The organism is Streptomyces sp. NPDC041129 (assembly GCF_055592265.1).
On sequence record NZ_JBVIYV010000001.1, the window covers coordinates 1,767,935 to 1,825,605 of the forward strand.

General features: G+C 72.9%; 43 protein-coding genes and 1 other RNA gene (2 of these 44 running past the window's edge). 19 read left to right on the top strand and 25 right to left on the bottom strand.

The features are described from left to right. The 11 genes from ACZ6B1_RS07780 to ACZ6B1_RS07830 form a co-directional block, all read right to left on the bottom strand. A protein-coding gene (locus ACZ6B1_RS07780; protein WP_468775889.1) for an NAD-dependent malic enzyme crosses the window boundary here: on the bottom strand, positions 1–111 show its start. Its footprint begins 1,305 nt before the window's first position; the window shows 111 of its 1,416 coding nt (coding positions 1–111); it begins with the start codon at positions 109–111; its stop codon lies beyond the left edge, outside the window. 353 nt (positions 112–464) lie between these two features. After that, entirely contained in the window at positions 465–2,792 is a 2,328-nt protein-coding gene (locus ACZ6B1_RS07785) for a HelD family protein (RefSeq protein ID WP_468775891.1), read from the bottom strand. A 68-nt stretch (positions 2,793–2,860) separates the two neighbouring features. Then, the gene (locus tag ACZ6B1_RS07790) at positions 2,861–3,634 is read right to left on the bottom strand and encodes an anti-sigma factor family protein (RefSeq protein ID WP_468775893.1); all 774 of its coding nucleotides are present in this window, start codon (positions 3,632–3,634) and stop codon (positions 2,861–2,863) included. A 62-nt stretch (positions 3,635–3,696) separates the two neighbouring features. Continuing rightward, on the bottom strand, positions 3,697–4,281 hold the full coding sequence (locus ACZ6B1_RS07795; RefSeq protein ID WP_037932079.1) for a sigma-70 family RNA polymerase sigma factor: 585 nt from the start codon (positions 4,279–4,281) through the stop codon (positions 3,697–3,699). Between the two features lie 279 nt (positions 4,282–4,560). Further along, positions 4,561–5,154 (bottom strand): CGNR zinc finger domain-containing protein, encoded by a 594-nt coding sequence (locus tag ACZ6B1_RS07800; protein ID WP_468775895.1) that lies wholly within the window; start codon positions 5,152–5,154, stop codon positions 4,561–4,563. A gap of 133 nt (positions 5,155–5,287) precedes the next feature. Next, positions 5,288–6,439 carry a uroporphyrinogen-III synthase gene (locus ACZ6B1_RS07805; protein ID WP_468775897.1) on the bottom strand — a complete coding sequence of 384 codons (1,152 nt, stop codon included), beginning with the start codon at positions 6,437–6,439 and terminating at the stop codon, positions 5,288–5,290. A gap of 85 nt (positions 6,440–6,524) precedes the next feature. Continuing rightward, a complete protein-coding gene (locus tag ACZ6B1_RS07810) occupies positions 6,525–7,895 on the bottom strand; it encodes a nitrate/nitrite transporter (protein WP_468775899.1) in 1,371 nt (456 codons plus the stop codon). Between the two features lie 172 nt (positions 7,896–8,067). Further along, the gene (locus tag ACZ6B1_RS07815) at positions 8,068–9,438 is read right to left on the bottom strand and encodes an acyltransferase family protein (RefSeq protein ID WP_468775901.1); all 1,371 of its coding nucleotides are present in this window, start codon (positions 9,436–9,438) and stop codon (positions 8,068–8,070) included. Beyond that, entirely contained in the window at positions 9,435–11,615 is a 2,181-nt protein-coding gene (locus ACZ6B1_RS07820; RefSeq protein ID WP_468775902.1) for a polysaccharide deacetylase family protein, read from the bottom strand. The genes ACZ6B1_RS07815 and ACZ6B1_RS07820 overlap by 4 nt, the downstream gene beginning before the upstream one ends. 15 nt (positions 11,616–11,630) lie before the next feature. After that, positions 11,631–12,629 carry a hypothetical protein gene (locus ACZ6B1_RS07825; RefSeq protein ID WP_468775904.1) on the bottom strand — a complete coding sequence of 333 codons (999 nt, stop codon included), beginning with the start codon at positions 12,627–12,629 and terminating at the stop codon, positions 11,631–11,633. 228 nt (positions 12,630–12,857) lie between these two features. Continuing rightward, complete coding sequence (locus ACZ6B1_RS07830; RefSeq protein ID WP_468775906.1) at positions 12,858–13,826, bottom strand: LysR family transcriptional regulator; 969 nt, start codon at positions 13,824–13,826, stop codon at positions 12,858–12,860. 97 nt (positions 13,827–13,923) lie between these two features. On the opposite strand from ACZ6B1_RS07830, the gene ACZ6B1_RS07835 reads away from it, so the two are divergent. From ACZ6B1_RS07835 to ACZ6B1_RS07845, 3 genes are all read left to right on the top strand, one after another. Continuing rightward, positions 13,924–15,183: an MFS transporter gene (locus ACZ6B1_RS07835; protein WP_468775908.1), complete on the top strand. Its 1,260-nt coding sequence runs from the start codon at positions 13,924–13,926 to the stop codon at positions 15,181–15,183. 84 nt (positions 15,184–15,267) lie between these two features. Further along, entirely contained in the window at positions 15,268–15,936 is a 669-nt protein-coding gene (locus ACZ6B1_RS07840) for a trimeric intracellular cation channel family protein (protein ID WP_468775910.1), read from the top strand. Positions 15,937–16,040: 104 nt separating this feature from the next. Beyond that, on the top strand, positions 16,041–17,312 hold the full coding sequence (locus ACZ6B1_RS07845) for an amidohydrolase (protein WP_468775912.1): 1,272 nt from the start codon (positions 16,041–16,043) through the stop codon (positions 17,310–17,312). 47 nt (positions 17,313–17,359) lie between these two features. On the opposite strand, the gene ssrA is transcribed toward ACZ6B1_RS07845, so the two are convergent. From ssrA to ftsE, 5 genes are all read right to left on the bottom strand, one after another. Further along, positions 17,360–17,746, bottom strand: a transfer-messenger RNA (tmRNA) gene (ssrA, locus tag ACZ6B1_RS07850). Positions 17,747–17,889: 143 nt separating this feature from the next. Then, on the bottom strand, positions 17,890–18,369 hold the full coding sequence (gene smpB, locus ACZ6B1_RS07855; protein WP_250403039.1) for an SsrA-binding protein SmpB: 480 nt from the start codon (positions 18,367–18,369) through the stop codon (positions 17,890–17,892). 56 nt (positions 18,370–18,425) lie between these two features. Continuing rightward, positions 18,426–19,604, bottom strand: coding sequence for a S41 family peptidase (locus tag ACZ6B1_RS07860; protein WP_468775914.1), 1,179 nt, complete (start codon positions 19,602–19,604; stop codon positions 18,426–18,428). A 68-nt stretch (positions 19,605–19,672) separates the two neighbouring features. Continuing rightward, the gene (gene ftsX, locus ACZ6B1_RS07865; protein WP_468775916.1) at positions 19,673–20,590 is read right to left on the bottom strand and encodes a permease-like cell division protein FtsX; all 918 of its coding nucleotides are present in this window, start codon (positions 20,588–20,590) and stop codon (positions 19,673–19,675) included. Positions 20,591–20,634: 44 nt separating this feature from the next. Continuing rightward, positions 20,635–21,324, bottom strand: a complete 690-nt coding sequence (ftsE, locus tag ACZ6B1_RS07870) for a cell division ATP-binding protein FtsE (RefSeq protein WP_031159396.1) — start codon at positions 21,322–21,324, stop codon at positions 20,635–20,637. Between the two features lie 231 nt (positions 21,325–21,555). Between ftsE and ACZ6B1_RS07875 the strand changes: the two genes are divergently transcribed. Next, complete coding sequence (locus ACZ6B1_RS07875) at positions 21,556–21,747, top strand: hypothetical protein (protein WP_199210755.1); 192 nt, start codon at positions 21,556–21,558, stop codon at positions 21,745–21,747. Positions 21,748–21,841: 94 nt separating this feature from the next. Here the strand turns inward: ACZ6B1_RS07875 and ACZ6B1_RS07880 are convergent, their stop codons facing one another. The 4 genes from ACZ6B1_RS07880 to ACZ6B1_RS07895 all read right to left on the bottom strand — a co-directional run bounded on the left by ACZ6B1_RS07880 (position 21,842) and on the right by ACZ6B1_RS07895 (position 27,291). Continuing rightward, positions 21,842–22,726, bottom strand: coding sequence for a hypothetical protein (locus tag ACZ6B1_RS07880; protein ID WP_468775918.1), 885 nt, complete (start codon positions 22,724–22,726; stop codon positions 21,842–21,844). Between the two features lie 290 nt (positions 22,727–23,016). Continuing rightward, positions 23,017–24,123, bottom strand: a complete 1,107-nt coding sequence (gene prfB, locus ACZ6B1_RS07885; protein ID WP_468775920.1) for a peptide chain release factor 2 — start codon at positions 24,121–24,123, stop codon at positions 23,017–23,019. A gap of 81 nt (positions 24,124–24,204) precedes the next feature. Then, on the bottom strand, positions 24,205–25,431 hold the full coding sequence (locus ACZ6B1_RS07890; protein ID WP_468775921.1) for a serine/threonine-protein kinase: 1,227 nt from the start codon (positions 25,429–25,431) through the stop codon (positions 24,205–24,207). A gap of 174 nt (positions 25,432–25,605) precedes the next feature. Then, on the bottom strand, positions 25,606–27,291 hold the full coding sequence (locus ACZ6B1_RS07895; RefSeq protein WP_468775923.1) for a serine/threonine-protein kinase: 1,686 nt from the start codon (positions 27,289–27,291) through the stop codon (positions 25,606–25,608). Between the two features lie 396 nt (positions 27,292–27,687). On the opposite strand from ACZ6B1_RS07895, the gene ACZ6B1_RS07900 reads away from it, so the two are divergent. The 7 genes from ACZ6B1_RS07900 (at position 27,688) to ACZ6B1_RS07930 (ending at position 42,192) form a co-directional block, all read left to right on the top strand. Then, the gene (locus tag ACZ6B1_RS07900; RefSeq protein WP_468775925.1) at positions 27,688–31,308 is read left to right on the top strand and encodes an FHA domain-containing protein; all 3,621 of its coding nucleotides are present in this window, start codon (positions 27,688–27,690) and stop codon (positions 31,306–31,308) included. Positions 31,309–31,469: 161 nt separating this feature from the next. Beyond that, entirely contained in the window at positions 31,470–32,849 is a 1,380-nt protein-coding gene (locus tag ACZ6B1_RS07905) for an ABC transporter substrate-binding protein (protein ID WP_468775927.1), read from the top strand. A gap of 7 nt (positions 32,850–32,856) precedes the next feature. Beyond that, positions 32,857–34,200, top strand: a complete 1,344-nt coding sequence (locus ACZ6B1_RS07910) for a carbohydrate ABC transporter permease (RefSeq protein WP_468775929.1) — start codon at positions 32,857–32,859, stop codon at positions 34,198–34,200. 91 nt (positions 34,201–34,291) lie between these two features. After that, complete coding sequence (locus ACZ6B1_RS07915; protein ID WP_468775931.1) at positions 34,292–35,203, top strand: carbohydrate ABC transporter permease; 912 nt, start codon at positions 34,292–34,294, stop codon at positions 35,201–35,203. A 165-nt stretch (positions 35,204–35,368) separates the two neighbouring features. Further along, positions 35,369–37,621 carry a bifunctional glycosyltransferase/CDP-glycerol:glycerophosphate glycerophosphotransferase gene (locus ACZ6B1_RS07920; protein ID WP_468775933.1) on the top strand — a complete coding sequence of 751 codons (2,253 nt, stop codon included), beginning with the start codon at positions 35,369–35,371 and terminating at the stop codon, positions 37,619–37,621. Between the two features lie 125 nt (positions 37,622–37,746). Then, the gene (locus ACZ6B1_RS07925) at positions 37,747–39,948 is read left to right on the top strand and encodes a bifunctional glycosyltransferase/CDP-glycerol:glycerophosphate glycerophosphotransferase (RefSeq protein WP_468775935.1); all 2,202 of its coding nucleotides are present in this window, start codon (positions 37,747–37,749) and stop codon (positions 39,946–39,948) included. Positions 39,949–39,951: 3 nt separating this feature from the next. Then, positions 39,952–42,192 carry a bifunctional glycosyltransferase/CDP-glycerol:glycerophosphate glycerophosphotransferase gene (locus ACZ6B1_RS07930; protein WP_468775937.1) on the top strand — a complete coding sequence of 747 codons (2,241 nt, stop codon included), beginning with the start codon at positions 39,952–39,954 and terminating at the stop codon, positions 42,190–42,192. A gap of 9 nt (positions 42,193–42,201) precedes the next feature. Here the strand turns inward: ACZ6B1_RS07930 and ACZ6B1_RS07935 are convergent, their stop codons facing one another. Beyond that, on the bottom strand, positions 42,202–42,615 hold the full coding sequence (locus ACZ6B1_RS07935) for an organic hydroperoxide resistance protein (RefSeq protein ID WP_199210759.1): 414 nt from the start codon (positions 42,613–42,615) through the stop codon (positions 42,202–42,204). Between the two features lie 126 nt (positions 42,616–42,741). On the opposite strand from ACZ6B1_RS07935, the gene ACZ6B1_RS07940 reads away from it, so the two are divergent. Beyond that, positions 42,742–43,251, top strand: a complete 510-nt coding sequence (locus ACZ6B1_RS07940) for a MarR family winged helix-turn-helix transcriptional regulator (RefSeq protein ID WP_468775939.1) — start codon at positions 42,742–42,744, stop codon at positions 43,249–43,251. On the opposite strand, the gene ACZ6B1_RS07945 is transcribed toward ACZ6B1_RS07940, so the two are convergent. After that, complete coding sequence (locus ACZ6B1_RS07945; RefSeq protein WP_468775941.1) at positions 43,199–44,758, bottom strand: glycosyltransferase family 39 protein; 1,560 nt, start codon at positions 44,756–44,758, stop codon at positions 43,199–43,201. The genes ACZ6B1_RS07940 and ACZ6B1_RS07945 overlap by 53 nt on opposite strands. A gap of 142 nt (positions 44,759–44,900) precedes the next feature. Between ACZ6B1_RS07945 and ACZ6B1_RS07950 the strand changes: the two genes are divergently transcribed. The 3 genes from ACZ6B1_RS07950 (at position 44,901) to galE (ending at position 48,870) form a co-directional block, all read left to right on the top strand. Continuing rightward, positions 44,901–46,172 carry a glycosyltransferase 87 family protein gene (locus tag ACZ6B1_RS07950; RefSeq protein WP_468775943.1) on the top strand — a complete coding sequence of 424 codons (1,272 nt, stop codon included), beginning with the start codon at positions 44,901–44,903 and terminating at the stop codon, positions 46,170–46,172. Positions 46,173–46,215: 43 nt separating this feature from the next. After that, positions 46,216–47,826 carry a glycosyltransferase family 2 protein gene (locus ACZ6B1_RS07955; RefSeq protein WP_468775945.1) on the top strand — a complete coding sequence of 537 codons (1,611 nt, stop codon included), beginning with the start codon at positions 46,216–46,218 and terminating at the stop codon, positions 47,824–47,826. Positions 47,827–47,889: 63 nt separating this feature from the next. Beyond that, positions 47,890–48,870 carry a UDP-glucose 4-epimerase GalE gene (galE, locus tag ACZ6B1_RS07960; protein ID WP_468775947.1) on the top strand — a complete coding sequence of 327 codons (981 nt, stop codon included), beginning with the start codon at positions 47,890–47,892 and terminating at the stop codon, positions 48,868–48,870. A gap of 128 nt (positions 48,871–48,998) precedes the next feature. Here the strand turns inward: galE and ACZ6B1_RS07965 are convergent, their stop codons facing one another. Next, positions 48,999–49,625 carry a TetR/AcrR family transcriptional regulator gene (locus tag ACZ6B1_RS07965; RefSeq protein ID WP_468775949.1) on the bottom strand — a complete coding sequence of 209 codons (627 nt, stop codon included), beginning with the start codon at positions 49,623–49,625 and terminating at the stop codon, positions 48,999–49,001. A 201-nt stretch (positions 49,626–49,826) separates the two neighbouring features. Here ACZ6B1_RS07965 and ACZ6B1_RS07970 point away from each other — a divergent pair, with 201 nt between their 5' ends. The 4 genes from ACZ6B1_RS07970 to ACZ6B1_RS07985 all read left to right on the top strand — a co-directional run bounded on the left by ACZ6B1_RS07970 (position 49,827) and on the right by ACZ6B1_RS07985 (position 55,598). After that, entirely contained in the window at positions 49,827–50,735 is a 909-nt protein-coding gene (locus ACZ6B1_RS07970; RefSeq protein ID WP_468775951.1) for an ABC transporter permease, read from the top strand. After that, complete coding sequence (locus ACZ6B1_RS07975; RefSeq protein ID WP_468775953.1) at positions 50,728–51,588, top strand: ABC transporter ATP-binding protein; 861 nt, start codon at positions 50,728–50,730, stop codon at positions 51,586–51,588. Before ACZ6B1_RS07970 ends, ACZ6B1_RS07975 begins: the two co-directional genes overlap by 8 nt. Positions 51,589–51,741: 153 nt before the next feature. Further along, positions 51,742–53,937, top strand: coding sequence for a CDP-glycerol glycerophosphotransferase family protein (locus ACZ6B1_RS07980; RefSeq protein ID WP_468775955.1), 2,196 nt, complete (start codon positions 51,742–51,744; stop codon positions 53,935–53,937). Then, complete coding sequence (locus ACZ6B1_RS07985) at positions 53,934–55,598, top strand: glycosyltransferase family 2 protein (RefSeq protein ID WP_468775957.1); 1,665 nt, start codon at positions 53,934–53,936, stop codon at positions 55,596–55,598. Before ACZ6B1_RS07980 ends, ACZ6B1_RS07985 begins: the two co-directional genes overlap by 4 nt. Before the next feature lie 51 nt (positions 55,599–55,649). Here ACZ6B1_RS07985 and ACZ6B1_RS07990 read toward each other — a convergent pair whose 3' ends face one another. Both ACZ6B1_RS07990 and ACZ6B1_RS07995 read right to left on the bottom strand, forming a co-directional pair. Beyond that, the gene (locus tag ACZ6B1_RS07990; RefSeq protein WP_468776065.1) at positions 55,650–57,125 is read right to left on the bottom strand and encodes a hypothetical protein; all 1,476 of its coding nucleotides are present in this window, start codon (positions 57,123–57,125) and stop codon (positions 55,650–55,652) included. A 175-nt stretch (positions 57,126–57,300) separates the two neighbouring features. Beyond that, positions 57,301–57,671: the final stretch of an NAD-glutamate dehydrogenase gene (locus tag ACZ6B1_RS07995; RefSeq protein ID WP_468775959.1), read on the bottom strand. The gene runs 4,579 nt beyond the window's last position; the window shows 371 of its 4,950 coding nt (coding positions 4,580–4,950); the start codon falls outside the window, past its right edge; it ends in the stop codon at positions 57,301–57,303.

The following is a 57,671-nucleotide window of genomic DNA, read 5'->3' on the forward strand; positions in this document are numbered from 1 at the left end:
CGAGCCTCCGGAGGACTCCACGGCGTTGGTGAGCTGCGAGACGGCGGTTCCGCTCGCGGGCACCTCCAGCCGGATGGTCATCGAGTAGGAGACGCTGGGCGCCGTTGCCATGGCCGACTTCCTCTGCTTTCACCGTGTCGCGTGTAGTGCCGTCCGATCGTCGCACCTACCACCGAGTACGTGGTAGTCGCCCCGGATTGCGGACGTTGTGTTCACGGCGGCACGCCTTTTCGGAAAACAACTTCCACCATACGAGAGATGATCGGGCAAATAAAGAGGCCCACGTCCCATCGGACGTGGGCCTCTCTCACGTTCATGACACCGACCCGCCATGCTCGCCTCGCGGCAAGTGGTCCCTCTGAGGGACGAAGGTTGGGCCCGGGGGCTTGGATCGGGCCGGTGCCACGTCAAGGCTAACAAACGGATGCCGGAGGCCATTCCTGGCGCGGGGACTTCCTCGGAATTCAGTCCCTGAGCAGATCCGGCACCCCCGCCGGGTCCGGCTCGTCCCGCTCGCCGGAGACCACCGTGAGCTGCTGGGTCGCCCGGGTCAGCGCGACGTACAGCACGCGCAGGCCGGCCGGCGACTCGTCGGCGATCTCCGCCGGTGAGACGACGACCGTGGCGTCGTACTCCAGGCCCTTGGCCTCCAGGCTGCCGAGCGCCACCACCCGGTCGCCGAGCCCGGCCAGCCAGCGGCGGGCCTCCTCGCGCCGGTTCATGGCGACGACCACCCCGACCGTTCCATCCACCAGGCCGAGCAGCCGTTCGGACTCCGCGCGGACGGTCTTCTCCAGGGAGTCCCGGGCGGGCGTGCCCGATCCGTCGACCGCCGACACGAAGCGCGGCTCGACCCCGGTGGACCGTACGGCGGAGGGCGCCTCGGAGCCCGGCATGGCGAGGGCGAGCACCTTGGCGGCCAGCTCGGCGATCTCGGCGGGGTTGCGGTAGTTGACGGTGAGCTGGAAGCGGCGCCGGGGGCGGCTGCCGAGGGCCTCGTCACGGGCCTCGGCAGCCTCGTCCGGGTCGGACCAGGAGGACTGGGCGGGGTCGCCGACGACCGTCCAGGTGGCGTGCCGGCCGCGGCGGCCGACCATCCGCCACTGCATCGGCGTGAGGTCCTGCGCCTCGTCCACGATGACGTGCGCGTACTCGGTGCGCTCCTGGGCGAGGCGCTCGGCCCGCTCCCGCTGGGTCTCCTCACGCACCGGCATCAGCTCTTCGAGGCCGGTGAGCTGGTCCAGCGGGTCCAGCTCGCGCTTCCTGCGCGGCCGGGCCGGGGCGCCGAGGATCGCCTGGAGCTCGTCCAGCATGGCGGTGTCGTGCACCGAGCAGCCCTCCCGGCGCAGCGAGCGGGCGACCCTGCGGACCTCGCCGGGGTTGAGGATCCGGCGGGCCCAGCGGCCGAGCCGCTTCTCGTCCGCCATGGCGGCGAGGACCCCCTTCGGGGTCAGCTCGGGCCACCAGGCGTCGAGGAAGGCGATGAACGTGTCCTCACCTGTCACGTCCTCGTCGAAGGAGGAGCGCAGTTCGGCGGCCAGCTCCGCGTCGGTGTGGCGGCCGGCCGCGCCGGACTTGGCCCACAGGGCGTCCAGGAGCAGCTTGCGGGCGCGCGGGCGCAGCAGGTTGACGGGGGCGGTGCCGCCGAGGGCGATGCGGCGGATGTGCGCCAGTTCCCCGGCTTCCAGTTCCAGGCGGCGCCCGAAGGCGACGACCCGGAGCCGTTCCGGCGAATCGTTCAGCTCCAGGGCGCCGCGGGCGGCCTTCCGCAGCACCTTCAGCATCCGGTGCGAGCCCTTGGCGCGGGCCACCGACGGGGAGTCGTACAGCGTGGCCTCGACGCCGTCGACGAGCGAGCCGATGGCCCGGATCGCGACCTGGCCCTCCTCGCCGAGCGAGGGCAGCACGCCCTCGGTGTAGGCCACCAGCAGCGGGGTCGGCGAGACGATCAGGATGCCGCCCGCGTAGCGTCTGCGGTCCTGGTACAGCAGATAGGCCGCGCGGTGCAGGGCGACCGCGGTCTTGCCGGTGCCCGGGCCGCCCTCGACGTAGGTGACGGAGGCGGCGGGGGCGCGGATGACCAGGTCCTGCTCGGCCTGGATGGAGGAGACGATGTCCCGCATGGTGTGGCTGCGGGCCTGGCCGAGGGCGGCCATCAGGGCGCCGTCGCCGATGACGGGCAGTTCCTGCCCGTCGAGGAACGCCCGCAGCTCGGGGCGCATCAGGTCGTCCTCGACCCCGAGGACCCGGCGGCCCTTGGAGCGGATGACCCGGCGGCGCACGACCCGTCCGGGGTCCCTGGGGGTGGACCGGTAGAACGGGGCGGCGGCCGGGGCCCGCCAGTCGATGACCAGCGGGGCGTAGTCCGCGTCGAGGACGCCGATCCGCCCGATGTGCAGGGTCTCGGCGATGTCGCCGGTGTTGTCGGGCCGGACCGCGCCCTCGGCGGGTTCGACCGCGGTGTAGGCGCCGTCGGGGCCCTTCTTGCCGTCCTTGCCGGGCAGCAGGTCGATCCGTCCGAAGAGGAAGTCCTCGAACTCGTTGTTGAGCCGGTTCAGATGGATGCCGGCCCGGAAGACCTGGGCGTCCCGCTCGGCCAGTGCGCCCGGCGTGCCGACCTGGCCGCGCTTGGCCGCGTCGTTCATGAGGAACTCGGCCTCGTGGATCTTCTCCTCGAGCCGCCGGTACACCCGGTCCAGATGTTCCTGCTCGACGCTGATCTCTCGGTCACGCACGGAGTCCTGTGCGCCGTGTACCGAGCCGACCGCGGACTGCTGAACCTGAGCGGCCACCGGGCCCCCTTCTGACGTGCTGGGCAGCCGTCAACCGTACGCGAAGGGGACCCGGCAAAGCTACGTGACTACGCATCCACCTGCACGAGCTTCTTGCCGTCGAAGGTGGTCACCTCGAAGTGGTCGATCTCGTTGGGCTTCAGGGCCGTGCCGCCGCCGATGTACAGCGGCTTCCGGGACTCCGGGGTCCTGGCGTCCGGGATGCCGTATCCCCACTTGGGGACGGACCAGGAACCCAGGGTCTGGCGGTCGCCGTTGTTGCCGACGGCAACCAACGAGCACTTGAGCGGCCCCTTGACGCCCTTGAGTTCGAGGACGGCCGAGGTGCCCCAGTCCTTCTCGCCCATGGCGACGGTCGCGCTGGCGCCCGTCGTGCTGTCGCTTCCGCTGACCTTGTCCGGGAGCTGCTTGAACGTCGTCTGGGCGGTGGCCGCGAGGGGCGTGGCCGTCTGCCCCGACTCGCCGCCGCCGTTCACCGCCATGACGGCGACCGGGCCGCCGATGATCAGCGCGGCGGCGGCCGCGACCAGGTAGAAGCCCTTGCGCCGCTTCTGCGCACGGCGCTCGGAGACCTCGTCGACCAGCTTCTCCACCAGCCGTGGGCTCGGCCTGGCGGACAGCGACTCGCCGATCGCCGGGGTGCTGCCGGAACCCGGCAGATCCGCCAGCGCGGCCAGCATCGGCTCCATCCCGGCCAGCTCGTCAAGTTGCTGGGCGCACCACTCGCAGGTGGCGAGATGCGCCTCGAAAGCGGTTGCCTCGGCGTCGTCCAGCAGCCCGAGGGCGTAGGCGCCCACGGTCTCGTGCTCGCTCGGCACCGAAGATCCCTGACTGGGGCTCATGGGTCCAGAAATACCCGGACCACCCGGACCGAATCCTTGCATTCCCCCGTATCCGCTGCTCATCACGCCGTCACCCCCCGCTCCTCCAGTGCCAGCTTCATCGACCGCAGGGCGTAGAACACCCGGGAGCGCACCGTGCCGCTCGGGATGCCCAGCGTCTGGGCCGCCTCATTGACCGTACGTCCCTTGAAGTACGTCTCGACGAGGACCTCCCGGTGCGCCGGGGTCAGGTCGTCGAGCGCGTCCGACAGCGTCATCAGCCACAGCGCCTTGTCGATCTCGTCCTCCGCGGGGATGACCTCCAGCGGCGACGGATCGACCTCCTGCGGCCGGGCCTGCCGGCTGCGGTGGCCGTCGATGACGATGCGGCGCGCGACCGTCACCAGCCAGGGGCGTACCGAACCGGTCGCCCGATTGAGCTGACCGGCGTTCTTCCAGGCACGGATGAGCGTCTCCTGCACGACGTCCTCGGCGCGCTGCCGGTCTCCGGCGACCAGCCTGAGGACATACGCGAGCAGAGGTCCGGCGTGCTCGCGGTACAGGGCACGCATCAGCTCCTCATCTGGTTCCGAGGGCTGTGAGGACATGCGATGTCGGGCCCTCGATCCACGTTCATTGGCCACGGCCGCATCCTTGCGCACGCCCACCTCCGGTGTCCGGGGGTTCCCCCAGTCGGTCGCTCGCCCACCCGTACGGACAGGGGCGGCCCACCGTTCAAAAGGAGGTGGCATTTTTCCTGGGAGTGACGTCACGAGCGGGACATGCGCGCACATTCCCACCGCGTGATGTTTACATTTCCGACACATCGCCGGGGCGGTCCTCGCTGCCCGGGCGCACGGACCCGCAAACCGGCTGTTGCGGAAATCACTTCGCCCACGACAGGGGAGTTTCCCGCCGCTTTCCGGCAGAAGGGCCGTACCGGACGGTCAGGCCCGCGCGAGCGCCGCCCGCCGCCGGTGCCGGGCCACCCGCTCCCGGTTGCCGCAGACCTCGCTGGAGCACCAGCGCCGCCGGCGCCCCCGGGAGGTGTCCAGGTACACCAGGGGGCAGTTGTCACCCTCGCACTCGCGGACCGCGGCCCGCGCCACGGGATCGGTGAGCAGCTCAACGGCGTCCCGCGCGACGAGCGCCAGCAGCGCCGCGCACTCGGGCGCCCGGGCCAGCTCACGCACCAGGGCGCCGTCCGCGCGGCGCACCGCGCACGGGGCCGGGAGCGCGGCGCGGGCGGCCTCGTTGAGCCGGCCGAGCGCGCCGTCGTACGGCCGCGGGTCCACCGCGCCGGTGCCGCGCAGCAACTGCCCGACGTCCGCGCGCAGTTCCCGGAACCGCTCCGGCCAGGAGGCGTCGGCGTGCTCCAGCGGGGTGCCGGGCGGCACCAGTCCGGCACCGGTGATCCAGGCCCGCAACGACTCCACCGCGCCCAGCCGTTCGGCCGGATGCGCGGTCGCGAGGAGGTCCAGGCAGATCCGCCCGGCTTCGAACCGCGGCTCGTTCGGGGCCGGGGCCGTACTCAGCGTCATGTGCCTGCCACCGCCTAGGACAGGGGAACAGTTGCGTCGCTCCCCTTCACAGTGCCCGTGCCGCCCGGCGCGCGGAACCCCTGGGACGCTCTTCGCGGCGGCTTCCCCGGCTGATCCTTGCCCGGCCCCCGCCTCAGTCGTCCGCGTACTTCGTGTCCGCGGCCGGGTCCAGTGCCAGCCGGTAGCCCCGCTTGACCACCGTCTGGATCAGCTTGGGTGTACCGAGTGCCGTACGCAGCCGGGCCATCGCCGTCTCCACCGCGTGCTCGTCGCGCCCCGCGCCCGGCAGCGCCCGCAGCAGTTCGGCCCGGGCCACCACCCAGCCCGGCCGCCGTGCCAGCGCCCGCAGCAGCGACATGCCCGCCGGTGGCACGGGCTTCAGCTCCCCGTCCACCAGCACCGCGTGCCCCCGGATCTCCACCCGGTGCCCGGCGACCGGCAACGCCCGCGCCCGGGCGGGCAGTTCCTGGCACAGCAGTTGCACGAGCGGCCCGAGCCGGAACCGTTCCGGCTGCACCGTGTCCACGCCCCGCGCCTGCAACGGCAGCGCGGTCACCGGGCCCACGCAGGCGGGCAGCACGTCGTGGCCGAGCGCGACCAGCACGTCGTCGAGCAGCCCGCGCTTCTCGGCCCGCGACAGCAGCGACGCGGCGGCGGGCGCGCTGGTGAAGGTGAGCGCGTCCACCGCGCGCGCGACGACGGCGTCCAGCAGCCGGTCGACGGGCCCGATGTCCTCCGGCGGCATCCACCGGTACACCGGCACCGGGACGACCTCCGCTCCCCCGGCCCGCAGCGCCTCCACGAACCCCGGCAGCGGCTCGCCGTGGAGCTGTACGGCGATCCGGCGCCCGTCGACGCCCTCCTCCAGCAGCCGGTCCAGCACCTCGGCCATGGACTCGCTGGACGGCGACCACGACTCGGTCAGCCCCGCGGCCCGTACGGCGCCCTTGACCTTGGGCCCGCGGGCCAGCAACTCGACGCCCCGCAGGCGGTCGAGCAGCGACTGCCCGAGCCCCCATCCGTCGGCGGCCTCGACCCAGCCCCGGAAGCCGATGGCGGTGGTGGCCACCACGACGTCCGGCACCTGGTCGATGAGCTCCTTGGTGGAGGCGAGCAGTTCGCCGTCGTCGGCGAGCGGCACGATGCGCAGGGCGGGCGCGTGCAGCACAACGGCACCGCGCCGCTGGAGCAGTGCGCCCAGTTCCTCGGCGCGGCGCGCGGCGGTGACGCCCACGGTGAACCCGGCGAGGGGTCCGTGTTCGGGGTGCTGCTGTACGTCGTCCATGGCTCTCCTAGCTGACCCGCATGCCGAACGAGCCTGTCAACGGCGCGTGACAGGCTCGGTTCGGCTCGATGTCCGCGGTGTTACGTCACACCTCGGCGTAGCTGAGCTGCGGCTTCGTCTCGGCGGCGGTGGTGGATGCGGCCCGGGTGGCCGAACGGCGAAGGTATACGGCCCAGGTCACCGCGAAGCAGGCGCCGTAGAAGGCGAGGAAGGCGACGAAGGCGCCGGTGCCGGAGCCGTAGGACAGGAAGGACTGGCGGAAGGCGAGGTTGATGCCGACACCGCCGAGCGCGCCGACGGCCCCGATGAGCCCCATGGAGGCCCCGGACAGCCGCCGTCCGTGAGCGGCCGCCGCCTCGCCCGTGAGTCCCCTGGCGAGGGCCTTGGCCTGGAAGATCCCGGGGATCATCTTGTACGTCGACCCGTTGCCGAGCCCGCTGAGCACGAACAGGACCACGAAGACCGGCACGAACAGCGCCAGCGACTTCTCCATGCTGGCCACGATCAGGACGGCGGTGGCGGCGGCCATGCCGACGTAGTTCCACAGGGTGATCCGCGCCCCGCCGTACCGGTCGGCGAGCCAGCCCCCGACGGGCCTGATCAGGGAGCCGAGCAGCGGTCCGATGAAGGTGAGGTAGGCGGCCTGCAGCGGGGTCCGCCCGAACTGGTTGGTCAGCACCTGCCCGAAGGCGAAGCTGTAGCCGATGAACGAGCCGAAGGTGCCGACGTAGAGGAAGGCCATGATCCAGGTGTGGCCGTCCTTGGCCGCGTCCCTGGCGGCGCCGGTGTCGTTCTTCACCGAGGCGAGGTTGTCCATGAACAGCGCGGCGAGGACGGCGGCGACCACGATCAGCGGGATGTAGATCCCGAGCAGCACCCGCGGCCCGCCGCTCGCCCCGATGATCGCGAGGGCGATCAGCTGGATGACCGGCACGCCGATGTTCCCGCCCCCGGCGTTCAGCCCGAGCGCCCACCCCTTCTTCCGCAGCGGGAAGAAGGCGTTGATGTTGGTCATGGAAGAGGCGAAGTTGCCGCCGCCGATGCCGGCCAGCAGCCCGACCAGCAGGAAGGTGGAGTAGGAGGTCCCCGGCTCCATCACCACGAACGCGGCGACCGTCGGGACGAGCAGGAGGCTCGCCGAGACGATCGTCCAGTTCCGCCCGCCGAAGACGGCGACGGCGAACGTGTACGGCACCCGCACGACCGCGCCGACCAGCGTGACCACGGAGGTCAGCAGGAACTTGTCGGCGGGGGTGAGCCCGTACTCGGGCCCCATGAACAGCACGAGCACGGACCACAGGGTCCAGACCGAGAACCCGATGTGCTCGGAGAGCACGGAGAACCACAGGTTCCGCCGGGCGACCTTCTCCCCGGTCGCCCTCCAGAACCCCTCGTCCTCGGGATCCCAGCGCTCGATCCAGCGACCGCTGCGACGGATTGGGTCCGGACCTGTCATGACGCCTCCACGGTGCTCCGGGACTCGGTGGTTCGCGGTGATGAGTCCCGAAGGTAGGGAAGACGCGTTTCCTGGCTGTGGCTGTGGGTGACCGGTAGGGAACTTTGCTCTCACCTCGCGGAGAGGCGGGGTGAGAGGTCACAGCGGCCGAAGCCGGAACCCGGACGGCTGATCAGGCCCGGTGGGCAGCGGCGCGGAGTCGCCGGCGTCCGGGTGTCGAGCCGTCCGGCCACAGGCGTGGTCCGCGCCTGGCGGCGATGTCCTCCACCCACCCGAACCAGACGATGCAGCCCGCGATGAACATCCAGGTGATCGCGAGAACCGGCCAGGGGCTCTCCAGCAGCCAGGAGAAGTGCAGGTACATCACGTCGAACTGCCAGAGCCGATCCCACAGGGTGGCGGCGACGAGGATGCACAGGTTGTGCCATAGGTAGATCGTCACGGCTCTGGAGTTGAGCAGGGTGATCAGCCGGTCGAAGGGGCGCAGCCGGCGGGGCCAGTCCGTCCAGGAAGGGCTCACGTGGAGGAGCAGCAGCACGGTGGCGAAGGACCAGAGGGACTGCGCGAACGGGATGTCGTCCAGATCGTGCCCCTGCTTGAAGCCGTGCGTCAGGGCGTACCAGAGGCCCAGGACCGCGATGGCCGGGGCCACGGACGGGACGACGTAGCGGGGCATGCGCTTCAGGACGCCTTCCTGGTGCGCCATTCCCAGGATCCAGCAGGCGCCGAAGGTGCTGAAGTCCGTGAGGGCCGAGGGGATGCGCTCACCGGGCAGGTTGAGGTAGCCGAACTCGAAGGCCGCGGAGAGCGCGATCGGCGACAGGACGGTCGCCCAGGGCAGCGCTCTCAGCGCCTTCAGCAGGAACGGGGACAGCAGGACGAACCAGAGGTAGGCGCGGATGTACCAGAGCGGCCCCGCCAGTTCGCCCCCCCAGTCCTCGCCGAGGACGCCGTGGATGCCGCGCAGGCCCTCGGCGTAGGGCGGGTCGCTCACCGGCAGGATCCAGAAGCCGAGGTGCAGCCACCACCAGCCGGGGTGTCCGTCGTCGCCCGGGCTCCAGCCCTGCAGCACCATGCCGGTCACGCCGATGGCGCCGAGCAGCCACAGGGGCGGCAGGAGGCGGCGCAGGCGGCTGCGGACGACCTGCACCGCCGGGCGCTCGAGCGAACGGGCCATCAGGTTGCCCGCCAGGGCGAACATCACGCCCATGGACGGGAACACCAGGGGCAGCCAGGCCCAGCCCATCAAGTGGTAGAAGACGACCCGGAAGAGAGCGATCGCGCGCAGCAGGTCGAAGTACCGGTCGCGCCCCGGGGCGCGCCGCTGCTGCCCGGGCTCGGCGGGCCGGGTCGGCTCGTCCGTGCCGGACGGGAGGGTGGGTACGGTCACGTGCGGGGCTTCCTGGGTGGTCGTCGAGAAGGGTGCCGGCGGAGCGAGCGGAGGGGCCGAGGCCCGGGAGGGCTGCGTGGTGAAGGGCTCATGGGGAGACCTCGGCGGCTGGGCGCCCGGCGGCGGTCCGAGGTCGAAGGGCGGCGTCGTCATGAGACGGGCCTCCCGTCCATCACCCGCCGGCCGGGAGCGGACGCCGTCGGCGGAGCCGACACACCGCCCTTGCGCCGGAGCTTCTGCCAGCGCAGGCGGCCGCCGGTGAGCGCCGTGATCCAGGACTGGAGCAGCACCACGTACATGAGCTGGCGGTAGAGGATCTGCTGCAGGGGCAGCGAGATGAGCGGGGTCAGCGGTTCGCGGTCGAGGACGAAGGCGTACGCCGCGCAGGCGGCCTGGACGGCGAGGACGCCGGACCAGGCCACGACCGTCTTCTCGGTGGGCCCGAAGACCAGGCCGTAGACGAGGAAGATGTCGATGAGCGGGGCCAGGAGCGGGGCCACGACCATGAACAGGGACACCAGGGGCAGACCGACCCGGCCGAAGCGTCCGGACGCACCGCGCTCGACGACGGCACGGCGGTGCTTCCAGATCGCCTGCATGGTGCCGTACGACCAGCGGTAGCGCTGGGACCACAGCTGCTGGACCGACTCCGGGGCCTCGGTCCAGGCCCGGGCCTTCTCGGCGTACACCACGCGCCAGCCGTCGCGGTGCATCGCCATGGTGATGTCGGTGTCCTCGGCGAGGGTGTCGTCGCTCATGCCGCCGACCCGTTCCAGGGCCGAGCGGCGGAAGGCTCCGACCGCGCCCGGGATGGTCGGCATGCAGCGCAGGACGTCGTACATGCGGCGGTCGAGGTTGAAGCCCATCACGTACTCGATGTGCTGCCAGGCGCCGATGAGTGTGTCCTTGTTGCCGACCTTGGCGTTGCCGGCGACCGCTCCGACCCGTGGGTCGGCGAAGGGCTGCACCAGTTCGCGCACGGTGGCCGGCTCGAAGACGGTGTCGCCGTCCATCATCACGATCAGGTCGTACCGTGCGTTCGCCGTACCGCGGTTGAGAGCGGCGGGCTTGCCCGCGTTGAGCTGGCGGATCACCCGTACGTTGGGCAGTCCCAGCCCTTCGACGATGCGGGCCGTGCCGTCGGTGGAGCCGTCGTCGACGACGATGACCTCGATGGGGTGCTCGCTGCGCATCAGCGAACGCACGGTGCTCTCGATGCACTTGGCCTCGTTGTAGGCCGGGACCAGCACGGACACGGGTTCCGTGACGGGCAGCGGGCCCCAGCGGAACCCGCGTCGGCGGGTGCGGCGGGCGTGCACCGCGGAAAGCAGCAGCATCCCGCCGAAGCGGGCGAGCACGAGGGAGCCGATGACCGCGAGACCCACGACCAGGGCACCGGTGGCCCTCTCCGACGCCTGCACCAGGAAGATCCAGGCCTTGCCCTTCCAGAGGTCGAGGCCCGTGACCGGGGTGTCGGCGCTCGGTGCGCCCAGTGCCTCCGTGAGGCTCTGGAACCGGTAACCCCGTGCCTGCAGTTGGGGCAGGAACCTGTCCAGCGCCTCGATCGTTTGGTGACGCTCGCCGCCGGAGTCGTGCATCAGGACGATCGCGCCCTTGCCGCCCTTGGGCGTCGCCCTGCGGACGATCTCGTCGGCCCCGGGCCTGCGCCAGTCCTCGCTGTCGGTGTCGTTGAGGACGGTCAGGTAGCCCCGGCCGCCGATGTACTCGGTCACCGGCCAGGACCTGTCGTCCATGGCGTCGGCGAACGAGGAGTACGGCGGCCGGAACAGGGAGCTGCGGATGCCGGCCGCTCCGGCCAGCGCGAGCTGGCTCTGTGACAGCTCCCAGTCGATACGGCGGTCGGAGTGGTACGACAGGTCGGGGTGGTTGAAGGTGTGCAGGCCGACCTCGTGGCCCTCGTCCACCATGCGCTTGACCAGTTCCGGGTAGCGGGAGGTCATGGTGCCGGTGACGAAGAAGACGGCGTGCGCGTGGTGCTTCTCGAGGATGTCGAGGACCTTCGGCGTCCAGGTGGGGTCCGGGCCGTCGTCGAAGGTGAGGACGATGCGGTGGTCCGGCACCCGCAGGCTGCCGGTGCGGCCGCCTCGGGTGTCGATGACCGGACCGCCCTCGAGGACCGCCTCGGGCACCTTGTGGTCGGCCGCCTCGGGCCGCACGCGGAAGTCCGCGAGGATCTCGTTGTGCACGTACCCGCGCAGCATGAGCATCGCGAGCGTGGCCACGAGGACCAGGACGGACAGCAGATAGCGCAGGGGCAGCCACCTGCGCCTGGTGGGCAGGGACGACCCGGGACGGGAGTGTGACGGCATGGGGCGGCTTCGCGATCAGAGGTGCGGACGCGGGGCGGTCGGGTCGACGGCGCTGTAGGCCTCGGGTCCCGTGCCACCGGCGGGGGACAGTGAGGGGCCGGGGGAGGCACCGGTGCTCGTGGTGGACGGGTCCGGGGACGAGCCGGCCGGGGACGCCGGGGAAGTGGACGGGCGCTCGGTGCCGCCGACGATGCCGGTGCCGGTGGACGTGCCGGCCGTCGGCGCCGCGTCGGCGGACGTGTGCGAGGTGCTCGGGGCGGAGCTCGACAGCGAGCCGGAACCCGGTACGGCGGTGGTCGGCGCGGTCGGGGACGCGACGGGGGTGGCCGCGTCGCTGCTCTCCGGCGTCGGATCCGTCGAAGCGCTGGGCAGCGACGGGGTGTTCACCTGACTGGCGGGGGCGTTCTCGTCCTGGCCGGGCACCGGAACCCACGGCGCGTCCGAGCTGCCCGAGAACAGCGTCACCACGATGCTCACGGCGTACACGGCGCAGGCCAGGCCGACGATCAGGCCGAGGCGGCGGAAGGTGCGGCCGCGGCGGCCGGACTCGTCGACGAAGACGGGGCCGTCGGCACTCTCGCGGCCGGCGCCGTGCGCGGCGCCCGGGGCCGGGTCCGGCCGGCCGTCGCCGAGCCGGACGGCGTCCAGCTGGACCGTCACCTCGTGCGGGTCGTGCGTGGGGGCACCAGCGGCGGGCTGGGTGGGAATGGTGGGAAGGGGCTCGTCCCAGAGGTCGCGGAGGGGTCCCGCGGTGCCGGGTCCGGGGTGGCCGCCGACCCTCACCCGGCGCAGCACGGTGGTCTGCTCGGGGTCCTGGGCGGGAGTTCCGCCGCGGCCCGGGGCGCGGCGGAAGTCCGCGGCTCTGCGGTCGTTGCGGGCCCGCGGGAGTACGGCCGTCCCGTCGGCCTCGGTCCGGGCGGCTCGGCCGCCGCTGAGCATCCCGGTCGCCGGGAAGGCTCCGGCACCGGGGGTGTCACCGGTCTCGGTGAAGGCCTGCGTGTGACCACCCGTCACCGGACGCTCCCGGGGCGCGGATGCGACTTCGGCCCACTGAGGTTGGGCGTCTTCTCGCCACTCTTTCACGTGCGCAGATCCCCCCACGGGACAGTTCCGGGTGCGCATCGACGCCGAGCACCCGTCGTTCGAACCAGGCCCCCACCCAGCCCGAGCGCCCCCATTACCACACCGCGCTCGGGCCAAGAATGTAGCGCATGCGGAGGTTCCGTGTTCGCCACGCGCCACCTAATGGACGCTCATCACATCATCATCAGCGGCTGGAATCCATCGGTCTGCGGGCCGCCGTAGCCATCCCTCGGCCCGCGCGAGTTCGCTCGCGGCCCTACGGAGCGCAGTCAGTCCGGGGTGGACCAGCCCCTTGCGCCAGACCAGCGACACGGGCGAGAGCGGGACCGGGTCGACGAGCGGCCGCAGCACCGAGCGGGGCATGGCCGGAAAGTCCACCACGGCCAGGATCACGTTCCGGGTCTTGGCCATGATCCGCTCGAACTCCTCGTCGCCCACCGGTAGCGGAAGAGGTGAGGCGAGTCGGATGCCGCGTCCCTCGAAGAGGTGAAGTGCGAGGTCGGTCCACTCCCGGGTGCGCGGGTTCCCCGCGCCGGCGTAGACCGTCTCCCCGGCCAGCGCGGCCAGCGGTACCTCCGGCAGGGCGGCCAGGGGGTGGTCGTCGGGCAGGACGACGGCCATCGGCTCGTAGCGCACCGGCTGCTGTTCGAGCCCGGACCGCAGGGCCGGGTCCAGGCCCGCGAAGCGCCCGAAGGAGACGTCGAGCCGGCCGGCGAGCACCTCGGCCGCCGCTCCGGTCAGACCGCTCTCGTAGCGGGCCATCAGCTCGCAGTCGGGGGCGAGTTCCCGGGCCCGGTGCAGCACCCGGCGGCCGGTGAGCAGTCCGGCGGAGTTGAGGTCGACCAGCAGCGGCCGGACCTGGCCGAAGGCGGCGAGCAGGTCGTCCTGGGCGGCCAGGACCCGCCGGGCGTGCGGCAGCAGCCGCTCGCCGTCCGCGGTGAGCGTCACCTGCCGGGTGGTCCTGACGAACAGCTCGGCGCCCAGCTCGCGCTCCAGCCGCCGTACGTCACGGCTCAACGCCTGCTGCGCCACGTACAGACGGGCCGCGGCCCGGGTGAAGTGCAGCTCCTCGGCGACGGCGACGAAGGCGCGCAGCAGGCGCGGTTCTATGGCGACGGGAGCGGGCATGGCGGCGAATCTACAGCCCCGATTCACAACGCCGGCGTGTGAGTCGGCTCCGAGAAGGTGTTGGACCCGGTGATCCACTCCGGGCCACCGTTGAGCCATGCCGCCACAGACCACCGAAGACAGCCGGATACCGACCGAGCGGTGCGAACAGCGGGAGGCGGGACGGCTCCGTGGATACCGGGGGCTCTTCTCCCGCCCCGGCACGCTCGCCTTCTCCGCCGCCAATCTCGTCGCACGGCTGCCGATGGGCATGTTCAGCGTGAGCGCGGTCGTGATGATCGCCGGGGCCCGGGGCTCGTACGCGCTCGCCGGCGCCGTCACCGCCGCCGGTCTGGCGGCGACCGGGGTGGCCGGGCCGTGGATCGCGCGGCTCGTCGACCGGTACGGGCAGGCCCGGGTCGCCGTACCGGCCACCCTCACGGCCGTGCTGGGCAGCCTCGCCCTGCTGCTGTGCGTGCGCTTCGGCGCCCCGGACTGGACCCTGTTCGCCGCCTACGCCGCCACCGCCGCCACCCCGAACATCGGCGGCCTGTCCCGCGCCCGCTGGGCCCACCTGCTGCGCGACGACCCCGCCGCCCTGCACACCGCCAACTCCTTCGAGCAGGCCGCCGACGAGCTGTGCTTCATGCTGGGCCCGGTGCTGGCCGCCTTCCTGACCGGCACGTTCTTCCCGGAGGCGGGCACGCTAGCCGGGGCCGTGCTGCTGCTGGCCGGCATGCTGCTGTTCACCGCGCAGCGGGCGACCGAGCCGCCGCCGCAGGCCCGGTCGAAGGCCCGGTCGCCCTTGCGCAGTCCGGGGATTCCGGCGCTGCTGGCCTGCTTCGTGGCGACCGGCACGGTGTTCGGCTCGATGGAGGTCGTCACGATCGCGTACGCCGACGCCCTAGGTCACCGCGCGGCGGCCGGTCCGGTACTCGCGTTGCAGGCGGCGGGCTCGTGCGCGGCCGGTCTGCTGTACGGGGCCCTGAAACCGGCCGGTCTCGGCCTGCCCCGGTGCCTGCTCGCGATGGCCGCCCTGACGACCCTGCCCTGGCTGGCCGCCGGCACCACGGGTTCGCTCGTGGCCCTGGCGGGTGCGCTGCTGGTGGCGGGCATGGCGACGGCGCCGACGATGGTGACCGCGATGACCCTGGTGCAGGCCCGCACTCCGGCCGACCGGCTCAACGAGGGCATGAGCCTCGTCGTCACCGGCCTGCTCACCGGCATCGCCTGCGGCTCGGCGGCCGGCGGCTGGGCGGCCGAGCACGGCTCACCGGCCACGGGGTTCGCGGTACCGGCGATCGCGGCCGCCGTGGCCCTGGTGATCGGCTCGTCGCGGCTCCGGACCGGGGCGGCCGGGCGGGCGGCGGGCCGGTAGGCGGGCGCTCGCCGGGCGGGTGGGCGCTCCGGCTGGTTCGATGGTCGGGTCGACGGTGAGGGTGAGGGAGGGAGGTGCTGATGCGTGGCCGGCTGGTTGTCCCCGGAGGATCTGACCGACCTGACCCGGGTGCTGGACCTGGGCGGAGTGTTCGCCAACGGGACTCTCGGCGGGGTGCTGGCGCGCAGCCGCAGGCTGGACCTCTTCGGCTTCCTGGTCATCGGCGTCGTCTCCGGTCTCGGCGGCGGAATCCTCCGCGACACCCTGCTGCAGCACGGGACGCCCGTCGCCCTGACGGACTACACCTATCTCACCGTCGCCGCCGCCGGGACCCTGCTGGCCTTCGTGGCCGATCTGAGCCGTCACACCTCCGGCTGGGCCTTCAACCTGCTCGACGCGCTGGCGCTCAGCGTCTGGGCGATCGCCGGGGCGCAGAAGACCCTCTCCGTCGGTCTCGGCTGGCTGCCCGCCGTGCTGCTGGGCACGATCACGGCGGTCGGCGGCGGCGCCATCCGGGACCTGCTGCTGGCCCGTACCCCCGCCATCTTCGGCGGCACTCCCCTCTACGCGACCGTCGCCGTGCTGGTGAGCGGGGTGCTGGTGCTCTGCAGCCGGCTCGGCGCGCCCACCCTCGGCATCCTGGCCGGGATCCTGGCGGGCGTCTCACTGCGGCTGGCCGCGCTGACCCGGGGCTGGCGGTTGCCGGGCAGCCGTGACTGGCGGCCCAGGACGTCCCGCGCCCGCGGCCCGTGACCGGGACGGGCGGGAGACGGACAAAGGGGGGCGGACGGAGGGGGACGGACCGGGGGGACGGACGGGGGCACCACCCACCGGCGGACGAGGAGCACCACACAGCCATGAGCCTCAAGGATCGCGTGGACGAGGTCGTAGCCGGGCTCGGTGACATCCGGCCCGAGCTGGAGGGCTTCTACGAGGACCTGCACGCCCACCCGGAGCTGGGCCACCAGGAGCACCGGACGGCGACCCGGGTGGCGGAGCGCCTCGGGAGCTGCGGCTACCGGGTGCACGACGGGATCGGCGGCACGGGTGTGGTCGGCGTGCTGGCCAACGGGGACGGGCCGACGGTGCTGCTGCGCGCCGACATGGACGCGCTGCCGGTGCGTGAAGAGACCGGTCTGCCGTACGCCAGCAAGGCCGTGGGCAAGGACGCGGCCGGCCGCGAGGTGCCGGTGGCGCACGCCTGCGGTCATGACATGCACGTCACCTGTCTGCTGGGCGCGGCCCGGCTGCTGGCGGCCGCTCGCGGGTCGTGGCGGGGAACGCTGGTGGCCCTGTTCCAGCCGGCCGAGGAGCCCGGTGACGGCGCCGACCGGATGCTCGCCGACGGCCTCACCGGCCTCGTCCCGCGGCCGGACGTGGCGTTCGCCCAGCACGTGCTGCCCTATCCGGCGGGGCGGGTCGGCACCCGGGCCGGTTCCTTCCTGTCCGCGGCGGACAACATCCGCGTCACCGTCCACGGCAGGGGCGCCCACGGCTCGGCGCCGCAGGCCGCGATCGACCCTGTGGTGATGGCGTCGATGATCGTCGTCCGGCTCCAGACGATCGTCTCGCGCGAGCTCGCCGCCACCTGGCCCGCGGTGCTCACGGTGGGTTCCGTGCAGGCGGGCACCAGCGGCAACGTGATCCCGGAGTCGGCGGAACTGCTGCTGAACGCGCGCACCTACGACGAGGGGACCCGGCGTGCCGTCCTGGCCGCGGTGCGGCGGATCGTGACGGCCGAGTGCGCCGCCTCCGGAGCGGTCCGTGAGCCGGAGATCGAGGAGGGCACCCGTTTCCCGCCGACCGTCAACGACGCGGCGGTGACCCGCGAGGTGGCAGCCGCCTTCGGCGAGGTCTTCGGGGACCACGCGGGCACGGTCGAACTGCAGAGCGCCAGCGAGGACTTCAGCCGCATCCCGGACGCGTTCGGCGTCCCGTACACCTACTGGGCCCTCGGCTGCGTCGACCCGGACACCTACGAGGCCGCCCGGCGGCGCGGCACGGTGGCGCAGGACATCCCGGTCAACCACAGCCCCCGGTTCGCGCCGGTCCTCCAGCCGACCCTGGACACGGGCGTACGGGCCCTGGTCACGGCCACGCTGACCCGGCTCGCCCGGCAGAGCGCATGACAAAGGCCCCGGCGCTCGGAAGCGACAGGGCCCTGCCCACATGGGATGAGTGGAGATGGCGGGAATCGAACCCGCGTCCAACGGTGCGGAACCAGGGCTTCTCCGTGTGCAGTTCGCTTCGCTTTTCTCGGCCCCGGCGATCACGCGAACAAGTCGCCGACGGGCCCAGTCACTGTTAGATTTCCCTCTTCACCCCGTGACCGGGATCAAGGTTTAGTTCCCTAGTCGATGCCAGGATCCGGGACGGGAACAGGCCCGGGCTGACACTCCCGTGAGAGCTTCGCTAGCTGCTTATCAGGCAGCGAGAGCGAAGTGGGAGGAATCGCGCTTGGTGTTGGCGATTATTGTTTTCGGCCTGTGGTTTACGAGATCATGGCCGCTTCCTCGACACGCTTCCCCTGCTTCGACATCCGCTGTCGAAACCGATCATCCCCATGTTGATTTTTCAATCCCCTCCGTGGAGGGCCCTCCGAAGAGGGGGCTCGCACCCTCAGTGGGGTGCGTTGCCATCCTACGTGACGAACGCAGGTCGGTGCCAGCCTATTCCCGCCGGCCGCAGGTCGCGCCGGTCCGGCGGCTAGGCCCGCTGCTTGCGCCGCACGGCCGACATCGCGCGGTCCGCCTCGCGCCGGTCCTGCTTCTCGCGCAGGGTCTGACGCTTGTCGTACTCCTTCTTGCCCTTCGCCAGCGCGATCTCGACCTTGGCACGGCCGTCCTTGAAGTACAGCGCGAGGGGAACGATCGTGTGACCCGTCTCCTGGGACTTCGCCTCGAGCTTGTCGATCTCGTCGCGGTGCAGCAGCAGCTTCCGCTTGCGCCGGGCGCTGTGGTTGGTCCAGGTGCCCTGGCTGTACTCGGGCACGTGCACGTTGTGCAGCCACGCTTCGTGACCGTCCAGTTGCACGAAGCCGTCGGCCAGCGAGGCCCGCCCCTGGCGCAGCGACTTCACCTCGGTCCCCATGAGCACGAGACCGGCCTCGTACGTGTCGAGGATGAGGTAGTCGTGCCGCGCCTTCTTGTTCTGCGCGATCAGCTTGCGCCCTTTTTCCTTAGCCATAGTGCCGCCATTTTCGCACCATGGAGGGGGTGCGGGGGAAGCGCATTAAAGAGGTGCTACGAGGGGTCGCCCAGACCGCCCAGGACCGTCTCGGCCCGCCGCAGTGCCTGCGGCCCCGCGTCCAGGTCGGGGGTGATGCCCCGGCCGTCGACCGCGCGGCCGGACGGGGTGCGGTAGTGGCCCACGGTCAGCTCGGCCACCGAGCCGTCGGGCAGCTCGGTGGGCATCTGGACGGAGCCCTTGCCGAAGGTGCGGGTGCCCACCACGACCGCGCGGCCCCGGTCCTGCAGAGCGCCGGTGAGCATCTCGGCCGCGCTCATGGTGCCGCCGTCGACCAGGGCGACCAGGGGCCGGGCGGTGTCGCCGCCGGTGTCGGCGTGCAGGGCGCGCTGGGCGCCGTCGACGTCGTAGGTGGCGACCAGGCCGCCGTCGAGGAACGCGGAGGCGGTCTCCACGGACTCGGTGACCAGGCCGCCGGAGTTCCCCCGCAGGTCGAGGACGATGCCGGCGCCGGCCGGGGCCCGGTGCACCGCGGCGCGCACGGAGTCGCCGGCACCCTTGGTGAAGGCGGCGACCTTGATGACGGTGATCCTGCCGGGCAGCTTGTGGACGGTCACCGGGTCCGTGGACAGCCTGGCCCGGCGCAGGGTCTCGGTCCACGCGCGCGTGCCGCGCCGGAGGCCCAGCGTCACGGTCGTACCGGCGGCCGCGTCCTCGGAGTCGCCGCGGAGTAACGAGATCACGTCGGTGACCGGCCGCCCGGTCACGTCCGTGCCGTCGACGCTGCGCAGCCGGTCGCCCTTGCGGATCCCGGCGTTGGCCGCGGGCGAGCCGGGCCGCACCCGGGTGACCTCGATCCGGCCGTCCGGCTCGGCCCGCGCCCAGAGCCCGGTTCCGGTGTACTGGCCGTCCAGGGCCTCCTGGAACTCCTGGTACTCGTCCTGGGAGTAGACGGCTCCCCAGCGGTCCCCGCTGCGGCTGACGGCTCGCTCGGCGGCCTCCATGGGCGACTTGCCGTCGGCCATCGCCTTGGCGGCGGCCCGCCGCACGGCCTCGTGACGGGCGGCCGAAGGCACCGGTGCCGAGGCGGACTTGGAGCCGGACCGGTCGCCCTGGCCGGTGTCCGGGAAGGAACCGGTGGCGGCGCCGGCGACCAGGGCGCAGGCGAAGACCAATGCCAGGGCGGCCCCACGGCCGGTGCGGCGGGGCTGACAGAACGGGTCACGGCCTGACATGGCGGTGAGTCTAGGACAACGGCGAAGGGCCGTACGGGCGGACGCCCGTACGGCCCTCTTGGGATGCGTCACACCTTCAGGTACTTGCGCAGCGCGAAGAACGCCGCCAGAGCGGGCATCAGCACACTGGTGGCGAGGATCAGCGGCAGCTTGGTCAACACCGCGTCCCAGCCGACGAAGTTGATCAGCGTGAGCTTGTTGGACAGGGCCATGCCGTGGTCGATCGTGAAGTACCGCCCGACGACCAGGAAGACGCAGGCGAGGCCACCGCCGATGAGTCCGGCGACCGCGGCCTCCATGATGAACGGCGCCTGGATGTAGAAGCCCGAGGCGCCGACGAGGCGCATGATCCCGGTCTCACGCCGACGGCTGAACGCGGAGACGCGCACGGTGTTGACGATCAGCAGCAGCGCGACGAGCAGCATCAGAGCCATCACACCGAGCGCCGCCCGGTTCATCAGGTTCAGCAACTGGAAGAGGTTGTCCAGGATGCCCTTCTGGTCCTGCACCGACTGCACGCCGTCGCGCCCGTTGAAGGCGGTCGCGATGACCTGGTACTTCTGCGGGTTCTTGAGCTTGATGCGGTACGACTCCTGCATCTGGTCCGGCGTCAGCGAGCCGGCCAGCGGGGAGTTGCCGAACTGCTCCTTGTAGTGCTTGTACGCCTCGTCCTGCGACTCGTAGGTCACCTTCTCGACGATGGTCATCTTGCCGAGGTCGGTGCGGATCTGCTTCTTCTGGTCCTCGGTGACCGCGCCCTTGGCGCAGTTGACGTCCGACTGCGCGTCGCTCTTGTTGCACAGGAAGATCGAGACGTTGACCTTGTCGTACCAGTAGCCCTTCATGGTGCTCACCTGGTCGCTCATCAGCAGGGAGCCGCCGAACAGGGCCAGGGACAGGGCGACGGAGACGATGACGGCGAAGGTCATCGTCAGGTTGCGGCGGAGACCGACACCGATCTCCGACAGGACGAACTGGGCGCGCATGGCGTCGGATCAAGCCTTTCCGTGGACGTGACTGGGGCGGCGGGTCAGTGCTGGTAGCCGTAGACGCCGCGGGCCTGGTCGCGGACGAGGCGGCCCTTCTCCAGCTCGATGACGCGCTTGCGCATCTGGTCCACGATGTTCTGGTCGTGCGTCGCCATGATGACGGTGGTGCCCGTCCGGTTGATGCGGTCGAGCAGCTTCATGATGCCGACGGAGGTCTGCGGGTCGAGGTTGCCGGTGGGCTCGTCCGCGATCAGCAGCTTGGGGCGGTTGACGAAGGCCCGCGCGATGGCCACGCGCTGCTGCTCGCCACCGGACAGCTCACCCGGCATCCGGTCCTCCTTGCCGCCGAGTCCCACGAGGTCGAGCACCTGCGGCACGGACTTGCGGATCTCGCCGCGCGACTTGCCGATGACCTCCTGTGCGAAGGCCACGTTCTCGGCGACGGTCTTGTTGGGCAGCAGGCGGAAGTCCTGGAACACCGTCCCCAACTGGCGGCGCATCTGCGGCACCTTCCAGTTGGAGAGGCGCGCGAGGTCCTTGCCGAGGACGTGCACCTGGCCGTGGCTGCACCGCTCCTCGCGCAGCACCAGCCGCAGGAAGGTCGACTTGCCGGAGCCGGAGGACCCCACGAGGAAGACGAACTCGCCCTTCTCGACCTCCAGGGAGACATCCCGGAGGGCAGGCCGGGTCTGCTTGGGGTAGACCTTGGAGACGTTGTCGAATCGGATCACGGATGCACCACGGGTCGCCGGGGGTAGATGAGCGTGACCATACGCGAACCGGGAGTGCGAGCGCAGGGCCCGGGCGCGGTTGGTTGCGGCTTGTGTGTTTTTGTACAGGCGGGATTCGAGCTTCTCCGAGAGCCCGCGCTCTTTGCGGGGGAACCTGGCACAGTGGAGGGGGAACGTTCTGGTTCCCGTGTGCGTTGTATGTGTGATGGCCGGCGCGAGGAGGGCGAGCGCATGACGTACGACCGGTTGGTGTGCGCGAACTGCGCGTCGCCCGTGAGCGAGGGCCGGTGCCCGGTGTGCCGTGCCAACCGCGAGCGACTGCAGCAGGAGGGCTTCTTCGCGGGGCTGAACCCCATGGCGCTGATCGCGCTGCTGGCGGTGCTGATCGCCGCGGTGGCGCTGCTGGCCCACCAGACCGCATAGGAAGACCGGACAGGACGGCCGAAGGGCCCGGAGCGCGAAGCTCCGGGCCCTTAGTGTTGCGCGCTGTGTGCGGAACGTCGCCGTGCGGCTACGTTCAGGCGGCGGCGCCGCCCCGGCCGTTCACGAGCCGCGGCAGGAAGCGGAAGCCGATGCCGCCGGCGATCATCGTCGCGGCGCCGACCAGCAGGAACGCGGTCTGTCCGGCACCGGTCTCGGCGAGCTGCTTGTCGCCGCCCTGAGGCGTGGTGTCCGAGCCCGTGTCGGTGAGGGCGGAGGAGCCCTCCTCCTGGGAGGCGTTGTCGTTGCCGCCGCCCTGGGGGGTGTCACCGCCGGTGGTGGAGCCGGTGCCACCGGTGGAGCCGTCGCCGCCGGTGGAGCCGTCGCCGCCGGTGGAGCTGCCGCCACCGGTGGAGCTGCCGCCACCGGTCGAGCTGCCGCCACCGGTCGAGCTGCCGCCACCGGTCGAGCTGCCGCCACCGGTCGAGCTGTTGCCGCCCGAGTTGCCGCTGCCACCCGAGTTGCCGTTGCCGCCGGTCGAGTCCTCGCCGCCGGAGCCGCTGTCGCCACCGCCGATGACACCGCCGATCGAGGCGTCGCCACCGGAGCTGCTGTCACCGCCGGAGCTGCTGTCACCGCCGCCGATGGCACCGCCGATCGAGGCGTCGCCACCGGAGCTGCTGTCACCGCCGGAGCTGCTGTCACCGCCGCCGATGGCACCGCCGATCGAGGCGTCGCCACCGGAGCTGCTGTCGCCACCGGAGCTGCTGTCACCACCGGTGGTGTCGCAGACACCGATCGGGTCGCAGCCGGTGCCGCCGTCGTCCTCTCCGCCCTCCGTGCTCACACCCAGGGTGATCGGCCCAGCCTGGACACCGAGGTCCAGAGCCGAAGCGGCGCCCGCTGCGGTCAGCGAGGCGCCGGCCGCGATCACGGCGCCGGCGGCTATCCGCGCGACCCGGATCCGCGTCTTCTTCGTCATGTGATTGCTACCCCCAGTAGCTGTCGTCAATGAGGCGGCGCGTGGGGCTTGCCGTGATCGACGGAGGCAGCTGTGACGAGATCTGCGTCAATTCCCCCGGTTCACATGCGCCCCAGAGATACGCATGCCACGCTTCACCCTTCCGACTTTTCAAAGCATCGTCAAGGCCGTTGCGGGCGCAATGTCCGACGGAGCGGCGTTTGCCGCGACTTGGAACCTGTGAGTGTGATGTAAAACCCAGACAAACGACAACTGCCGCCTCGAGGGCGGCAGTTGTCATGTCGACAAAGTCACTTCTCCTGCTGCTTGCGCCAGCGAATGCCGGCCTCCAGGAACCCGTCGATCTCGCCGTTGAACACGGCCTCGGGGTTGCCCACCTCGTGCTCGGTGCGCAGGTCCTTGACCATCTGGTACGGGTGCAGCACGTAGGAACGCATCTGGTTGCCCCAGGAGTTGCCGCCGTCGCCCTTGAGGGCGTCCATCTTGGCCTGCTCCTCCTGCCGGCGCCGCTCCAGCAGCTTGGCCTGGAGGACGTTCATCGCGGTCGCCTTGTTCTGGATCTGCGACCGCTCGTTCTGGCAGGAGACGACGATGCCGGTGGGGATGTGGGTCAGGCGCACCGCGGAGTCGGTGGTGTTGACGCCCTGGCCGCCGGGACCGGACGACCGGTAGACGTCCACCCGCAGCTCGGACTCGTCGATCTCGATGTGGTCGGTCTGCTCGACCACGGGGAGGATCTCGACACCCGCGAAGGAGGTCTGGCGGCGGCCCTGGTTGTCGTAGGGCGAGATGCGCACCAGGCGGTGGGTGCCCTGCTCGACGGAGAGGGTGCCGTAGGCGTACGGCGCCTGCACGGCGAAGGTGGTGGACTTGATTCCCGCCTCCTCCGCGTACGACGTCTCGTAGACCTCGGTCTTGTAGCCGCGCTGCTCGGCCCAGCGCAGGTACATGCGCTGGAGCTTCTCGGCGAAGTCGGCGGCGTCGACGCCACCGGCCTCGGCACGGATGTTGACGAGCGCCTCACGGGCGTCGTACTCACCGCTGAGCAGCGTCCGGACCTCCATCTCGTCCAGCGCCTTGCGGACGAGGGTCAGCTCGGACTCGGCCTCGGCGCGGGTGTCCGGGTCGTCCTCCTCCTCGGCCATCTCGAAGAGGACGGCGAGATCGTCGATCCGGCCGCGCAGCCCTTCCGCCTTCCTGACCTCGGCCTGGAGGTGGGAGAGCTTGCTGGTGATCTTCTGCGCCTCGTCCGGGTTGTCCCACAGGGACGGCGCGGCCGCCTGCTCCTCGAGCACGGCGATGTCTGCCCTCATCGTGTCGAGGTCCAGGACGGCCTCGATCGACTCCATGGTCGAGGAGAGGGACTTCAGCTCTTCGGATACATCGACGACTGCCACGCATCCAGCGTAACGGCTCCGCCGAGCGGCCAGAGCAGAGTGGCCCGCCCGGACCCGTTCACGCGGGCCGGCGCCCGGGAGTCACGGCGTCGACGTGCTGTGGGTGCCCGCCGGGGGGTCGTCGTCGCCCGACGTCGCCGCCCACGCCCCCACGCCGATGGCCGCGGCCAGCACCACCCCCGCCACGCCCAGCGTGATCCGGCGCCGCCGCATCGCGGCCCGGTGCCGGGCCGAGCCCGGCCGGGGTGCCCCCGCCGCGCGCGGGGCCCGCGCCGTGCCGTGGGCTCCGCCCGCCAGCTCGTCCGGTGCCGGCACCCGCATCGAGGTGTGGGTGTCCCGGTTGGAGTCGGGTCTGGCGCCGGGCACCAGGGACACCGCGCCCCGCCGCCGTACCGGCTCGCCCCCGGCCGGGTCCTGGGCCACCTGGTCCTCGGCCTCGTCGGCGGACTCCGCGTCCGGCTCGTCCACGTCCAGCGGGGGCATGCCGGCCAGCAGGGGCAGCTGCTCCCGCAGCCGCGCCGCCAGCTCCGAGGCGCGCAACCGGGAGGCGGGTGCCTTGGCCAGGCACTGCACGAGGAGCTGCCACAGCTCCTCGGGGATGCCGGGCAGCGGCACGACGGTCTCGGTGACGTGCCGGCGCAGCACGGCCCCGGGGTGGCCGCCGCCGAACGGCGTGAAGCCCGCGAGGAGTTCGTAGAGGACCGTGGCCAGCGCGTAGATGTCCACGGCGGCGCGCGGCGGCAGCCCCTCGACGATCTCGGGGGCCAGGTAGTCCGGGGTGCCGATGATCTTCGTGGCGCGGGTCCGCTTCGGGGAGTCGATCAGCTTGGCCACGCCGAAGTCGGTGAGCAGCGCCGGGTGGGACCCGCCGGGGCCGAGCGGGCCCTGCATGTCCAGCAGGATGTTCTCGGGCTTCACGTCCCGGTGGACGACCCCGGCCGCGTGGGCGGCCGCGAGCCCGTCGGCGACGTCCGCGACGATCGCCACGGCCGACTCCGGCGCGAGCCGCCGCTCGCGCTCCAGGCGGGTGCGCAGGTCGGTGCCGCGCACCAGGTCCATGACCAGGGCCAGGTCGTTGCCGTCGACCACCAGGTCGCGCACGGAGACGATGTGCGGGTGCTCCAGGCCGAGCAGGGCGGTGCGCTCCTGCACGAAGCGCCCGACGAGCTCCTGGTCGGACGCGAGGTCCTCACGCAGCAGCTTGACCGCGACGGGCCCCTCCGGTCCCTCGCCCAGCCACACCGTGCCGGCGCTGCCCCGCCCCAGGATCTGGTTCGCGGTGTACCGGCTGCCGATCTTCCGTGCCAAGACTGCTCCTACCGACGCGTGTTGTCGCCGCTGCGTCATTCCGGGGGACGACCCCCGGACCCCCAGCCGACAGACCAGGACCCCCGGGCGACAAAACTACGCGTCGAGCGAGCCAACCTTCACCGCCGAGGCGGAAATCACCCGCCAGATGTCGACAAATTTCCAAACTGGCGTTCAGTTGCCGCTGCCGGAGGAGCTGTCGAGCTGCTTGATCCAGTCGCCCACCTGACCGGCCCAGTCACTGAGCTGCGCCCAGTAGCCCCGGCCCTGGCCGACCCAGGTGTGCAGCGGGGTCAGCTCCCAGACCAGCCAGCTCGCGACGACCAGGATGACGATCGTGAACAGGCAGCCCTTGAGGCAGCCGAGTCCGGGGATCTTCATCGGGTTGGCGCTGCGCTGCCGCGGCGCCCGGGGCTCGCGCGCGGGACGCTGCGGCTCCGGGGCGGGGGGCGCGTACCGCTGCGGCTGCCGTTGCGGCTGCCGTTGCGGGGCGTACTGCTGGGGCTGCTGGTCCGGGTAGCCGTATCCGGCGTGCGGCTGCTGCCTGCCGCGCGGCTGCGGCTGCTGCGGGCGCCCCTGCTGGGCCTGGCGCTGCTGCTGCGGCCGGGCGACCTGACGCTGGGGGCGGCGGCGCAGCGGATCCTCGTCGGGGTCGAGGTACTGGACCTGCGTCTGCTCGTTGCGGTCCCGGGCGGCGCGGAGCTGGTTCTGCCAGGGGTGCGGCTGGTCGGGCTGCTGTCCCTGCGGGCCGGTGTTCGGCAGCACCGCCGTCGGGTCCGCTGCGCCGGTGTTCGGCAGCACGGCGGTGGGGTCGGCGGCGCCGGCCGGGCCGCCGGTGTGCGGCAGCACGCTGGTCGCGGCGTTGGGGTCGTACGCCCCCTGGGGCGCGTTCGTCGGCAGCACCTGGGTGGGGTCGGCGGCGCCGGGCACCCCCGGGACGGCGGCCGGGGCCGGGTCGGGGGCGAGCAGGGCGCCCACGCCCTCGGCGGCGGCGATCTGCGCGGAGTTCGCGTGCACGCCGACGCCCTCGGCGACGACCCGCAGCCCGCGCGCGAGGTTCTCCGCGCTGGGCCGCTCGTCGGGGTTCTTGCTCAGGCAGCGCTCTATGACCGTCCACAGCGGGTCCGGGACGGTGGAGGGGCGGCGCGGCTCGGCGCTCAGGTGCTGGTGCAGCACTTCGAGGGCGCTGCCTCCGGAGAACGGCGGACGGCCGGTGACCAGCTCGTACAGCAGGATGCCGGCGCCGTACACGTCGACGGCGGAGGTCTGCGGGCGGCCCTCGGCGGACTCAGGCGCGACGTACGCGGGCGTGCCGACGAACTCGTGGGTGCGGGTCAGGCCCGGGGAGTCGGCGAGGCGGGCGATGCCGAAGTCGGTCAGCATCGGGTGCATCCGGCCCTCGTACTGCTGGAGCAGCACGTTGGCGGGCTTCAGGTCGCGGTGGACGACGCCGTCGGCGTGGCTCGCGGCGAGGGCGTCGGCGATCTGCGCGGTCATCAGCGCGGCGGCGACCGGCGTGAAGGGGCCGTTCTCGCGCAGATAGCGGTGCAGGTCGGGGCCGTCGACGAGGTCCATGACGAGGGCCAGCAGATCGCCCTCGACGACCAGGTCGCGGACCCGCACGATGTTCGGGTGGGTGAGCCGGAGCAGGACGGAGCGCTCACGCAGGAAGCGCATCACGATGTCCGGGTCGCTCGCCAGTTCCTCCTTGAGGACCTTGATCGCGACCGTCTCGCCCGGCTGGCCGGGCACGGCCGCCTCGGCCCCCGCCGTCTCGCGCTGGCGGGCACGCCAGACGGTGCCCGTGGCGCCGCGTCCGAGCGGCTCCTCGAGCAGGTACTTGCTGCCGACTGGCCGCACGTCACGCGCTCCCTGCTGCTTGCTTGCCGGTGTTCTGGTGTTCCGACCCACTGTAGTGCCGGTCCACAGGGCACTACGTAAGCGTTCCCGACGATGTTCGCCGGTCCGCCCGGACCCCGCCCGTCGGGGCCGTGGCTCCACGGGTCCTGGTTCGAAGGGAAGACGCTCGCCCCGGTCCCCTGGTTGCCAGGTGCCGTACGTGACCGATCTCAACTGATCATCGGCGCACCACTGGTCAGGCACTTTTGGGGGCAGAGCTGACCAATCAAGATCACTTGGCACCGGGTCGTGGGCACGTTGTCAGTGACAGGTGCGAGGATGCGTGCAGTACTGGCCGACGTGCTCGTGCGGGGGGTGGGGTAGTCCGCGCCCGGGCAGAAGGGACCGCTGACGGCGATGCAGATCCGGCTGACCGTCGTAGATCCGCTGGGCCCGTCCCCGCAGCGGGGCCGTGGCGTGAGCCGCGACGTGCTGGTGACGGCGCCCGCGGGCACGGATCTGGCCGCGGTGGCGTCGGGACTGGCCGCGGCGGTCGCCGGAGAGGCCGGCGCGGGCCGGGACACCGGCGGCGGCGCCCCGGTGGTGCTGTACGCGGGCGCGGAGCGGCTGGACGCACGCCGCCGCGTCCTGGGCGAGCCCCCGCTGGTCGACGGCGCCGTGCTGTCCCTGGGAGCTCCCGCGGCCCCCGAGCCGCATCCCGAGCTGGACGACGCCCCGACCCAGTTGCACGTGGTCGCCGGGCCGGACGCGGGCGGGGTCCATCTGCTGCACGGCGGCCGCATCACCGTGGGCCGTTCCGCCGACGCCGACGTCCCGCTGGACGACCCGGACGTCTCCCGGCTGCACTGCGCGGTCACGGTCGGCACCGACGGCCGGGTCTCGGTCACCGACCTCGGCTCCACGAACGGCACCGCCCTGGACGGCACGCGCGTGGGCGAGCGCCCGGTGCGGTTCCCCGCGGGCGCGCTGCTGCGGATCGGCGAGTCCGCCCTGCGGGTTACGCCGTCCGGGGGGCCCGGGGCGCGCACGGCGACGGTGCCGGACGGAGAGGGGCGCCTGCGGGTGCTCCCGGGCGAGCCTGAGGGGCACGTCCGCGTGGAGCCGCCGGCCGCCGGGAGCGGCATGGACCCGGCCGGGCCCACCCGGCACTCGTACGGCTCGGCGGACCACGGCGCCGGTCACGACCCGGACCACGACCGCGTGGAGCCGCTCGTGGTGCCCGGGCAGGCCGGGGCGCCGAGCGCGGAGAGCCTGGGCGCCCCGTCCGGCGCGGGCGGCGGGGACACGCACGCCGGACGGCACGGCGCCGCCGCTCACGCCCGTACGGCGTTCCCGGTGGACACCGACGACGACCGGGGCACCCGCAAGGGCACGCCGCTGCGGGGCACCGATGTCCCGCCGGGGGTGCGGCGGCGCGGTGGGCTCGGCGCGTGGGCGCGCCGGCTGACGGGCGGACGCGGGGAGCAGCCGGCCGCCGGGCCCGAGGAGTACGGCACGGTGCCCGGCGGGACCGCCGCCGAGAGCACCGGCGCCGCCCAGCGAGCCGAGACCTGGCCGGATCCGGCCGCGCTGCTGCTGACCGCGCTGGGCCCGGGGCCCCGGCTGTGGGAACGGGGGCCGGGGCACCCGGAGGCGCTGGCCGTGCGGCTCGGCACGGCCGACCGCGGCGCGCCGGACGGTTCGGGCGTGCTGCCCGCCGTGCCGGTGACGGCCGCGCTGCGCGAGGCGGGCGCACTGGGCCTGGCGGGGCCGCGCCCCCGGCTGTCCGGGCTGGCCCGTGCGGTGCTGGCCCAGCTCGCCGCGCTGCACTCCCCCGACCTGCTGGAGATCGTGCTGATCAGCGCGGACCGCGCCCGTCCGGTGGCCGAGCGCACGGCCGAGTGGTCCTGGCTGGGCTGGCTGCCGCACGTCCGTCCCGGCCACGGCCAGGACTGCCGCCTGCTGCTCGCCCACGACCGCGAGCAGGCGGCGGCCCGCACGGAGGAACTGCTGCGGCGGGTGGAGGAGTACGCGGCGACGGGCCGGGGCACGGCCCAGCCGGCCTCGCCCCGGACGGCTCCGGCTCCGGTGGAGCACGGCCCCCATGAGACGGGCTCCACCGGGCGGACCGCCACCGCCTCCGTACCGGGTCCGCGTCAGCACGACGCCTACGCAGACGCCCCCCAGGACGCGTTCCCGGACCTGGTCTTCCCCGCCGGCCCGGCCTCCGCCACCGGCACGGCGTTCGGCACGGCGGCCTCTTTCACCGCGCCGGCGGGCAGCCATGCCGGACCGGGCGCGGCCCGCGACGCCGCCCCGGCCCCGCCGACCGCCTCCGGTCCCGCGGACGCCCGGTCCGGAGCGTCCGCGCGCCGTCCCTCGTGGGCCAGGGAGGACGCCGGGCCGGCCGGAGCGGGCGGCTTCCCGGGTCCGTACACGGTCGTCGTCGTGGACGGGGACCCCGGAGGCGCGGCCCTGCGGGAGTCCCTGGCGCGGCTGGCCGTGGCCGGACCGCGGGCCGGCATCCACGTGGTGTGCCTCGCCGAGACCGAGCCCGCCTCCCCCGCCTCGCCCGTGACCCGGACCTACGAGGCCGCCTGCGAGGTCACGCCCACCTTCCGGCACTGCGGGGCCGTCGCCCTGCTCGGCGGTGACGTCGCCGGCGCGCTCCATCTGATGCGGGTCGCGCCCACCGGCCCGGTAGGCCCGGGCACCCTCGCCACCGTCGACGCCGTCTCCCCCGCCTGGGCCGAGCGGTTCGCGCGGGCCCTGGCACCGCTGCGGCCGGACGGCCCGCTCGCCGAACCGCACGCGCGCGTGGCCGTGCCGCTGCCGGCGTCCGCGCGACTGCTGGACGAGTTGGGGCTGGCCCGCGCCACCCCGGCCTCGCTGATGGCCCGCTGGGCGGACGCGGCCGACGACACGGCGTCCCCGGCCGGCCGGGCCAGGGCGGTGCTGGGTGCCGGGCCGCACGGACCGCTCACCGTCGACCTGGTGGCCGACGGGCCGCATCTGCTGATCGAGGGGCCGGCCGGCAGCGGCCGTACCGAGCTGCTGCGGACGGTGGCCGCCTCGCTCGCCGCGGCCGAGCGGCCGGACCGGCTGAGCATGGTGCTGATCGACGGCCGGGACGGCGTCGGCACCGGCGCGGGGCGCGGCGAAGGACTGCGCGTCTGCACGGACATACCCCATGTGACGACCCATCTCATCGCCAACGACCCCGTGCGCATGCGGGAGTTCGCGCAGTCGCTGACCGCGGAGCTGAAGCGGCGCGCGGAGCTGCTGGGCCGGACGGACTTCGCCCAGTGGCACACCGGGGGCGGGATGCCGGGCCGGATCGTCGCACAGCGCTCCCCGAACGGCCGGACGGTCGCCGGACCGGATGCCGGCCCGGCGGATTCGACGGGGGACATAGAGGCGCCGCCCAGTTCCACGCTGCGGCTGCGGCCCGGCGCCGCCGCGCGGCAGCGCGCCGAGGCCGCGCCGCCGCTGCCCCGGCTCGTGGTGGTCGTCGACGACCTGGACGCGCTGGTCTCCCCCGCGCTCGGCTCGCCGGGCCGCCCCGCCGCCGGGTCGGTGCTGCGGGCGCTGGAGGCGGTGGCCCGGGACGGCGAGCGGCTCGGGGTGCACCTGGTGGCCACGGCCGGCACGGGCGGCCGTACGGCGGAGACGGAACCGGCCAGGCGGGCCACCCTGCGCATCGCGCTGGACGCGCCGTCCACCGGGCGCACCGGCTCCGCTCCTGCCGAGCGGGGCGGCGAACCCGGCGGTGAACCGGCGCCGGGGCGGGGCCGGCTGACGTACCCGGACGGACGGGCGGTCGGCTTCCAGGGCGGCCGGGTCACCGGCCGTATACCGCGCACCGCGACCCAGCGGCCCACGGTGGTGCCGCTGGAGTGGCAGCGCATGGGCGATCCGCCGGCCCGCCGGCCGGTGCGGGAGCTGGGCAACGGCCCGACCGACCTGGCTCTGCTGGCCAGTGCGGTGCAGCGGGCGGCCCGTGAGGTCGCCGCGGCCCAGGTGCCCTCGCTGCTCTGACGGCCCGCCCGGAAGCCACGCATACCCCGCTGATCACGAGCCGGTCACGATGGGCCGCTGGACGGCGCAGGCGCTCTTGCCGCCTCCGTCCGGCCCGGCGTAGACCGGACCGGACGGGACAGAGTTCCGACGTTCAACGGAGAACGACGAACGGGGAAGTGATGCGCAGCAACAGCGGCACCATCCGGACACACAGGGCCGTCACCACGCTCGCCGCCCTGCTCGCGGGAGCCCTCGCGCTGACCGCCTGCTCCGGCGGCGACAGCGACAAGAAGGGCGACGGCGACACGGGCGGCGGGGCCATCGGCTCCACCCTCGACCTGCCGAAGCTGAACGGCGCGAAGCTGGAGGTCGCCGCCGTCTGGACCGGCACCGAACAGGCGAACTTCAAGAAGGTGCTCGCGGAGTTCGAGAAGCGCACCGGCGCGAAGGTGACGTTCGTGCCCGCCCAGGACCCGATCATCAACTTCCTGGGCTCCAAGATCGCGGGCGGTCAGCCGCCGGACGTGGCGCTGCTGCCGCAGCCGGGCGCGATCAAGCAGGCCGTGCAGAAGGGCTGGGCGAAGCCGCTCGGCGCGGACGCGCTCAAGGAGCTGCGGAAGAACTACTCGCAGGGCTGGCAGGACATCGGCAAGGTCGACGGCAAGAGTTACGGCGTCTACTACAAGGCCGCCAACAAGTCGCTGATCTGGTACAACGCCAAGGCCTTCGAGAACGCGGGCGCCAAGGAGCCCAAGAGCTGGCAGGACCTGCTGACCACCGCGCAGGCGGTGTACGACTCCGGGGTCACCCCGTTCTCGGTCGGCGGCGCCGACGGCTGGACGCTGACGGACTGGTTCGAGAACGTCTATCTGTCCCAGGCCGGCCCGGAGAAGTACGACCAGCTCGCCCAGCACAAGATCAAGTGGACCGACCCGTCGGTGAAGCAGGCGCTCACCACGCTCGCCCAGATCTGGGGCAAGAAGGACTACGTTGCGGGCGGCGCGGACGGCGCGCTGCAGACCGAGTTCCCGGCCTCCGTCACCCAGACCTTCACCGGCGGCGACCAGCCGAAGGCCGCCATGGTCTACGAGGGTGACTTCGCGCAGGTCAACATCGGCGACACCAAGGCGAAGGTGGGCACGGACGCGAAGGTGTTCCCGTTCCCCGCCGTGGGTTCCGACGCGCCGGTGGTCTCCGGCGGTGACGCGGCCGTCGTGCTGAAGGACTCCAAGGCGGCCCAGGCCCTGGCCACCTTCCTGGCCTCCCCGGACGCGGCGACCATCCAGGCCAAGCTCGGCGGCTACCTCTCGCCGAACAAGAACGTGGCGGAGTCGGCGTACCCGAACGAGGTGCAGCGCACCATCGCCAAGGCGCTGATCGCCTCCGGCGACGACTTCCGTTTCGACATGTCCGACCAGGCCCCGCAGGCGTTCGGCGGCACCCCCGGCAAGGGCGAGTGGAAGGACCTGCAGGACTTCCTGAAGAACCCGAAGGACGTCGCCGGCACCCAGGCACAGCTCGAGAAGGACGCGGCGGCCGCGTACGGGAACGGGAGCTGATCCGGCCATGGCGTCGGCAGCGGCGGCCGGGACCCCACCGGGCCCGGCCGCGCCCAAGAGCCGCAAGAGCGTGACCGGCACCCGCCGGACCGTGGCAGCGCTGTTCCTGCTGCCCGCCCTGGTGCTGCTCGGCGCGCTCGTGGTCTACCCGATCGGGTACTCGGTCGTCCGCAGTTTCTACAACGCCTCCGGCGACGGCTTCGCCGGGCTCGACAACTACAAGGCGCTGTTCACGGACGACGGCATCCGCACCGCCCTGAAGAACAACATCGTCTGGGTGGTGTTCGCCCCCACGGTCTCCACCGCGCTCGGTCTGATCTTCGCGGTGCTGACCGAACGGGTCCGCTGGGGAACGGCGTTCAAGCTGGTCGTCTTCATGCCGATGGCGATCTCGATGCTGGCGGCCGGGATCATCTTCCGGCTGGTGTACGACCAGGACCCGGACAAGGGCGTCGCCAACGCGGTGTGGGTCGGGGTCCACGACACCTTCGCCCAGTCGTCGGCGTTCCCGAAGGCGCACCCGGGCCGTGAATCGCCGCTGAAGGCGGACGCGGGCGGGTTCATCACCTCGGCCCCCGTGCACGCCGGACAGCCGGTCACGCTCCCGCTCGTCGGGGTGGCGCCGGACCAGATGCCGGACGGCGCGAAGAAGGCCGTGGCCGCCGGGGCCGAGCCGGGGAAGGTCACCGGCACCACCTGGCAGGACTTCACGCGCGGCAAGGGCGTCGGCAGGCTGGGTTCGCCCGACCCGTCCGAACTGGGCTACGCCGGGATGCGGATCGAGGCGGTGAAGGACGGCAAGGTGGTGGCCTCCGCCGAGGCCGCCGGCGACGGCACCTTCACGCTGCCCGCGTCGGCCGACGGGGCGCTGCTCCGGCTGCCGTCGAGCAACTTCAAGGAGCCGTACAACGGCGTCGACTGGCTCGGTCCGGCGCTGGTCACCCCGGCCGTCATCGGGTCGTACGTGTGGATGTGGGCGGGCTTCGCGATGGTGCTGATCGCGGCCGGGCTCGCAGGCGTGCCCCGGGAACTGCTGGAGGCGGCGCGCGTGGACGGCGCCAACGAGTGGCAGGTGTTCCGCAAGGTCACCGTGCCGCTGCTCGCGCCGGTCCTCGCGGTGGTGGTGGTCACGCTGATGATCAACGTGCTGAAGGTCTTCGACCTCGTCTACATCATCGCCCCGGGCTCCTCCCAGGACGACGCCAACGTGCTGGCCCTGGAGCTCTACCGCAAGGGCTTCGCGGAGGGCCAGCCCGGCATCGCCAGCGCGATCGCGGTGTTCCTGCTGCTGCTGGTGATACCGGTGATGCTGTTCAACGTCCGTCGGCTCCGGCGGGAGGTGCGGCGATGAGGACGCGTGCGCCTCGGTACGGCCGGGGGTCCTGGGGTCGTCCCCCGGGAGGACACAGCAACGTCCGTCGGCTGCGGCGGGAGGTGCGGCGATGACGGCGACTGCCGGAAGGATCGGGAAGGTGACATCCACCGACACGGCCGTGCGGGCCCGGCAGTCGCTGGCCGCGCGGATCACCGGGCGGCTCAGCGGCGGACTGGTCCGCTTCTTCCTCCTCCTCGTGGGCCTGTTCTGGCTGGTGCCGACCATCGGCCTGCTCATCTCCTCGCTGCGCGCGCCGGAGGCCATGAGCGCGAGCGGCTGGTGGCAGGTGTTCGCCAAGCCGTCCCAGCTGACCTTCGACAGCTACCAGAAGCTGCTGGAGAACGGCGACATCACCAACTCCCTGGTGAACACCGTGCTGATCACGGTCCCGGCGACCATCCTGGTCGTGGTGATCGGCTCGCTCGCGGGCTACGCGTTCGCGTGGATGGAGTTCCCCGGCCGGGACTGGTGGTTCCTCGGCGTGGTCAGCCTGCTGGTGGTGCCGGTGCAGGTGGCGCTGATCCCGATCGCCGAACTGTTCGGCAGCATCGGCCTGTTCGGGACCATCCTCGGGGTGATCCTGTTCCACGTCGGCTTCGGCCTGCCGTTCGCGGTCTTCCTGCTGCGCAACTTCTTCGCGGAGATCCCCAGGGAACTCCTCGAGGCGGCCCGTCTGGACGGCGCCGGTGAACTGCGACTGTTCACTCGGGTGGTGATGCCGCTCGGCGGGCCCGCGATCGCGAGCCTCGGCATCTTCCAGTTCCTGTGGGTGTGGAACGACATGCTGGTCGCGCTGGTGTTCACCAAGTCCGGCTCGCAGCCGATCACCGTCGCCCTGCAGACGCAGGTACGGCAGTTCGGCAACAACATCGACGTGCTGGCTCCCGGCGCGTTCATCTCGATGGTGATCCCGCTGGCCGTGTTCTTCGCGTTCCAGCGGCAGTTCGTGTCCGGCGTGATGGCGGGCGCGGTCAAGTAGGAGCACGACGGCGGAACTGGGAGGGGCGGGCCAGCCGGGGTCCGCCCCTCGGCGCGTAGCTGGCGCGTTCGCCCTGTCCCCCGAACGCCGTACGCACCGTAACCAATTCACTCCATCGGCCGTTCCCGGGCCAGACGCCCGTGCCGACCGACCCATGGATGTCCCGTGCCCAGGTTCACAGTGATTGTCCCCGCGTACCAGGTCCAGGCGTATCTGTCCGAGTGTCTGGACTCGGTGCTCTCCCAGTCGTACCCCGATCTCGAACTGATCGTCGTGGACGACTGCTCCCCGGACGCCTGCGGCGCGATCGCCGACGAGTACGCGGCCCGCGACGCCCGGGTGGAGGTCGTCCACCTCAAGGAGAACCAGGGCCTGGGCCGCGCCCGCAACACGGGCATGGCCCGGGCGACGGGCGACTACCTTCTCTTCCTGGACAGCGACGACACGCTCACCCCGGGCGCGCTGCGCGCGATCGCCGACCGGATCAAGGAGACGGACGAGCCGGATCTCCTGGTCTTCGACTACGCGCGCACCTTCTGGAACGGCGAGGCGGTCCGCAACCAGGTGTCCGCCCCCCTGACCCAGCGGGGCCCGGCGCCGTTCCGCCTGGAGGACCGCCCGGGGCTGCTGCGGGTGCTGATGGTCGCCTGGAACAAGGCGTACCGGCGGGAGTTCGTCGAGGAGCGGGGCTTCGCGTTCCCGCCCGGCTACTACGAGGACACCCCCTGGACCTTCCCGGCCCTGATGGCGGCGGAGTCGATCGCCACCCTGGACCGGGTGTGCGTGCACTACCGGCAGCGCCGGCAGGGCAACATCCTGGGCACCACCAGCCGCAAGCACTTCGACGTCTTCGAGCAGTACGACCGGGTGTTCGCCTACGTCGAGCGGCATCCCGAACTCGATCGCTGGCGGGCGGAGTTGTTCGGCCGGATGATCGACCACTACGTCACGGTCCTCAGCCGCCGGGACCGGCTGCCGCGCGGCAGCCGCGCCGAGTTCCTGCGCCGGGCCCGGTCCCACCACCGCCGCTACCGCGTCCCCGGCGCGGTGCCGGCCCGCTCCCGGCTGCGGCACGCCCTGGTCCGCTTCGGCCTGCACCGCACCTTTGGCGCCCTGCGACTGGCCGCGGCCCTCCGGCGTCGCTCGCTGAAGCACGCGCTGAGGCTCACCCGCGCCCTCCGGGCCGGCGCGCTCCGGCTGCACTACGGGATCCAGCTCCGCCTGCCGCTGCGCGCCGACCGCGCGGTGTTCGCCGCCCAGGAGGGGCCCGGCGGCGGGCCGGGCGCGCTGGAGGAGGCGTTCCGCACGCACGCCCCGCACATCCGCACCGCCTGGATCGCCCGCCCGGAACACCAGCACGCGATTCCGCCGGGTCCGCGCCGGCTGCTCCCGGGCACGGCCGGTTACTGGACGGCGCTGGCCCGCTCCAAGTACCTGGTGCACGACGGCCACTTCGGCCCCGGACTGCGCAAACGCCCGGGCCAGGTCTTCGTCCAGACCGAGCAGGGCACCCCGCTGGGGCACCGGGGCCTGGACCTGCAGGAGCGTCCGGCGGCCGCCCGGGGCACCGACTTCGAGGAGCTGCTGCGGGCCGTCGACCAGTGGGACCACGTGCTGTCCGGCAACCGGCACACCACCCTGACCTGGGAGCGGGTGTACCCGGGCCGCTACACCACGCTGGAGTACGGCTCGCCGCGCAACGACGTGTTCCAGCGGGCCACTTCGGCGGACGTGGACCGGCTCCGCGAGTCGCTGGGCGTACCGGAGGGCGCGGTCGCCGTCCTGTACGCGCCCGCGCACCGCGACCACCGCCGCACCCAGCGCCCGCTGCTCGACCTGGAGCGGATCCAGCGCCGGCTCGGTCCTCGCTTCGTGGTCCTCGACCGCTCCACCGCCCCGCGCGGCGGCTCCGCCGGGGCGGACGGCCGGATCATCGACGTCTCCGGGCACCCGGACGTGGCGTCCCTGTGCCTGGCCTCGGACGCGCTGCTCACCGACTACTCGCCCCTGATGTTCGACTACGCGTGCCTGGACCGGCCGATCGTCGTGCACACCGGGGACTGGGACACCTACGCGCCGATCCAGGGCGTCTACTTCGACCTGCGGGCCTTCCCGCCGGGCGCGGCCGCCACAGGCGAGGACGAGCTGATCGACGTCTTCGCCACCGGCCGGTGGCGCGACTCCGGCTCCGGCCGGCTGCGGGCGGCCTTCCGGGAGCGGTTCTGCCCGTACGACGACGGGCACGCCGCCGAGCGGGTCGTGCGGCGGGTCGTGCTGGGCGAGACGGAGGGGCGGCCGGCGTTCGTCCCGCTCGCCGAGCGCAGGCCGGTGCCGTCGGCCGCGGCGGCGCTCGCACGTTCCCCGCTCGTCACCGTGCCGCAACCTTCCGGCCCGCACACCGTCACCGAGAGCCGCTGAACAGCGTTGTTCCTTCCGGGAGTTCCCATGCCCCTCAGTACGACGCGGCCCACTCCGGTCCGGCCGTCCACCTGGCGTCCCACCGGACGGCCGCGTCGCGTCGGCAAGACAACGGAAAGAGCAGAATGCCCCGCTTCAGCATCATCGTTCCGTCCCACGGGGTCGCCGGCCGGCTGTCCCAGGCGCTGGACTCGGTCCTCGGCCAGTCCTTCGGCGACCTCGAGCTGATCCCGGTCTGCGACGCGCCGGACTCCCCGGCCGCCGCGGTGGCCGCCGCGCACGCCGAGCGGGACTCCCGGGTGGCCCCGGTCCACTCGCCGCCGTCGGCCGGGCTGAGCGGGGCGCGCAATGCCGGAATGCGAGCGGCGGGCGGCGCGTACGTGCTGTTCCTCGACGGCGACGACCTGCTGCTGCCGGGTGCGCTGGCGGCCCTGGACGCGCGGCTGACCGAGACCGCGGGCGTCGACGTGCTGTACGCCGAGCACGAGCGGACCCCCTGGTGGGAGGGCGAGCCGGGCAACCCGGCCGCGCCGCTGCTGGCGAAGGCGCCGAAGGGGGCCTTCACCCCGGACCGGTTCCCGGAGCTGACCGGCGTGCGGCTGCCGGTGTGGGGCACCGCCTACCGCCGGACCTTCCTCACCGAGCACGGACTCCTCTTCCCCGAGGGCCACTTCACCGACCTCGGCTGGAGCGGGCTGACCGGCATCGCCGCCGGGCGGATCGCGGTGCTGCGCCGGGTCGTCGTACGGCACCGGTCCCGCCGCCAGGGCAGCCGGCTCAATCTGCCCGGGCCGCACCAGCACACCCTGCTGGACCAGGTGGAGCTGGTGCTGACCCGGGCGGCCGTGGCGGGGGTGTCCGCCGAGCGGGCGCGGGCCCTGTTCGACCAGCTCTTCGCACAGGTGCTGAAGACGGCGTCCCGCCCGGAGCGGCTGCCCTCCGGGCACCGCGCGTTCTTCCGCCGGGCCGGGCGGCTCCACCGCAAGCACCGGCCGGCCGGCCATCACCCGCCCGCGGGCAGCCTGGGGGTGCAGCACCGGCTCCTGGCGACGGGCGCGTACACCGCGTTCCGGGCGCTGCGGGGCGCCAATCGGGTGGCGTCCCGGTCGGCCGAGCGGCTGCCGCGCCCGCGCATGCTGCGCACCCGGCTGCGCTACGCCCGTGACCTGCGCCGGCCCCTGGATCCCCGGCTCGCGGTGTTCTGCGCGTACTGGGGCCGGGGATACGCCTGCAACCCTGCCGCCATCCACGCCAAGGCCCGGGAACTCGCCCCGCACATCCGCTCGGTGTTCCTGGTCGAGGCGGACCAGGCCCATGCGATGCCGGAGGGCGTCGACCACGCGGTGATCGGCTCCCGCCGCTACTGGGAGGTGCTGGCCCGCGCCAAGTACCTGGTCAACAACGCCAACTTCGCCGAGGGCGTGGTGAAGCGGCCGGGCAGCGTGCATCTGCAGACCCAGCACGGCACCCCGCTGAAGACGATGGGGGTGGACCAGTCGACGTACCCGGTGGTGGCGGCGCGGTCCGGCAGCTTCACGAAACTGCTGGGCCGGGTGGACCGCTGGGACTTCAACCTGTCCTCCAACAGCCACTCCACTCAGATGTGGGAGCGCGCCTTCCCCGGCTCGTACGAGCACCTGGAGTACGGCTATCCGCGCAACGACGTCTACTTCACGGCGACCGCCGACGACGTCGCCCGCGTCCGCAGGGAACTGGGCGTGCCCGAGGGGGCCACGGCCGTGCTGTACGCGCCGACCCACCGCGACCACCACACCGGTTTCGAGCCCGGCCTGGACCTGGAGGCGTTCTGCGAGGCGGCCGGCGAGGACGTCGTCGTCCTGCTGCGTGCCCACTACTTCTACGACCTGGGGCGCCCGGCGGGCTCCGGCCGGGTCATCGACGTCACCGCGCACCGCTCCTCGGAGGACGTGTGTCTGGCGGCGGACGCGCTGGTCACCGACTACTCCTCGATCATGTTCGACTACGCCAACCTGGACCGGCCGATCGTGGTGTACGCCGACGACTGGGAGGTCTACCGGGAGACGCGGGGCGTCTACCTCGACCTGCCGGCCGAGCCACCGGGGCCGGTCGCCCAGACCCCCGGCGAGCTGGCCCGGGTCTTCCGTGACGGCTCCTGGGCGGGCGCGGAGTCCACGGCCCTGCGGGCCGCGTTCCGGGAGCGGTTCTGCCAGTTCGACGACGGGCGGGCCGCCGAACGCGTCGTTCGGCGGGTGCTGCTCGGCGAGCCGCCGGAGGCGATCCCGCCGGTGATCCCGCTCGCGGAGCGCGTCCCCGCCCCCGCCGCCGCGACCCTCGTGAGGAGCTGACCCGTGCCCCGTCTCAGTCTCATCGTCCCCTGTTTCAAGGTGCAGGGCTTCCTGCGCGAGTGCCTGGACTCGGTGCTGCGGCAGTCCTTCGGCGACTTCGAGCTGATCGCCGTGGACGACCGTTCCCCGGACGGCTGCGGCGCGATCCTGGACGAGTACGCGGCCCGTGACCCGCGGGTGAAGGTGCTGCACCTGCCGGAGAACGTGGGTCTCGGCCGGGCCCGCAACGCCGGGCTGCCGCACGCCACCGGCGACTACCTGTTCTTCCTGGACAGCGACGACACGCTCACCCCGGGCGCGCTGCGCGCCATGGCCGACCGGCTGGCGGAGGCCGACGACCCGGACGTGCTGGTCTTCGACTACGCCCGCACCTACTGGTGGGGCGGCACCCGGCGCAACGCCCTGGCGCACGTGCTCGCCGAGGCCGGCGCGGAGACCTTCACGGCCGCCGGCCGGCCGGAGATCCTGGACCTGCTGATGGTGGTGTGGAACAAGGTCTACCGGCGCGACTTCGTCGAGGAGAACGGCTTCGAGTTCCCGCCCGGGTACTACGAGGACACCCCCTGGACCTTCCCGGTGATGCTCAGCGCCCGGCGGATCGCCGCGCTGGACCGGATCTGCCTGAACTACCGGCAGCGCAGGCAGGGCAACATCCTGTCCACCACCAGCCGCAAGCACTTCGACATCCACGACCAGTACGAGCGGGTCTTCGCCTTCGTGGACGGGCGCCCGGAGCTGGCGGGCTGGCGGCCGTACCTGCACCGCAAGATGGGCGAGCACTGCCTGGACATCCTCGCCAAGCCCGACCGGCTGCCGCCGTCGGACCGGGCCGAGTTCTTCCGGCGCACCGCGGAGATGTTCCGCCGGTACCGGCCCGAGGGCGCCCTCGTGGACGGTGAGGTCGCCGAGCTGGAGGGCGGCTACCCGCGGTATCTGCTGAAGCGGCAGGCGGGGCGGGCCGGGCGCGAGGCCGTACGGCGGGCGGGGCCGGCCCGGCGGGCCGCCGGCGCCCGGGCCCGGCGCGGCTGGGCCGGGCTGCACGCGCACCGGCCGCTGGACGAGGACCTGGTGGTGTACTCGGCGTCCTCGCACCGGGGTGTGCTGGGCGATCCGGCCGCCGTCTACCGCAAGGCACTGGAGATCGCCCCGCGGTTGCGCGGGGTGTGGGTGGTGCGCGACGAGGAGGCCGCCGGGCGGCTGCCGGCCGGCGTCGAGCACGTGCTGGTGGACTCACGTCGCTGTCTGGAGATCACCGCGCGCGCCAAGTTCTTCGTCAATGACGTCAACTGGCCCGGCACGCTGGCGAAGCGGCCCGGCAGCGTGCACATCCACACCCATCAGGGGACCCCGCTGAAGTACATGGGCGCCGATCTGTTGGACAAGCCCGGCGCCCGGCTGGGCTTCGACGTGCCGCAGATGCTGCGCCGGGCCGACCGCTGGGACTACAGCCTGGTCGCCAACCGTCATTCGGAGCTGGTCTGGGAGCGGGCCTACCCCTGCCACTTCACCTCGGTGCGCACCGGCAGCCCGCGCAACGACGTGCTGGTCGGCGCGGCCGCGGGGGCGGGCGCCGGCTTCCGGCTGCGGCACGGCATCCCGGCGGACCACACGGTGGTGCTGTACGCGCCGACCCGCCGGGACTACCGGCGCGGCGGGCACGTGGACCGGATCGACCTGGCCCGGTTCGCGGCCGGCCTCGGCGAGGGCAGCACGCTCGTGGTCCGGCTGCACCCGACCCTGGCGGCCGGTCCGGCGCGCGGCATGGGCCTGACCGAGCTGGCCCGGCGCGGGGTGGTGGTCGACGCGACGGACGAGCCGCACGTCGAGGAGGTGATGCTCGCCTCGGACGCGCTGGTCACGGACTACTCGGCCCTGATGTTCGACTACGCCGTCCTGGACCGGCCGATCGTGGTGCACGCCGACGACTGGGCCGCGTACACGGCGAGCCGGGGCGCCTATCTCGACATCACCGCGGAGGCGCCCGGCCATGTGTCCCGCTCCCACCGTGAGCTGGTCCGGCTGTTCACGTCCGGCGCGTGGCGGGACGAGGAGTCGGAGCGGCTGCGGGCGGACTTCCGGGCCCGGTTCTGCGAGTTCGACGACGGGCGGGCCGCCGAGCGGGTGGTACGGACGCTGCTGCTCGGCGAGTCCATGCCGGCCGGGCCGGGGTCCGTGCGGATCCCCGGCCAGGCGGTCGGCGGCGAACTGCCGGCCCCGGAGGCGAGGCCGGCACGTCGCCGGTGACGGGTCCGGCTACTCGATGACGAGGTCGACCTCGATGTTGCCGCGGGTGGCGTTGGAGTAGGGGCAGACCTGGTGGGCGGTCTCGACCAGCTTGCGGCCGGTCGCCTCGTCCACGGTCTCGGGCAGCTCCACGCGCAGCGTCACCTTCAGGCCGAAGCCCTCACCCTGCTTGCCGATGCCGACCTCGGCGGTCACCGCGGCGTCGGTGACGTCGACCTTCGCCTGACGGCCGACGAGGCCGAGGGCGCTGCCGAAGCAGGCGGCGTAACCGGCGGCGAAGAGCTGCTCCGGGTTGGTGCCCTGGCCGTCGCCGCCCAGCTCCACCGGCGGGGCCAGCTTGACGTCGATCTTGCCGTCGGAGGAGACGGCACGACCGTCGCGGCCGTGGGTGGCGGTGGCGACAGCGGTGTAGAGCGCGTCCATGAAGACCATCCCTCTGAAAGTCGTTTGCGTTTCGGCGGCTCCGGTCGGGGCCGCCTCACGGTCCCAAGTAGAGCACACAATTAAGTTGCGCACAACTGAATGGCTTGAAAGGGCTACCCTGGAGCCATGAGCGCCTCGCCGACCCCGCCGACCCCGTCGGTCACCGACGCCGCCCCGGACTCCGAGTGGCTGCGGCTGGACCGCCAGATCTGCTTCTCCCTGAACGCGGCGTCCCGCGCCTTCAACGGCGTGTACCGCGTGATCCTCAAGGACCTCGGGCTCACCTACCCCCAGTACCTGGTGCTGCTCGTGCTGTGGGAGCACGGCGAGCTGCCGGTGAAGAAGCTCGGGGAGCATCTGCGGCTCGACTCCGGGACGCTGTCGCCACTGGTCAAGCGGCTCGAGGCGGCCGGTCTTGTCACGCGCGAGCGCAGCGCGCACGACGAGCGTTCGGTGCAGGTGCGGCTGACCGGGCAGGGCACGGCGCTGCGCGAGCGGGCCCTCGAGGTGCCGCGCCGCATCGCGGCGGCCACGGGCTTCGAACTGGCGGAGATCGGCGAGCTGCGCGAGCGCCTGGACCGGCTCACCGGCGCGCTGGACGCGGCGGCACTGATGGAGGCACCGGGGCCCCACTGAGGCCGGGGAGGACCCGGCGGACGTAGAGCCGCACGGCCACCTCACCCTGCACGGACTCATCGGCCGGCGTGAACTCCCCTGCCAGTACGGCGGATTTCGTCCGCTCGACAGGGCTGCCCGGCCTCCACCGCCCGGCCAGCAGATCCCGGTCGGCGACCACCCAGACGCGCTCCAGCCGGGCCATCCGGTGACGCAGGCTCAGCGGTCCCTCCTCCCGCCCGTAGAGGGTCCCGGACTCGGCGGCCGAATCCGCCAGCGCCAGGTCCCGTGCGCCGCGGAAGGCCTCCGGGTAGGCGAGGGCCGCGTTCCGCGTCTGCGCCGGCAGGAACAGCACGGGGTCCCCCGGGCGCAGCCTCCGGTCGGCGGCCCGGGCGACGGCGGCCAGGTCGTCGGGGCGACGGGCCGGGTCGCGGTCGGCGCGCAGCAGGGGGAGCTGGTGGGTGAGGGCCAGGAGGACGGCGACGGCACCGGCCAGGGTGGCGAGCGGGGTGCGGTCCCGGAGCGACAGCAGCCGGTCGGCCCCGGCGGCCACCAGCAGCGGCGCCCCCGACAGGGCGTAGAGCACATACCGGTCGACGTACAGCGGCGACACCTGCGACACCAGCATCAGCGCGAGCGGCGGCACCACGGCCAGCGGCGCGGCGACCCCCGCGCACGTCGGCTCCCCGCGCCGTCCGGCCGGCCCCAGGAGCGCCACCAGGGCCAGGCCGAGGCACACCCAGAACACACCGTCCGTCGGTCCGAGGAACGTGCGCAGCAGCCCCAGGGCCGTCGCCCGCGTCGGCGGTCGCAGCCAGGCCACCTGTGCCGACTGGGCCCGGGACACGAGCACCAGCGGCAGCAGCCCGAGCCCTGCCACGGCCGCCGCGCACCCCCAGCCGCGCCACACCCGCGGCCCCACCCGGGTCAGCGCCAGGGACAGCGCGTGGGCGGGCAGCAGCAGCACCGCGAACTCGTGCAGCCAGCAGGTGAGGGCGACGACCGTGCCGTACGCCCACCAGGAACCGCCGCGCAGGGCCCGCACGAACAGCAGCGTCGCCGCCGTGGCGCCGGCCGCGACCAGCGCGTACGAGCGACCCTCCTGGGCGTAGTGACCGGCCATCGGGGAGACGGCGTACAGCAGTCCGGCCCAGAGCCCGACGCGCGGCCGCGCCAGCCGGGCGCCGAGCGCCGCGACCAGGCCGGCGGTCACCGCCGCCGCGCACACGGACGGCAGCCTGAGGACGACCTCACCGGGGTGGACGGCCAGGACGGCGTGCGCGAGGAGGTAGTACAGCCCGTGCACCGCGTCCACGCCGTGCAGCAACCGCCAGATCTGCGGCACCGTGCGGCGGGCCACCTGGAAGGTGACGGCCTCGTCGCGCCACATCCCGCCCCGGTCGAGCCCCCAGCAGCCGAGCGCGAGCATCACCAGCGCGGGCGCGCACACGGCGGCGGCCCGCCGGACGCGGGCCGGGGGCCGGCCGGGTCCGCCCTTCCGGGCGGCGGCCGGCCCGGCGGCCGCCACCGCCCTTTCCCCGTACGGCCGCGGTTTCAGAGGAGACCCGAGGTTCACCACAGCCCGATCTTTTGCGATTAGCCAACCTTTGCCGGTGAATGACGGCGTATCGGCATGAATACACCATCCGCCCGGATTAGGCTCCCGCGTGATGAAGCGTCTCCGTGTCACCCCCGGCCCGGTCCTCGCACTCACCGCCGTCTGGCTCGTCACCCGCGCCCTGATGTCGTGGCTGCTCACGCACGACAGTTCGCCCCTGCTGGGCGGGGGCGCGGTGCCGCGCGAGGTGTGGCGTCTGTACTTCCACTGGTACGGCGTGCTGTCCCACGGCGCCTTCCCGGCCCACGACAGCACCTGGCAGTACCCGCCGGGCGCGGGCGTGGTGCTGCTGGCGCCGGGCCTGCTGCCGTGGCTGACGTACTTCCAGTCGTTCGTGGCGCTGGCACTGGCCGCGGACGCGCTGATCGCGGTGGCCCTGGTCCGGGCCGGGACGCGCCCCGGCGGGAGCCTGCTCGGCGCGAGCCTGTGGACCTGCGGTCTGCCGCTGCTGCTGCACATCCCGCTCGCCCGGTACGACGTGCAGGTGACCGCGCTCGCCGTGGCCGCCCTGCTGTCGTCGGGGCGCTCCCCGCGCGCGGGCGGTGTTCTCGCGGCGCTGGGCGCGCTGGTGAAGGTGTGGCCGGCGCTGGTGCTGCTGGGCATGCCCCGGGGTCCCGCCACCCGCAGGGCGTGGGGCTGGGCGACGGCCGGCGGAGGGCTGGGATTCGCCCTTCTCGCCCTCTCGTTCAGCGATCCGCTGGCGTTCCTGCGGGAGCAGGGCGGACGGGGCGTGCAGATCGAGTCGCTCGGCGGCACCGCGCTCAACCTGGCGCGCCATGCCGGCTGGCCCGGCCGGACCCGCTACCAGTACGGCGCGATCGAGCTGGTCGGCCCGTATGTGCACGCCGTGGCCACGCTCTCCCTCGGGCTCACGGCGGCCGCGTTCGCGCTGCTGGTGCTGTGGCGGCTGCGGGCGCGGCACTGGAGCCCGGCCACGCCGTACGACGCCGCGCTCGCCGCGGTGCTGCTGTTCACCGTCACCAGCCGGGTCATCAGCCCGCAGTACCTGATCTGGCTGCTGGGCCTGGCCGCCGTGTGCCTGACCTCCCGGCACACCAGCCAGCGCCCGGTGGCCGTGCTGCTGCTCGCGGCGAGCGCGCTCAGTTCGCTGGCCTACCCGATGCTCTACCGCGAGGTGGTGGGCGGCACCTGGACCGGCTGCCTGCTGATGCTGGCCCGCAACGCGCTGCTGGCGGCGGCCGCCGTACTGTCGTTCGTCCGGCTGTGGCGCTCGCCCCGGCCGCCGGCCGGAGAGCACGCTCCCCCGCCACGGCTCCGCCCGGACTCCGACCGCATCCCGGATCGAGCACTGAGCGGCCTGTAACGGGGTAATACAGACTTTCCTGCATTTCCGGCCCGTGGACCCCATGAGTACAGATACGCGAGACCCGCACCCGGCACCCCAGGTCGGTGTCGTCGTCATCGGCTACGACGACGCCGCCCACGTCGCCGACGCCGTACGCTCTGCGCTCCGCCAGGGGCCGGCCGTCGGCGAGGTGGTCGCCGTGGACGACTGCTCGACGGACGGCAGCGGCGAGCTGCTGGAGCGGCTGGCCGCCGGGGAGCCCCGGCTGCGGGTGGTACGCCGCAGCGTGAACAGCGGCGGCTGCGGCAGCCCGCGCAACACCGGGATCGACGCGGTGACGATGCCGTACGTGATGTTCCTCGACAGCGACGACGTGCTGCCGCCCGGCGCGGTGGAGGCGCTGCTGGGGGCCGCCACCGAGGCGCGCGCCGAGGTCGCGGGCGGGCTCTGCGTGCGCCGGGAGCTGCCCTCCGGGCGCGAACAGCCGTGGCAGGCGGTGCTCTACACGGCGCCCGCAGTCCTTGCGCGCCCCTCCCAGCGCCCCCGCCTCGTCCACGACACCCTGTGCGTCAACAAGCTGTACCGGACCGGCTTCCTGCGCGAGCACGGCATCCGCTTCCCCGAAGGCCGCTTCCTCTACGAGGACTTCGTCTTCACCGCGCGCGTGCTGGCCGCCGCGCCGCGCGTCGCGCTCGTACCGGACCGCGTATACGTGTGGCACGTGCGCCGGTCGGCCGAGCGGCTCTCGCTCTCCCTGGACCGCGAGGACATCGGCAACTGGCGGGCGCGCACGCAGGCGTGCGCGCTGGCGTACGACATCCTGCTGGGCGCCGGGCAGAAGGTGCTGGCACGGGCCGCGCGGGCCAAGTTCCTCGACCACGAGCTGCGTATGTACGCGCGCGAACTGGGCTTGCGCGACGCGCACTACCGGCGCGCGTGGTGGGCGCACACCCGCGAGTACCTGGCGCGCTACGACGCCGCCGACTGGGAGCTGAACCCGGCGGCCCCCGGACGGCTGCTCGGCCGGGTCGTCGTGGAGTCGCCCGAACCGCGCGACCTGCCCCGCCTCAGGGAACTCGCCGCCCGCCCGGCCCGGTTGCTCCCGCCCTACGCCCGCACCGCCGACGGCACGCCCGTCTGGTCCCCCGAGCTGCCCCAGGTCACCCTCGCGCCCCTGCTCGCCCAGCCGACCGGCCTCCTCCCCCTCGCGCTGGACGCGGAACTGCGCCCGCGCGCGCGGGACACCCGGCTGCGTCTGCGGCTGCACGAGCTGTACGGACGGCTGGCCGCGGCCGGACCGCGGGAGCTGGACGTGGAGTGGCGGTCCCGGCAGGACGGGCGCACGGCCCGGCGCGTCACGACGGCCCTGGTGCCCGCGGAAGCGGAGAGCTGGTCGGCCGAGGTACCCGTCGACCTGGCCGCGCTCGGGGCGGGCACCTGGGACCTGCGGCTGATCGTGCGGTTCGCGGACGGCGCGGCCCGCGAGGTCACCGCGCACGCTCCAGCGGGCGCCGGCCGGCACCGCCGGCACGCCGTCCCGAGCGCCCGGCACGGCGTGCTGCTGGCCCAGCCGTACGCCACCCACTCCGGCGCCCTGGCACTGCGCGTCGCGACCGGGGCACACGGAGTCATGGCAGTGGCCCGCAACCGGCTGCGCCGCCTGCTTCACTGACAACCACGGGACCCAAGAGCCGCCGGCCACCACCGGCCGGCCACCGACGAGGGGACGGTCGCAATGACCTGGCTGATCACCGGCGGAGCCGGCTACATCGGGGCGCACGTCGTCCTCGCGATGGCCGAGGCGGGCGAGCGGACCGTGGTCTACGACGACCTGTCCACCGGCGTGGCCGAGCGTGTGCCGGACGAGGTGCCCCTGGTGCGGGGCTCGATCCTGGACGCCGGGACCGTGGCCCGTACGCTCGCCGCGCACCAGATCACGGGCGTCGTCCACCTGGCGGCGAAGAAGCAGGTGGGCGAGTCGGTGGAGCACCCGCTGCGGTACTACCGGGAGAACGTGGAGGGCCTGCGCGTCCTCCTGGAGGCGGCGGTGGCGGCCGAGGTCACGTCCTTCGTGTTCTCCTCGTCCGCCGCGGTGTACGGCATGCCGGACGTGGACCTGGTCACGGAGGAGACCCCCTGCCTGCCGCTCTCCCCCTACGGCGAGACCAAGCTCGCGGGCGAGTGGCTGGTCCGCGCGACCGGCCGGGCGACCGGACTCGCGACCGCGTCCCTGCGCTACTTCAACGTTGCGGGCGCGGCCGCCCCCGCGCTGGCCGACACGAGCGTCTCCAACCTCGTCCCCATGATCTTCGAGAAACTCACCGAGGGCGTGTCCCCGCGGATCTTCGGCGACGACTACCCGACCCCCGACGGCACCTGCGTCCGCGACTACATCCACGTGGCCGACCTGGCCGAGGCCCATGTGACGGTCGCCCGCGCCCTGCGCTCCGACCCGGGCCGTGACCTGACCCTCAACATCGGCCGCGGAGAGGGCGTGTCGGTCCGCGAGATGATCGACCGCGTCAACGCGGTCACCGGCTACGACCGCCCCCCGACCGTCACCGCCCGCCGCCCCGGCGACCCGGCCCGCGTGGTGGGCTCCGCCGACCGCATCGGCACCGAACTGGGCTGGCGGGCCAAGCGCGACGTCCAGGACATGATCACCTCGGCCTGGGAGGGCTGGACGCACCTGCACCCGGAGGCCGCGCGCTCCTAGGGCACTCCTGGACTCCTGAGCCCTGGATTCCTGGCCCCTGCCCCTGGACTCCCGGCCCCTGCCCCTGGACTCCTGGGCCGGTGAGGCCCCTGGGCTCCACAGGCCTCACCACCTCCCGGACGGCCCCGTCACAGTGCGGCGAGGGCCGCCGCGGTGGCTCGGGCCAGGGTGTCCAGGTAGTTCTTCGGCAGCTTGGGGGATCGGATCACCACCGAGCGCCAGTAGAGGGGCCCGGAGATCAGGTCCAGGGCGAGGTCGGTGTTCACCCCGGACCGCACCTCTCCCCGCCGCTGTGCCGCGGCCACGATCTTGCTGGCCACCGAGTCCTGGCCGTCCCGCACCGCCTTCTGCAGCGCCTCGGCGATCTCCGGGCTGCGGGCCGCCTCCGCCTGGAGGTCGGGGATGATCTGCGAGGCGACGGGGTGGCGCAGGGCGCGGGCCGTGACGCCGTAGAGCAGGCGGAGGTCGCCCTCCAGCGAACCGGTGTCCGGGACCGGCAGTCCCAGCACGGCCATCGCCGAGACCACGTCCAGCACCAGGTGCAGCTTGGAACGCCACCGGCGGTACACCGCCGTCTTGCCGACGCCCGCCCGCCGAGCGATCCCCTCGATGGACATCCTGGCGTACCCGACGGCCGCCAGCTCCTCGAAGACGGCCGCCCGGATGGCCTCGGTCACGTCCTCCCGGAGCACGGCGGCCCCTGCGGGGGCCCGGCGGCGCGGACGCTTCGGGGTCTCGTCGGCGTTCGTCGTCATACGGACCAGCATAGGGCGTTACGACGAAACGGTTGCGTTCCGACGTTCGAAGGTTCTACTCTCACGTTGCGACGATACGGTCCCGTCCCGACGTAAGAGAACGTGAAGAGAAGCGTAAGGAAACGCCGGATGACGGACGGGGACCCCCCAGGCCCGGTGACCGCCGGACGCACCCCCCTCCCCCGAGCGAAAGCAGCGGATGTGAGTCAGGTCCTCCACACACCGCCCCCGACCCAGGTCCCGGCCGAGGACGACCTCGCGGCGCTGGCCGCCCGGCACGGCCTGTCGGTCAGCGGTGCCCGCCCCTCCCTGCCGGCGTACGTCCGCCAGCTGTGGGCGCGCCGGCACTTCATCACCGCCTTCGCCACCGCCAAGCTCACCGCCCAGTACAGCCAGGCGAAGCTCGGCCAGGTCTGGCAGGTCATGACCCCGCTGCTGAACGCGGCGGTCTACTACTTCATCTTCGGCGTGCTGCTCGGCACCAAGCAGCACGTCCCCGACTACGTGCCGTTCCTGGTCACGGGCGTGTTCATCTGGACCTTCACGCAGAGCTCGATCATGGCGGGCACCCGGGCCATCGCCGGCAACCTCGGCCTGGTCCGCGCCCTGCACTTCCCGCGCGCCGCGCTGCCGATCTCCTTCGCGCTGCAGCAGCTCCAGCAGCTCCTGTTCTCGATGGCCGCGCTGGTCGTCATCCTGCTCTGCTTCGGCGTTCCGGTCGCCGCCTCCTGGGTGCTGGCGATCCCCGCCCTGGTGCTCCAGTCCACCTTCAACGCCGGGGTGTCGATGGCCGTGGCCCGCATGGGCGCGAAGACCCCCGACATCGCGCAGCTCATGCCGTTCGTGCTGCGGACCTGGATGTACGTGTCCGGCGTGATGTGGAGCATCGACAAGATCGACAAGAACGACCACCTGCCGCACGTCGTCAAGCTGCTGCTGGAGCTGAACCCGGCCGCCGTCTACATCGACCTGATGCGGTTCGCGCTGATCGACAGCTTCCACACCCTGCCCCCGCACGTGTGGGTGGTCGCGACGGGCTGGGCCCTGCTCGCCGGCGTCGGCGGCTTCATCTACTTCTGGAAGGCTGAGGAGACCTACGGCCGTGGCTGAGCAGACCGGGACCACCAGCGAGCAGATCCCCACCGTGGTCGCCGACCGGGTCGATATCGTCTACCGGGTCAACGGCACCGGCGCGGGGCGCGGCACCGCCACCGCCGCCCTCAACCGCATCATGCGGCGCCGGCAGGCCGAGAAGGCGGCGGGCGTGCGCAAGGTGCACGCGGTCAAGAAGGTGTCGTTCGTCGCCTACAAGGGTGAGGCGATCGGCCTCATCGGCACCAACGGCTCCGGCAAGTCGACGCTGCTGAAGGCGGTGGCCGGCCTGCTGCCCGTGGAGAACGGGCACATCTACACCGACGGCCAGCCCTCGCTCCTCGGCGTCAACGCGGCGCTGATGAACGACCTGACCGGCGAGCGCAACGTCCACCTCGGCGGACTGGCCATGGGCATGTCCCGGGAGGAGGTCAAGCAGCGCTACCAGGAGATCGTCGAATTCTCCGGGATCAACGAGAAGGGCGACTTCATCACCCTTCCGATGCGGACGTACTCCTCCGGCATGGCGGCCCGGCTGCGCTTCTCCATCGCCGCCGCCAAGGACCACGACGTCCTGCTGATCGACGAGGCCCTGGCGACCGGTGACCGCTCCTTCCAGAAGCGCTCCGAGGCCCGCATCCGCGAGCTGCGCAAGCACGCGGGCACGGTCTTCCTGGTCAGCCACAACAACAAGTCGATCCGGGACACCTGCGAGCGGGTGCTGTGGCTTGAGCGCGGTGAACTGCGCATGGACGGGGCGACGGAGGACGTCCTGAAGGAGTACGAGGCCTTCACCGGCGACAAGAGCGACAAGCCGGCCCGGAAGCCGGCGAAGAAGGCGGCGCCCAAGGCCCCGGCTGCCACGCCGTGACACCGAAACCCAGCCCCCGGAGTCTCGTTCTCTGAATGGGCCGGCACTCAGCGGACGCTCTTGCCCCGGGCGTGGTTATCCTTTTCATACCGCTAGTGACAGTATGTTATGAAAGGTGCCCACCAGAGACGGCGAGCCCAAGGAGCCTCCGCGATGCCCCACCTCAGCGTCATCGTCCACGGGCCGAACACCCAAGGGCATCTGACCGAGCTGCTGGCCGCGCTGGAGACCCGCCCGCTCCCGGACATCGAGGTGGTCGTCGCCGCGGTCGGCGACTGGGCCCGGGAGACGGCCGAGGAGTACGCCCCGGAGACGGTCGTGGTGCCGCTGCCGGAGGGCACCGGTGACGGGGCGGCCCGGGCGGCGGGGGCGGCCCGGGCGTCCGGCCGCTGGCTGCACTTCGTGCACGCCAAGGACGGTCTGCCCGCCGGGGCGGCCCGGATGGTCGCCGAGCGCGCCGCGGAGCTGGACGACACGGTCGACGTACTCCTCTTCGACCACGTCACCACCACCTGGAGGACCGCGGCGGCCCCGTCCTCCGGCGGCCGCCACCTCGCCGCCGCCGGCCGCGCCGACCTGCCCCTGGACGACGCGGCCGACCTGCTGCGCCTCGCCCCGCTGCTCGGCACCCGCGCCCTGCGCGCCGGGTTCTGGCGGGCGCACGAGGACCTGCTGACCACCGACGACGAGCCGTACGCGGCCTACGCGGCCCTGCTGTACGCCGGCCGCGTCGCCTGCCTGAACCAGGTGGCGTACGACGACCGCCGCCTGCGGCCCGAGAGCCTGCCGCCCCTCGCCCCCGAGGACCGGTACGCGCTCATCGACCGCTACGAGTCCCTGCTCCCGCTCGCCAGGGACCGCCGCGCGGCCCGCGCGGTGCTGTACGACCTGATGGTCCGCGACCTGCTGCGCACCTTCGCCCGGGAGGACCTGCCCGACCCGGTGGCCCGCGAGTTCTTCCGCCGGGCCTCGGTCGCCGCGGTCCGCTGGCGCCCCGAGAACCACCGCCGCCCGGCCGGACTCGAGGGCGTCCGGCACACCCTGCTCGAGGACGGCGCGTACACCAAGTACCGCGCCTTCCAGGCCGCCAACCGCACCCGGCGCACCGCCCGGAAGGCGGTACGCGACCGCAAGCGGCAACTGGGCACGAAACTCCGCGACCAGCAGTACCGCAGGGCGCTGAACCGCCCGGTCGACCCCGGACTGGCCGTGTTCGCCGCCTACTGGGAGCGCGGGGTCGCCTGCAACCCGGCCGCGATCGCCGCCCGGCTGGCCGAACTCGCCCCGGACATCCGCCGGGTGTGGGTGGTGAACAAGGAGAACGCGGCCCTGCTGCCGCCCGGCACCGACCACGTGATCCCAGGCACCCGCCGCTACTGGGAGACGCTGGCCACCGCCAAGTACCTGACGAACAACGTCAACTTCCCCAACGCGGTGGTCAAGCGCCCCGAGGCGATCCACCTCCAGACGCACCACGGCACCCCGCTCAAGCGCATGGGCCTGGACCAGCGCGACCACCCGGCCGCCGCCAAGGGCCTGGACTTCGCCGCCCTGCTGGCCCGCGTCGACAAGTGGGACTACAGCGTCAGCGCCAACAGCCACTCCACCCGTATGTGGGAGCGCGCGTACCCGGCCCGCTACACCTCGCTGGACCACGGCTATCCGCGCAACGACGTCTTCTACACGAGTGGTGCCGCCGAGGTCCGCGCCGCCCGCGAGCGGCTCGGCATCGCCCCCGGCGCGACGGCCGTCCTCTACGCCCCCACCCACCGCGACTACGAGGCCGGCTTCACCCCCCGGCTCGACCTAGCCGCCCTGGCCGACCGGCTCGGCGACAACACGGTCCTGCTGGTCCGCGCCCACTACTTCTACGGCGGCGCCGCCTCCCCGCTCACCGGGCTGCGCCGGTCCGGCCGGATCATCGACGTCTCCTCCTACGATCCGGTCGAGGAGCTGTGCCTGGCCGCCGACGCGCTGGTCACGGACTATTCGTCGATCATGTTCGACTACGCCAACCTGGACCGGCCGATCGTGATCCACGCCGACGACTGGGAGACGTACCGCACCACCCGGGGCGTCTACTTCGACCTGATGGCCGACCACCCTGGCCAGGTCGCCCGCACCCAGGAGGAGCTGACCGAGATCCTCACCTCGGACGCCTGGCGCGACGAGAGCGCGGCGAAGGCGCGGGCCGCCTTCCGGCGCCGGTTCTGCGAGTACGACGACGGACGCGCCGCCGAGCGGGTCGTACGACGGGTGTTCCTCGGCGAACCCGAGGAGGCGCTGCCCCCGGTGGTCCCGCTGGAACGGCGCACGCCCGCCCCCACCCCCGAGGAGGCCACCTCATGACGCTCCCCGACGTCACGGTCACCGTCATCGTCTTCAACGACGCGGCCCGACTCCCCCGCGCGGTCGCCTCCCTGCGCGCCCAGACCCACGCCAACATCGAGATCGTCATCAGCGACGACCACTCCACCGACGACACGCCCGCCGTGGCACGGGAGCTGGCCGCGCGGGACCACCGCATCCGCTACCTCCGCCTGCCGCGCAACAGCGGCGGCTGCAGCGCACCGCGCAACCGGGCCATCGAGATCGCCCGGGCGCCCTACCTGATGTTCCTGGACAGCGACGACGAACTCCCGCCCCGCGCCGTCGAGTCGCTGCTCGCCGCGCACCGCGAGCGCGAGGTGGACTTCGTCATGGGCGCGGTGCGGCGGGTGCGGGTCGACAGCGGGCGCCGCTCGACCTGGATGCCTCACCTGGTCGCCGAACACCGCACGCTGGACGGCATCGAGGCCGATCCGCGGCTGCTGTTCGAGCACCTGTCGACGAGCAAGATGTACTCGCGGGCGTTCCTGGACCGCCACGAGCTCCGCTTCCCCGAGGGCATCCACTACGAGGACCAGCTGTTCTCGGCGCAGGCCTACTGCCTGGCGAAGGCGTTCACGATCATCCCGGACCCGGTGTACGTCTGGTACATCGAGCCGTTCGCCGCGCAGGCGGCGGCGTCCATCTCCAACCAGCGGCACAAGCTCTCCAACGTCCGCGACCGGGTGCACGTCCAGCGCCTGATCGACGACTTCCTGGTCGAGAGCGGGCACGCGGTGCTCCGCGAGGACAAGGACTACAAGTTCCTCAAGCACGACTTCCGGATGTACGCGGGCGACCTGCCGTACCGGGACGACGCGTGGCTCGGGGAGTTCGCGCAGGTCATGAACCCGTACCTGGACACGCTCGCGGACGGCGCCTTCGTCCGCCTGCCCCGTCCGGAGCGGGTGGTGCTCGAGCTGCTGCGTGAGGGGCGCCTGTCCGACGTCCGGCTGGCGGCGCGCGGCCTCGGCCACAACGTGGCCCCACGGCACGTCACCGCCGACGCCTCCGGCGCCGCCCACTGGGGCGACACGCTCCCCACGACCGACCGGGCCCGCCGTGAACTGGACGTCTCCGACCTGGAGCTGGACACCCGGCCGTTCACCAGCGCCCAGTTCCGCCACGAGATCACCGAGCTGACCCCCGGCCCCGGCGCCTGCCTCGACCTCACCATCCGCACGTACGACCCCGGGCTGCGGCTCCCGGTGGGACCGCAGCGCGCGAGTCTGCTGCTGAGCCCCGGCCGGCGCCGTCTGACGGTCCCGTTCCGGCTGGACCCGGTGCGTCCGGGTGTCTACGAGGGCCGGGCCCGGCTGGACCTGGCGGCGGCACCGCTGCCCGTACAGGGCTTCGACGGCGTACGCCACCCGCTGCTCCGCCTGTCACAGCAGGGTTTGGCCAACTCGGGCCTGCTCCTGGCCCCCCTGGACTTCCCCTCGGCGCGGGCCCGGGTCGAGCACCGCTCCGGCCTCACGGCCCACGAACTCATCATCGAACCCGAGGGCCGCAACCCCGGCCGCCTGCAGATCCGCTGGCGCCCCCTGTCCCTGACGGCCCACGTGATCCGCCCCCTGACCCGCAGACTCTCCCACCCCAAACTGCGCAACGCGGCCAGCCTGGCGGCGAGCGTCCTGAAGTAGCCACACCAGCGGCGACCGACGTGCCCGCGCAGCTGCGGGCACCGACACCGCTCACCGCAGCACCTCGTACAGCACCTGCCCCCCAGGCCCGCCGGCCACCCTCCGCAGCCAGGGCTCGGCGTCCCCCCGAACCCCGACCACCCACCGCACCCCGTACTGCCGCAACACGCCCCGCCGTACCGAACTCTCCGCGTCCCCCGAGAAATACCGCCGCTCAGCGGCCTCCCGCACGCCCGCCGACGGCAGGAACACGTCCGGATACCCGGGAGCCACGGTGTACGCCCCATACGCGGGAACCTGCCGCGAGGCCATCGTGCGCGCCATCACCACGTCCCCGTACCGCACCCAAGGCGTGACCCAGTGGTACCCGGCCCACGGCGCCCGGTACTTCGCCGCGACCGCGCCCGGCAGCGCGTCCCGCCCCGCCACGTACCCGAGTGTCCCGACCTGCGTCCACGCCCCCACCAGCAGCGCGGCGCCCAGCGCGCAGGCCCACCCGGCCCGCACCGCCCGCCGCCCCGCCGACACGGCCTCCAGCGCGGCCGCGAGCTGGGCCGGGATCAGCGCGGCGGGCAGCGCCCGCCCCCACGAGTAGTGCCCGGTCAGCCCGCCCGCAGCGAACACCAGCGCACCGAGCAGGAAGAACAGCACCAGGGGGTCCCGGCGGTCCCGCCGCCACCGCGCCCCCAGGGCCACCACCCCGAGCAGGGCCAGCCCGAACCGCCCGGCGAGCTGCCCGTACAGCGACCGGTGGATCGCCTCGAGATCGGTGCCCGCGGAGAACAGCGCGAAGAAGTCGTAGTACGGCCACGCCCCCAGGAGCAGCAGGCCGAGGGCGACCGCGGCGCCGAGCCGCGGCAGCCCGGGCCGGCCCGGCCGGGCGGCGATCACCGTGGCCAGCGCGCCGAGGGAGGCCACGACACCGGTGAACTGGTGGCACAGCAGGATCAGCGCCCAGAGCGCGCCCAGACCGAGCCACCCGCCCCAGCCGGCCCCGGCGCGCAGCGCCCGGGTGAGCCACGCCCAGAAGTGGAACGACAGTCCGAGGGCCAGGACGCTGGGGTACGACACGGTCAGCGCGAGGGAGTTGAGGCCGAGGAAGCCGCTCCAGTTGAACAGGAGCGGGCCCCACAGGAAGACCAGGCTCAGGAACCCCAGGGCGGGTGCCGCGCGGTGGCCGCTGAGGGTGCGGACGTAGCGCCACACACCGGTGGCCAGCAGCCCCAGCCCCACGACCGCGCCCACCCGCAGCACGTTGAACACCGACAGGCCGGTCACCCGGGCGAGACCGCCCAGCAGCAGCATCCAGGGCGAGTAGTACGGGCTCGGCGTGTCGGCGTCGACCAGGGGGTTCCCCGGGTGCAGCAGGCTGTGCCGCAGCCGCTGCACGGTCGCCGCGTGCATGCCGAGATCGCCCGCCCAGGGCAGGCGGACGATCACCAGGAGCATCAGGACCAGCACGAGCGCCGCGGCGACCGAGGGCAGCGCCCTCCCGGCCCGTGCGACGCCGGGCGGCGCGGCGCGCATGGCGCGCGACCGCTGCCGGGCGGTTCTCGGTGAGGTCGCTGTCACAGCTCAGACCCTATCGGAAATGTCCTGATGGCCCGGAAGCGGAGCATTCGGCCGAGGGAGCGGGAAAGAAGGCGCCCCGGGCCTGGACCGGCCCGGGGCGCCTTCTGCAGCCGTACGGCTACCACCGAGGCTACGAGTGCGAGCGCAGCAGCGTCCGCATCGTCCGCATCGCCACCGACAGGTTGGCGAGGTCGAACTCGTCGGAACCGCGGATCTCCACCAGGGTGGTGCGCGCGCGGGAGAGCAGGGCGGCGTTCTTCTGCTCCCACAGCTCGAAGCGCTGCTCCGGCGTGGAGGTGCCGTTGCCGGCGGCCAGGACGTCGGCGGTCAGCGCGGCGTGCGCGGCGTACAGGTCCTCGCGGATCGCCGCGCGGGCCATGGACTGCCAGCGGTCGTTGCGCGGCAGCTCGATGATGCGGTCCATGAGCTGGGTGATGCCGAGCCGGTCGGCGAGGTCGTAGTACACCTCGGCGACGTCCAGCGGCTCCTTGCCCATGCGGT

What these genes read in the sequence shown, in the direction of transcription:
- ACZ6B1_RS07790 (WP_468775893.1), bottom strand. Translation starts at nt 3,634, where the DNA reads ATGAGCCCCAGTCAGGGATCTTCGGTGCCGAGCGAGCACGAGACCGTG.
- ACZ6B1_RS07800 (WP_468775895.1), bottom strand. Translation starts at nt 5,154, where the DNA reads ATGACGCTGAGTACGGCCCCGGCCCCGAACGAGCCGCGGTTCGAAGCC.
- ACZ6B1_RS07805 (WP_468775897.1), bottom strand. Translation starts at nt 6,439, where the DNA reads ATGGACGACGTACAGCAGCACCCCGAACACGGACCCCTCGCCGGGTTC.
- ACZ6B1_RS07810 (WP_468775899.1), bottom strand. Translation starts at nt 7,895, where the DNA reads ATGACAGGTCCGGACCCAATCCGTCGCAGCGGTCGCTGGATCGAGCGC.
- ACZ6B1_RS07815 (WP_468775901.1), bottom strand. Translation starts at nt 9,438, where the DNA reads ATGACGACGCCGCCCTTCGACCTCGGACCGCCGCCGGGCGCCCAGCCG.
- ACZ6B1_RS07820 (WP_468775902.1), bottom strand. Translation starts at nt 11,615, where the DNA reads ATGCCGTCACACTCCCGTCCCGGGTCGTCCCTGCCCACCAGGCGCAGG.
- ACZ6B1_RS07830 (WP_468775906.1), bottom strand. Translation starts at nt 13,826, where the DNA reads ATGCCCGCTCCCGTCGCCATAGAACCGCGCCTGCTGCGCGCCTTCGTC.
- ACZ6B1_RS07835 (WP_468775908.1), top strand. Translation starts at nt 13,924, where the DNA reads ATGCCGCCACAGACCACCGAAGACAGCCGGATACCGACCGAGCGGTGC.
- ACZ6B1_RS07845 (WP_468775912.1), top strand. Translation starts at nt 16,041, where the DNA reads ATGAGCCTCAAGGATCGCGTGGACGAGGTCGTAGCCGGGCTCGGTGAC.
- smpB (WP_250403039.1), bottom strand. Translation starts at nt 18,369, where the DNA reads ATGGCTAAGGAAAAAGGGCGCAAGCTGATCGCGCAGAACAAGAAGGCG.
- ACZ6B1_RS07860 (WP_468775914.1), bottom strand. Translation starts at nt 19,604, where the DNA reads ATGTCAGGCCGTGACCCGTTCTGTCAGCCCCGCCGCACCGGCCGTGGG.
- ftsX (WP_468775916.1), bottom strand. Translation starts at nt 20,590, where the DNA reads ATGCGCGCCCAGTTCGTCCTGTCGGAGATCGGTGTCGGTCTCCGCCGC.
- ACZ6B1_RS07875 (WP_199210755.1), top strand. Translation starts at nt 21,556, where the DNA reads ATGACGTACGACCGGTTGGTGTGCGCGAACTGCGCGTCGCCCGTGAGC.
- ACZ6B1_RS07880 (WP_468775918.1), bottom strand. Translation starts at nt 22,726, where the DNA reads ATGACGAAGAAGACGCGGATCCGGGTCGCGCGGATAGCCGCCGGCGCC.
- ACZ6B1_RS07900 (WP_468775925.1), top strand. Translation starts at nt 27,688, where the DNA reads ATGCAGATCCGGCTGACCGTCGTAGATCCGCTGGGCCCGTCCCCGCAG.
- ACZ6B1_RS07905 (WP_468775927.1), top strand. Translation starts at nt 31,470, where the DNA reads ATGCGCAGCAACAGCGGCACCATCCGGACACACAGGGCCGTCACCACG.
- ACZ6B1_RS07910 (WP_468775929.1), top strand. Translation starts at nt 32,857, where the DNA reads ATGGCGTCGGCAGCGGCGGCCGGGACCCCACCGGGCCCGGCCGCGCCC.
- ACZ6B1_RS07915 (WP_468775931.1), top strand. Translation starts at nt 34,292, where the DNA reads ATGACGGCGACTGCCGGAAGGATCGGGAAGGTGACATCCACCGACACG.
- ACZ6B1_RS07925 (WP_468775935.1), top strand. Translation starts at nt 37,747, where the DNA reads ATGCCCCGCTTCAGCATCATCGTTCCGTCCCACGGGGTCGCCGGCCGG.
- ACZ6B1_RS07935 (WP_199210759.1), bottom strand. Translation starts at nt 42,615, where the DNA reads ATGGACGCGCTCTACACCGCTGTCGCCACCGCCACCCACGGCCGCGAC.
- ACZ6B1_RS07940 (WP_468775939.1), top strand. Translation starts at nt 42,742, where the DNA reads ATGAGCGCCTCGCCGACCCCGCCGACCCCGTCGGTCACCGACGCCGCC.
- ACZ6B1_RS07950 (WP_468775943.1), top strand. Translation starts at nt 44,901, where the DNA reads ATGAAGCGTCTCCGTGTCACCCCCGGCCCGGTCCTCGCACTCACCGCC.
- ACZ6B1_RS07955 (WP_468775945.1), top strand. Translation starts at nt 46,216, where the DNA reads ATGAGTACAGATACGCGAGACCCGCACCCGGCACCCCAGGTCGGTGTC.
- galE (WP_468775947.1), top strand. Translation starts at nt 47,890, where the DNA reads ATGACCTGGCTGATCACCGGCGGAGCCGGCTACATCGGGGCGCACGTC.
- ACZ6B1_RS07965 (WP_468775949.1), bottom strand. Translation starts at nt 49,625, where the DNA reads ATGACGACGAACGCCGACGAGACCCCGAAGCGTCCGCGCCGCCGGGCC.
- ACZ6B1_RS07980 (WP_468775955.1), top strand. Translation starts at nt 51,742, where the DNA reads ATGCCCCACCTCAGCGTCATCGTCCACGGGCCGAACACCCAAGGGCAT.
- ACZ6B1_RS07985 (WP_468775957.1), top strand. Translation starts at nt 53,934, where the DNA reads ATGACGCTCCCCGACGTCACGGTCACCGTCATCGTCTTCAACGACGCG.
- ACZ6B1_RS07990 (WP_468776065.1), bottom strand. Translation starts at nt 57,125, where the DNA reads ATGCGCGCCGCGCCGCCCGGCGTCGCACGGGCCGGGAGGGCGCTGCCC.